At 29.3% G+C, this 57671-nt stretch carries 44 protein-coding genes (2 of these 44 only partly in view); 26 read left to right on the top strand and 18 right to left on the bottom strand.

Features of this window, described 5'->3' with window-relative positions:
- From IPP08_08525 to IPP08_08480, 10 genes are all read right to left on the bottom strand, one after another.
- Window positions 1-123 carry the 5' portion of a tetratricopeptide repeat protein gene (locus IPP08_08525; protein QQS65818.1) on the bottom strand. Its footprint begins 1638 nt before the window's first position, so the window shows 123 of its 1761 coding nt (coding positions 1-123); the start codon lies at window positions 121-123; its stop codon lies beyond the left edge, outside the window.
- A gap of 114 nt (window positions 124-237) precedes the next feature.
- Entirely contained in the window at window positions 238-2376 is a 2139-nt protein-coding gene (locus IPP08_08520) for an adenylate/guanylate cyclase domain-containing protein (GenBank protein ID QQS65817.1), read from the bottom strand.
- Between the two features lie 41 nt (window positions 2377-2417).
- Window positions 2418-3584 carry a DUF2236 domain-containing protein gene (locus tag IPP08_08515; protein ID QQS65816.1) on the bottom strand — a complete coding sequence of 389 codons (1167 nt, stop codon included), beginning with the start codon at window positions 3582-3584 and terminating at the stop codon, window positions 2418-2420.
- Window positions 3585-3745: 161 nt separating this feature from the next.
- Window positions 3746-4288: an ATP-binding protein gene (locus IPP08_08510; GenBank protein ID QQS65815.1), complete on the bottom strand. Its 543-nt coding sequence runs from the start codon at window positions 4286-4288 to the stop codon at window positions 3746-3748.
- 184 nt (window positions 4289-4472) lie between these two features.
- Entirely contained in the window at window positions 4473-6434 is a 1962-nt protein-coding gene (locus IPP08_08505) for a tetratricopeptide repeat protein (GenBank protein ID QQS65814.1), read from the bottom strand.
- On the bottom strand, window positions 6431-8278 hold the full coding sequence (locus IPP08_08500) for a tetratricopeptide repeat protein (GenBank protein QQS65813.1): 1848 nt from the start codon (window positions 8276-8278) through the stop codon (window positions 6431-6433). Before IPP08_08500 ends, IPP08_08505 begins: the two co-directional genes overlap by 4 nt.
- Window positions 8275-10359: a tetratricopeptide repeat protein gene (locus tag IPP08_08495; GenBank protein ID QQS65812.1), complete on the bottom strand. Its 2085-nt coding sequence runs from the start codon at window positions 10357-10359 to the stop codon at window positions 8275-8277. The genes IPP08_08500 and IPP08_08495 overlap by 4 nt, the downstream gene beginning before the upstream one ends.
- A gap of 94 nt (window positions 10360-10453) precedes the next feature.
- On the bottom strand, window positions 10454-13087 hold the full coding sequence (locus IPP08_08490) for a leucine--tRNA ligase (GenBank protein QQS65811.1): 2634 nt from the start codon (window positions 13085-13087) through the stop codon (window positions 10454-10456).
- 85 nt (window positions 13088-13172) lie between these two features.
- The gene (locus tag IPP08_08485) at window positions 13173-13424 is read right to left on the bottom strand and encodes a hypothetical protein (GenBank protein ID QQS65810.1); all 252 of its coding nucleotides are present in this window, start codon (window positions 13422-13424) and stop codon (window positions 13173-13175) included.
- Between the two features lie 184 nt (window positions 13425-13608).
- The gene (locus IPP08_08480; protein QQS65809.1) at window positions 13609-14772 is read right to left on the bottom strand and encodes an acyl-CoA dehydrogenase family protein; all 1164 of its coding nucleotides are present in this window, start codon (window positions 14770-14772) and stop codon (window positions 13609-13611) included.
- Between the two features lie 248 nt (window positions 14773-15020).
- On the opposite strand from IPP08_08480, the gene IPP08_08475 reads away from it, so the two are divergent.
- From IPP08_08475 to IPP08_08435, 9 genes are all read left to right on the top strand, one after another.
- Complete coding sequence (locus tag IPP08_08475; protein QQS65808.1) at window positions 15021-15977, top strand: glycosyltransferase family 2 protein; 957 nt, start codon at window positions 15021-15023, stop codon at window positions 15975-15977.
- 83 nt (window positions 15978-16060) lie between these two features.
- Window positions 16061-16804 (top strand): hypothetical protein, encoded by a 744-nt coding sequence (locus tag IPP08_08470; GenBank protein ID QQS65807.1) that lies wholly within the window; start codon window positions 16061-16063, stop codon window positions 16802-16804.
- Window positions 16805-17041: 237 nt separating this feature from the next.
- On the top strand, window positions 17042-18448 hold the full coding sequence (creD, locus tag IPP08_08465; GenBank protein QQS65806.1) for a cell envelope integrity protein CreD: 1407 nt from the start codon (window positions 17042-17044) through the stop codon (window positions 18446-18448).
- Window positions 18449-18659: 211 nt separating this feature from the next.
- The gene (locus tag IPP08_08460) at window positions 18660-21320 is read left to right on the top strand and encodes a zinc-dependent metalloprotease (GenBank protein ID QQS65805.1); all 2661 of its coding nucleotides are present in this window, start codon (window positions 18660-18662) and stop codon (window positions 21318-21320) included.
- A gap of 110 nt (window positions 21321-21430) precedes the next feature.
- Window positions 21431-22027, top strand: coding sequence for a hypothetical protein (locus IPP08_08455; GenBank protein QQS65804.1), 597 nt, complete (start codon window positions 21431-21433; stop codon window positions 22025-22027).
- Between the two features lie 135 nt (window positions 22028-22162).
- A complete protein-coding gene (gene alaS / locus IPP08_08450) occupies window positions 22163-24748 on the top strand; it encodes an alanine--tRNA ligase (protein ID QQS65803.1) in 2586 nt (861 codons plus the stop codon).
- A 233-nt stretch (window positions 24749-24981) separates the two neighbouring features.
- Window positions 24982-31806, top strand: a complete 6825-nt coding sequence (locus IPP08_08445) for a T9SS type A sorting domain-containing protein (GenBank protein QQS65802.1) — start codon at window positions 24982-24984, stop codon at window positions 31804-31806.
- Window positions 31807-31925: 119 nt separating this feature from the next.
- On the top strand, window positions 31926-32366 hold the full coding sequence (aroQ, locus tag IPP08_08440; GenBank protein ID QQS65801.1) for a type II 3-dehydroquinate dehydratase: 441 nt from the start codon (window positions 31926-31928) through the stop codon (window positions 32364-32366).
- 2 nt (window positions 32367-32368) lie between these two features.
- Window positions 32369-33043 carry a thiamine diphosphokinase gene (locus IPP08_08435; GenBank protein QQS65800.1) on the top strand — a complete coding sequence of 225 codons (675 nt, stop codon included), beginning with the start codon at window positions 32369-32371 and terminating at the stop codon, window positions 33041-33043.
- Between the two features lie 7 nt (window positions 33044-33050).
- Here IPP08_08435 and lptB read toward each other — a convergent pair whose 3' ends face one another.
- Entirely contained in the window at window positions 33051-33788 is a 738-nt protein-coding gene (gene lptB, locus IPP08_08430; protein ID QQS67857.1) for an LPS export ABC transporter ATP-binding protein, read from the bottom strand.
- 43 nt (window positions 33789-33831) lie between these two features.
- Window positions 33832-34317, bottom strand: a complete 486-nt coding sequence (locus IPP08_08425; GenBank protein ID QQS65799.1) for a hypothetical protein — start codon at window positions 34315-34317, stop codon at window positions 33832-33834.
- A gap of 305 nt (window positions 34318-34622) precedes the next feature.
- On the opposite strand from IPP08_08425, the gene aroE reads away from it, so the two are divergent.
- The gene (aroE, locus tag IPP08_08420; GenBank protein QQS65798.1) at window positions 34623-35384 is read left to right on the top strand and encodes a shikimate dehydrogenase; all 762 of its coding nucleotides are present in this window, start codon (window positions 34623-34625) and stop codon (window positions 35382-35384) included.
- Between the two features lie 114 nt (window positions 35385-35498).
- Window positions 35499-36149 (top strand): RecX family transcriptional regulator, encoded by a 651-nt coding sequence (locus IPP08_08415; protein QQS65797.1) that lies wholly within the window; start codon window positions 35499-35501, stop codon window positions 36147-36149.
- A 2-nt stretch (window positions 36150-36151) separates the two neighbouring features.
- On the opposite strand, the gene IPP08_08410 is transcribed toward IPP08_08415, so the two are convergent.
- Entirely contained in the window at window positions 36152-37036 is an 885-nt protein-coding gene (locus IPP08_08410; protein QQS65796.1) for a hypothetical protein, read from the bottom strand.
- A 99-nt stretch (window positions 37037-37135) separates the two neighbouring features.
- Window positions 37136-38041, bottom strand: coding sequence for a tyrosine-type recombinase/integrase (locus tag IPP08_08405; protein QQS65795.1), 906 nt, complete (start codon window positions 38039-38041; stop codon window positions 37136-37138).
- Window positions 38042-38334: 293 nt separating this feature from the next.
- Between IPP08_08405 and IPP08_08400 the strand changes: the two genes are divergently transcribed.
- From IPP08_08400 to tsaD, 15 genes are all read left to right on the top strand, one after another.
- A complete protein-coding gene (locus IPP08_08400) occupies window positions 38335-38799 on the top strand; it encodes an NADH-quinone oxidoreductase subunit A (protein ID QQS65794.1) in 465 nt (154 codons plus the stop codon).
- 104 nt (window positions 38800-38903) lie between these two features.
- Window positions 38904-39422, top strand: coding sequence for an NADH-quinone oxidoreductase subunit NuoB (nuoB, locus tag IPP08_08395; GenBank protein QQS65793.1), 519 nt, complete (start codon window positions 38904-38906; stop codon window positions 39420-39422).
- A 34-nt stretch (window positions 39423-39456) separates the two neighbouring features.
- A complete protein-coding gene (locus IPP08_08390; GenBank protein ID QQS65792.1) occupies window positions 39457-39993 on the top strand; it encodes an NADH-quinone oxidoreductase subunit C in 537 nt (178 codons plus the stop codon).
- A 35-nt stretch (window positions 39994-40028) separates the two neighbouring features.
- The gene (locus IPP08_08385; GenBank protein ID QQS65791.1) at window positions 40029-40259 is read left to right on the top strand and encodes a hypothetical protein; all 231 of its coding nucleotides are present in this window, start codon (window positions 40029-40031) and stop codon (window positions 40257-40259) included.
- Complete coding sequence (locus IPP08_08380; protein ID QQS65790.1) at window positions 40259-40705, top strand: hypothetical protein; 447 nt, start codon at window positions 40259-40261, stop codon at window positions 40703-40705. Before IPP08_08385 ends, IPP08_08380 begins: the two co-directional genes overlap by 1 nt.
- A 92-nt stretch (window positions 40706-40797) precedes the next feature.
- Entirely contained in the window at window positions 40798-42006 is a 1209-nt protein-coding gene (locus IPP08_08375) for an NADH-quinone oxidoreductase subunit D (GenBank protein ID QQS65789.1), read from the top strand.
- A gap of 584 nt (window positions 42007-42590) precedes the next feature.
- Complete coding sequence (locus tag IPP08_08370) at window positions 42591-43772, top strand: NADH-quinone oxidoreductase subunit H (GenBank protein ID QQS65788.1); 1182 nt, start codon at window positions 42591-42593, stop codon at window positions 43770-43772.
- A gap of 80 nt (window positions 43773-43852) precedes the next feature.
- Window positions 43853-44596 (top strand): NADH-quinone oxidoreductase subunit I, encoded by a 744-nt coding sequence (locus IPP08_08365; protein ID QQS65787.1) that lies wholly within the window; start codon window positions 43853-43855, stop codon window positions 44594-44596.
- 110 nt (window positions 44597-44706) lie between these two features.
- Window positions 44707-45210, top strand: coding sequence for an NADH-quinone oxidoreductase subunit J (locus IPP08_08360; GenBank protein ID QQS65786.1), 504 nt, complete (start codon window positions 44707-44709; stop codon window positions 45208-45210).
- 25 nt (window positions 45211-45235) lie between these two features.
- Window positions 45236-45562: an NADH-quinone oxidoreductase subunit NuoK gene (gene nuoK / locus IPP08_08355; GenBank protein ID QQS67856.1), complete on the top strand. Its 327-nt coding sequence runs from the start codon at window positions 45236-45238 to the stop codon at window positions 45560-45562.
- Window positions 45563-45674: 112 nt separating this feature from the next.
- Window positions 45675-48104, top strand: a complete 2430-nt coding sequence (gene nuoL, locus IPP08_08350) for an NADH-quinone oxidoreductase subunit L (protein ID QQS65785.1) — start codon at window positions 45675-45677, stop codon at window positions 48102-48104.
- Between the two features lie 288 nt (window positions 48105-48392).
- Complete coding sequence (locus IPP08_08345) at window positions 48393-50027, top strand: NADH-quinone oxidoreductase subunit M (GenBank protein ID QQS65784.1); 1635 nt, start codon at window positions 48393-48395, stop codon at window positions 50025-50027.
- 170 nt (window positions 50028-50197) lie between these two features.
- Window positions 50198-51763 carry an NADH-quinone oxidoreductase subunit N gene (locus IPP08_08340; GenBank protein QQS65783.1) on the top strand — a complete coding sequence of 522 codons (1566 nt, stop codon included), beginning with the start codon at window positions 50198-50200 and terminating at the stop codon, window positions 51761-51763.
- Window positions 51764-51866: 103 nt separating this feature from the next.
- The gene (gene mpl / locus IPP08_08335; protein ID QQS65782.1) at window positions 51867-53258 is read left to right on the top strand and encodes a UDP-N-acetylmuramate:L-alanyl-gamma-D-glutamyl-meso-diaminopimelate ligase; all 1392 of its coding nucleotides are present in this window, start codon (window positions 51867-51869) and stop codon (window positions 53256-53258) included.
- Between the two features lie 58 nt (window positions 53259-53316).
- A complete protein-coding gene (gene tsaD / locus IPP08_08330; protein QQS65781.1) occupies window positions 53317-54348 on the top strand; it encodes a tRNA (adenosine(37)-N6)-threonylcarbamoyltransferase complex transferase subunit TsaD in 1032 nt (343 codons plus the stop codon).
- 70 nt (window positions 54349-54418) lie between these two features.
- Here the strand turns inward: tsaD and IPP08_08325 are convergent, their stop codons facing one another.
- From IPP08_08325 to IPP08_08310, 4 genes are all read right to left on the bottom strand, one after another.
- Complete coding sequence (locus IPP08_08325; GenBank protein ID QQS65780.1) at window positions 54419-54664, bottom strand: RNA-binding protein; 246 nt, start codon at window positions 54662-54664, stop codon at window positions 54419-54421.
- A 219-nt stretch (window positions 54665-54883) separates the two neighbouring features.
- Window positions 54884-55129: an RNA-binding protein gene (locus tag IPP08_08320; GenBank protein QQS65779.1), complete on the bottom strand. Its 246-nt coding sequence runs from the start codon at window positions 55127-55129 to the stop codon at window positions 54884-54886.
- A gap of 132 nt (window positions 55130-55261) precedes the next feature.
- Window positions 55262-56056, bottom strand: coding sequence for an inositol monophosphatase (locus IPP08_08315; GenBank protein QQS65778.1), 795 nt, complete (start codon window positions 56054-56056; stop codon window positions 55262-55264).
- Between the two features lie 216 nt (window positions 56057-56272).
- Window positions 56273-57671, bottom strand: the 3' portion of a protein-coding gene (locus tag IPP08_08310; protein QQS65777.1) for a BamA/TamA family outer membrane protein. 218 nt of this gene lie beyond the right edge of the window; 1399 of the gene's 1617 nt are visible here — the last part of the coding sequence; its start codon lies off the right edge, out of view — the gene reads right to left on this strand; its stop codon occupies window positions 56273-56275.

The raw sequence follows: 57671 nt of genomic DNA, 5'->3' as shown, positions 1-57671 counted from the left end.
TTTTAATGGAATTTTATTTGATACAATTTTATTGCAAATTAATTTTGCTTCTCTAAATTTTTTAACTTTTATAAAATCAGATACTAATTCTAGTTGAGCATTTATATTCAAAATATTTTTCAATTAAAAAATTTAACATAATTATAATAAACTATAATTTATATAACTAAATCAATAAAATTAAAAATAAATAATTAAATTTAATAAGAAAAAGAATTTGAAAAATCAATTTTTAATTTAAACAATTTTTGATTGTAAAAAGTAAGTTTTCATTAACCCTTTACCTTTAATTTCTAATTCACCTCTGTAAATAAAATTACTTGAGTTAAATTGTCCAGATACAATAAGTTGATTATAATAATCTTCTGAGATATGGATTTTTCCTGGTTCTCCGTTAGATTCCATTCTTGACGCAGTATTCACTGCATCACCCCATAAATCATACGAAAATTTATTTTTTCCTATAATACCAGCAACTACTTCACCTGAATGTATTCCAATTCTCATTTTAAAATTATAACCATTTGATGTTTTAAAAATCTCGATTAAATCGTTCATTTCTAAAGCAAAGTGAGCCATATTAATTGCATAATCATTTGAAACAATAGGCAAACCACAAGCCACCATATAAGAATCACCAATAGTTTTAATTTTTTCTAAATGATATTTGTCAGTTAATGTATCAAACAATGAAAAAATTGAATCGAGTGAATTTACTAATTCTTGAGCAGTAACAGTTGTTGAAAACTCCGTAAAATTTACAATATCAGTAAACAGAATTGCTACATTCTCATATTTATCTGCAATATTTACTTCACCATTTTTTAAACGATTTGCAATTACTTCAGGAAGTATATTCAATAACAATTTTTCACTTCTATTATGCTCATTTTTAATTTCAATATTATTTTCTGCAAGAATATTATTTGCAATTTCTAATTTATTTACTTGACGTTTTTTATCATCCATAACAAGATTTAATGCATCAAAAACTTCTTCGTATGGGTCATTCTCTGGGATAACTATAGCCTCTATAGTGCTTAATTCACTATCCGCAATTTTAGATAACACCTGGTAAATTTGTTTTAATCTTATTGTATTAAAATTATTTATATTTAAAAAATTAGGTTTATCATTGATGTTATGTGATGCATGTATTAATGGTACAAATGTTCTCATAAGAGAAATAAAACATGATTCAACATCAGTAAAAACATTCCATTTATTCATTATTGATGGGTTGATTGGAACAGAAATATCCAATGAAGCTCTTACAAACCTTGAAGAAGTTAAATACATTTCAATTTTAGAAAATATTGGATCACTGAAAAGAACAATTGTTTCTTTTCTAGAATCTAAATCTCCATCATTCATTTTTGAGGAGTCATTAAATAAATAAATTTTTTTGTATTCTAAATCTAATTCCTTTACTATATCTCGAAGAACCTTATTTGTATTATACACGTCATCTCCGTATGCTGAACCAGTTGCAACTTGCCTAATTATATCACCTTCTAATACAGTGTAATTAGAATGGAATTTTCCTGTTTTATTTACAAATGACCAATGTTCAAAGGTTAACTCTCTTAAAGTAATTCCACACATTTTATAATATGATCTTAACTCAGGATATTTCTCCCATAAAATCTCAAAGTTAGGGTTGAGTGTGAACACTGGTTTGCCACCAATGCTTTTTAAGTTTTTAACTGCTGGGTATTTTGATAAAAGAAAAAGGTATGTAACATCTAGAACAACTACTATTCCTGCCATTGATAAGAGCATGTAATTTTTAGAATCAACTAACAAAAAAAATATACTAAAACATAATGTTCCTAAAAATTTCAACCAAGCAGAAATTTTATTGAAAGGAACTTTTGATCTATTTCTTAAAAACAAATAAATATAACTAAATGAAATTACAATATTCAAAACGTAAGCAGATACACCTCCTAATCTAACAGATCCATTACTATGGATTGGAAGATTATCAATTTCAGATATACCGCAAGCCCAAATTAGTATGAAATAAAATATGAATAAAATGGCAAAAAATGATTTGATATTATTTCTAATCAAATCACTATCAAACTGTTTGTAACTATACCTTAGTGCTAAAATTACTATATAAATATCTAAAAAAAACCAAGCTCTATAACCAATTTTTAAAAATAATCCAAGATTAATATATCCATCAAATGCCCAACTATAAATTGCTTCCCATGCAATGTTTCCAGCAATTGCTATTAAAGGCATTTCCATGTATCTGTTTTTATTTGCATCAATGATAATGAAAACATAAACAGCTACCCAAAGAATGCTACCAGTTAAAGTTAAAGTTAACTCTAGTGTAGAATAGTAATCAGTGTTTAGCCACATTCAATTTTTGATTTAAGTAATGATATAATTAATTAGTTCTCTTAACCTACTAAATCTATTGGTGGTCTGAACATAATTTCTTTATTCCCATTTAATTTATTAATTACATACTTAACAACTTTGTTAACTATATACCTTACAAATTTTCCAATAAATGTGTTATTTTCTTCGAGCTTAGCAATAATAATAAAGAATTTTCTAATTAATTTGACTCGAAATTTTACTGTGTTTGAAGTTGGTTCAATTCCAACACAATTACATATTTTATCACCAATAAAATGATGAACTAAGTTTACAACAAAAATATTTGAAACATTACCAGGAAGTATAAATTCAATCAAATTTACAACAGATGTCATTAAGTCGTTTCCTTCTTTAGAATAAGTAGCTTCTCTATCTATTATTCCTGATTGAAAATTAATTCCTTCTTGATAATTCTTAGGAAGTAGCTCCTCTGAAATACCTAAAATATAACCAATCACTCGCCATAAATGCATATAACTTTCCTTCTCTTCATCAGTTAGCTTAATTCCCATAATGCTTAATCCTTGAATCATTCCAACTGAAAATGTTGTTAATGTAAATAATAAATCTTCTTGATTAATTGGAACTCCAAGTTCTTCATTATTCCAATTTGGAATTTTTTCTTTTATAAAGTTTCTGATCGATGAATGCACTAATCTCACCTTTTGAGTTGTCACAATAGCAGATCCAGATTCATTAAAACCATCAAATTGAGCTACATCTTCTACAAATTGTAAACTCATCATAACTCTATGCAAAAATGTTGTTGTGCTATCTTTATTGATGTCAAATGATTCTTTATCTGCTAATAATCTTCCAGTTGTATGTAATACTTTTGCACCTTTAGCCATGCAATAACACATTGGTAATGATTTGAATAACAGAACAAAAGCACCTTCAATATTGTAATTTGTACCTACTCGTTGTGCAATTTTAATCTTATTTATATCCAACCAGATAGGTAAGTTGCTTGTTTCAATTAAAAATTTGTGGATAGGAATTGGGATTGAATTTGAGGCTTTAAAAGAAACCAAATCATTATTCTTCATTAGTTTCCCCATTAAATCTCTGGAATTTAAGTACTCACCACTTGTCATTAGTTCATCAACTAATTCATCAGCTAAAGGATCTGCAATCATCCTTTGTGTTTGCCAAAAAGTGTTATCCATGAAATTATAATTCATGTTAATGATTTGATTTTTAAACTCTAAACTAAATTTAAAATACTATTTTTTTTAATATAAAAGGATTTTTAATAAAAAGTAAATGTTAAAAATTATCTCTTATATATGTTAATCATCAATTGAAAAAATAATATTTTTAGATTATTTTATTAATCATTATATCAAGCATTAGTCTGACGATAACTGTTTCCAGTAACATTTAAAATTTTAAACATACCATTAGTTCTATCATCATATCTAATTCTGTTGGCATTTCCATCACCAACAATCATTTCTTTTAACAACTCATCATAATTCTTTTTGCTTGTTATGAATACTCTACCACCAAGTTCATGAGCGTTTAATACAACTTTTTTAAACAATTGAGAAATTAATCCATACCCATTATTTAAGTCATCAATTACCCAAACTTGTGTAGGTTTTAAATCTAAAATTGTTTGAAAATTAAATCTATCTGCAAATTGAAAAATATGAGTTAATCCTTTTAACATAAATTTTTTAGCTATTCCAACAGCAATATGACTTTTACCAATTCCCGCTTCACCCCATATAAAAAGCCCAGCACCTTTAAAATTATCTTCTAGCAAAATCAATTTGTTTGCATAATTTAACATTACTGCTTGTGAATCATTTTGAGGTTGGTACGTTTCTAAATGCGAACAAAGATTTTCTAATGGTAATATTGGATTCGAATCAAAGAACATTAAATCAACTTTAAACCTATCTATTTGAATTTGTGAACAATTATCAATGTTACAAGTAAGTATGTTATCGGATGAAACAGATAATTCTTGAACAGGATAATTTTTTAAAAAGCAACTAATACTGCTGTTGATATATGAGCTTGGTTTATATTATTCTTAAACATTTATTTTAATTTTAATTTTTTCATGATTTAATTAAGAAATAAGTTTTAAGAACTCCTTTGCCTTTGATTTCCATTTTGCCTCTATCAATAAAATTATCAATTGAGAATAAATTAGTAGAAATAAGCTCGTTGTAAAAATCTTGAGAGATATGTATTTGGTTAGGCTCACCATGGCTTTCCATGCGGCTTGCAGTGTTAACGGCATCACCCCACAAGTCATATGCAAATTTTTGCTCTCCAATAACACCAGCCACTACTTCACCACAATGTAATCCAATTCTAATTTTTACATTATGACCGTTGATATAAACTCCACCAGCAAATAATTTCTGAATACCAAGTGCAAATCTTGCCATCCTAACAGCATGATCACTAACTGATACTGGTACACCACAAACAGCCATATAAGCATCACCAATAGTTTTAATCTTTTCAAGACCATATTCTTTTGCTAGTAAATCAAATTTGATAAATAATGAATTCAAACCTGTTACTAATTCGTTTGCGGTAATAGTTTGAGAAAGTGATGTAAATCCAACAATATCAGAAAAGAAAATAGAAACATTTTCGGCACGATCAGCAATAGGTTGTTCACCCTTTATTAATCGTTCAGTGATTTGTGTAGGAAGAATATTATCAAGTATTTTCTCTCGTTCTTGAAACCGAGCAATTTTTACTTGTCTATCTCGTTCAGATTCTTCAATTTTACGTCTGTAATCCATCAATTCAGCTTGTTTCTTAGCTTCTTCTGAAACAACTTCTTTTTCAATATCATGAAACTGAACAAAATGAACTGCAAAATCTTCCCATCTATTTATAAGTTTATAAAGATCTGAAAGTACTTTATGATTTTCATATAAATTTAGTTTGATGCCAATTTCTTTATTTAAATTAATTGCATTTAGAAGATACTCTTCAGCTTTTAAAACATTGAAACCTTCAAATTCAGGATTGCCAAATATTGACCCAATATTTCCAGTGATCACTGCTTTATTAGCACTTAAACCTAATTCACCACTTAATTCAAATGAACGGTTATAATACTCTAAAGACTTAGAGTAGTCAAATAGGTGATTATAAACATTTCCAATATTTAATGTAATAAATGCTAAATTAATTTTTAATCCTAATTTTTCACTTAATTCAAATGCTAAGTTATAATATTCTAGGGCTTTTGAATAGTTAGTGAGTTTATTGTAAACATTCCCAATATATAATGGTAAACTAGCTTCATCATGTTTTATACCAAGTTGTTTACTTAATTCAAATGACCTATTATAATACTCAATAGCCTTTTTGTAATCGCCTAGATCAAAGCAAACATTACCAATATTACCAGTAACAAATGCTATATTGTTTTTCAAATCAAGCTTTTCGCTTAACTCAAGTGCTAGATTAAAATATTCTAGTGCTTTATGGTTGTCTGATAGTCTGTTGTAAACATGTCCTATTGTTCCATAAATTTTGGGAATATTATCTGTTAAGTCCAATTCTTCGTATATTTCAAGAGCTTGATTAAAGTATTCAAGAGATTTCTGGTAGTTGGAAATGTTTGAAAAAACTATCCCTAAATCACCTGAAACTTTTGCAATATTTTCACTCAAACCAAGTTCTACACTCATTTCCATAGACTGGTTATAATAATCTTGTGCATTCTGATAATCACTTAAGCATGTGTAAACTCTACCGATATTTGCCAAAGATTTAGCTTCAGTTTCTGTTGAAATAACTGATTGTTCTAATTTGGCAATCGCAATTAATTCAAGTGAATTCAATGCTATAGGTAAAGATTCTGTTGGTTTACCTTGTCGCCATAAGGATGCTGAAAGTGCTACTAGTGCTCTTGATTTCAACATTAAGTTAGGGCTCAATTTCATAGTTAACAGTATTGAATGTAAGCTTTTTTCAGCTTCAACAAAGTTGCCTTTATTGTTAAGCTCTTCAGCCTCTTCAATTAGTTTAGTTAGCTCTTCAATGTTCATGATTTAATTAAGAAATAAGTTTTAAGAACTCCTTTGCCTTTTATCTCCATTTTGCCTCTATCAATAAAATTATCTATTGAAAATAAATTAGAAGAAATTAGTTCGTTGTAAAAATCTTGAGAGATATGTATTTGGTTTGGCTCACCATGGCTTTCCATGCGGCTTGCAGTGTTAACGGCATCACCCCACAAGTCATAAGCAAATTTCTTTTTGCCAATGACTCCAGCCACAACTTCACCAGAATGAATGCCAATTCTGATTTGAATAGGTTCACCAGTAGTAATTGAAGTAAATTGTTTCATAGCCTCAATCATATCAATAGCCATGTTCGCCATGGCTTGAGCATGATCATTACGAGGTAGTGGAGCACCAGCCACGACCATATAAGCATCCCCAATAGTTTTTATTTTCTCAAGATTATATTTATCGGCAAGCAAATCAAAAGCAGTGAAAATTCTATCAAGTCCATCCACAAGTTGTTCAGGCGTGATAGATTGAGAGAGCTTAGTGAAGTTGACAATATCAGCAAAGAGAACAGAAACATTGGAGAGTTTTTCAGCAATCAGATTTTCACCATTAATGATTCTATTGGCAATAGAGATAGGTAAAACATTATGAAGTAAAGTCTCGGTAGCCTCATGTTTAGCTCGTTCAATGGCTAATTGTTTGTCAATATCTGCTTGCTTGCGTTGAATATCAAATAGTTCGGCTTTTTTCTTAGTCTCTTCTGATAGAACTTCTTTTTCAAGCTCATGAAATAATTTAAAATATGTTAGAGCTTCATCCCATCTAAAAAGAGTTTCATATAATTGTGAAAGAGATTTATAGTTATTATACAAAGCTTCTTTAATTCCAATTTTAGAATTTAATTTAGCAGCCTTAAGAAGATATTCTTCAGCTTTGTCATAATTTAAACCATCCTCAAATAATGGATCAGAACGAAGAGCTCCGATATAACTAATAACAATAGCTTCGACTTTTATATCACCTATCTCTTCAGATAATGTAAGTGCATGATTAAAATATTCTTGAGCTTTTGTGTAATCTTGTAAATTGTAAAATACATGTCCAATTTCACTATAAACACTTGCCACTCCATTTTTATCACCAATATCCAAATATATTGCAATTGAACGATCGTAAAACTCGATAGCTTTTAAAAAGTTTGACAATTTAAAATACATAAATCCAATGTTTTTAGTAACAGTTGCTACCCCACGTTTATCATCAATCTCTTCGTGCAAAGCAAGAGCAAGATTAAAATATTCGAGTGCTTTTTGGTAGTCAGAAAGTGAACCATAAACACAACCAATATTACCAATGATAAATGCAATACCATTTTTATTAGAAATTTCTTCATACTTTGAAAGTGAACTAAAATAAAATTCTAGTGCTTTTTTGAAATCAGAAAGTGTATGATATACAATACCGATGTAACAATTAGCAAATGCTACCCCACTTTTATCTTTTAACTCTTCAAGTAAATAAAGTGCATTGTTAAGATTGTCGAGTGCATTATGGTAGTCAGATAATGAATTGTATATTACACCAATCAAATTCAAAGCTTTAGCTTCATATTTAGTTGATGTAATTGCATTAGTAGCTTTTGTACTAATAGAACACTCTAATGATTTTTCAGCAATAGGTAATGATTCTGTAAACTTACCTTGTCGCCATAAAGTAGTAGATAATATTAATAGAGCTTTAGATTTTAAAAGTAAATCTTGGTCTAATATTTTTTCAACTAGTAATTTATTAATTAATGATTCAGCTTCAACAAAGTTGCCTTTATTGTTAAGCTCTTCAGCCTCTTCAATTAGTTTAGTTAGCTCTTCAATGTTCATGATTTAATTAAGAAATAAGTTTTAAGAACTCCTTTGCCCTTTATCTCCATTTTGCCTCTGTCTATAAAATTATCTATTGAAAATAAATTAGAAGAAATTAGTTCGTTGTAAAAATCTTGAGAGATATGTATTTGGTTTGGCTCACCATGGCTTTCCATGCGGCTTGCAGTGTTAACGGCATCACCCCACAAGTCATAAGCAAATTTCTTTTTGCCAATGACTCCAGCCACAACTTCACCAGAATGAATGCCAATTCTGATTTGAATAGGTTCACCAGTAGTAATTGAAGTAAATTGTTTCATAGCCTCAATCATATCAATAGCCATGTTCGCCATGGCTTGAGCATGATCATTACGAGGCAAGGGAGCACCAGCCACAACCATATAAGCATCCCCAATAGTTTTAATTTTCTCAAGGTTGTATTTATCGGCAAGCAAATCAAAAGCAGTGAAAATTCTATCAAGTCCATCCACAAGTTGTTCAGGCGAGATAGATTGAGAGAGCTTAGTGAAGTTAACAATATCAGCAAATAGAACAGAAACATTGGAGAGTTTTTCAGCAATTAAATTTTCACCATTAATGATTCTATTGGCAATAGAGATAGGTAAAACATTATGAAGTAAAGTCTCGGTAGCCTCATGTTTAGCTCGTTCAACTGCTAATTGTTTGTCAATGTCAGCTTGTTTGCGTTGAATATCAAATAGTTCGGCTTTTTTCTTAGTCTCTTCTGAAAGAACTTCTTTTTCAAGCTCATGAAATAATTTAAAATAGTTTAGTGCTTCCTCCCATCTAAAAAGAGTTTCATATAATTGTGAAATAGATTTGTAGTTTTTATACAAAGCATCTTTAGTTCCAATTTTAGAATTTAATTTAGCAGCCTTAAGAAGATATTCTTCAGCTTTAACAGGGTTGTAATTTTCAAAAGATTGATTTGTATATAGTTCCCCTATGTAACAAGTGACAACTGCCACAAATTTTTTATCCCCAAATTCTTCATGTAATGCCAGAGCACGTTCATAATACTCAAGAGCTTTTGAGTAGTTTGAAAGATTATAGTAAATATTACCTATATGCCCTATATCAGCTGCAATTAAATTTTTGTTACCAATTTCTTCTTGCATAGAAAGAGCACGAATATAATACTCAAGTGCCTTATGAAAATCAGAAAGTTCCGAATAAATAAACCCAATGTTCATAGTTACTCTTGCTACTCCTGTTACATCTCCAATTTCTTCATGCAAAGAAAGAGCACGATTTTGATATTCAATAGCTTTTGAGTGGTCAGAAAGATCGCCATAAATATTACCAATGCTGCCAATAACATTTGCCAATCCAAATTTATTACCAATTTCTTCTTGTAAATTAAGTGCAAGTCTATAATATTCAAGAGCTTTTGTAAAGTCAGAAAAATTGTAATAAACATTCCCTATAAAACAAGTAACATTTGCTACACCTAATTTATTACCAATTTCTTTGTAAAGAGTAAGAGAACTGTTAAAAAACTCATGAGCCTTTGAAAATTCAGAAAGATTGAAATAAACAATCCCAATACCAGAAGTAGCATCTGCCACACCCAATTTATTACCAATTTCTTCATGTAATGAAAGTGAACGGTTATAATACTCGAGAGCTTTTGGGATTTCAGATAGATTCAGATGAACATTCCCTATATTCATAGCAACTATTGCAATACCACGTTTATCCCGAATATCTTCATACAATAATAGAGCACGGCAATAAAACTCCTGGGCTTTAGGGTAATTTGAGAGAGAATCATATAAAACTCCAATCGTATTCAAAGCTTTAGCTTCTGCTTTATTTGCAAGGATTGAATTATCAGTATTTGAAGTAATAGAGTATTTTAATGACTGCTTAGCAATTGACAATGATTCTTTTACTTTTCCTTGTTGCCATAAAGTATGAGATAATATTAATAGAGCTTTAGATTTTAAAAGTAAATCTTGGTCTAATATTTTTTCATTTAGTAATTTATTAATTAATGATTCAGCTTCAACAGAGTTGCCTTTATTGTTAAGCTCTTCAGCCTCTTCAATTAGTTTAGTTAGCTCTTCAATGTTCATGAAATAATTAAGAAATAAGTTTTAAGAACTCGACAAAAATTTACATATAAAATTTCTAAGAATTTGAAAAAGGTAATATCTTAAATGAGAATTATTAACAAATAATATTTACTATTTTATCTTTTACAGTAATAATTTTTTTAATAGATTTCCCTTCAATATTTTTTTTAAACACTTCATTTTCAAATGCTAACTTCTCTAATTCTTCAATATCTAAACCAGATTGAACTAACATTTTACCTTTAATTTTACTATTTATTTGCAATAATATTTCAACTTCATTTTGAGTAATTTTTGAACTATCAAACTGAGGCCATTCAATAAAAGCTATTGATTTTATTTCTAAGTCAATTGACTTACTTTTAATCGAACAAACTCTTTGGTACATTTCTTCTGAAATATGAGGAGCAAAAGGAGAAAGAAGAATGCAAAATTTTTCCATTGCTTCAAGGGGCTTAATATCTATATTTATAAACTCATTTACATAAATCATTAAAGCAGAGATTGCTGTATTAAATCTCAAATTTTCAATATCGTCAGTAACTTTTGCAATTGTTTTATTTAGTAAAATACTCTCACTATTAGTCAATTCTCTATCTTTTATAATGGAAATAATATTAGAATCTATATCCCCCATTATCATTCTCCAAGATCTTTTTAAAAATCTGCTGACTCCCTCAATTCCTAGTGTTGACCAAGGTTTTGACATCTCAAGTGGACCCAAAAACATTTCATACAATCTTAAAGCATCAGCACCATATTTAGAAATAATATCATCTGGATTCACAACATTACCTCTAGATTTAGACATTTTTTGGGAGTCTTCGCCTAAAATCAAACCTTGATGAATTAACTTTTTAATTGGTTCTGAATTAGAAACAAAACCTAAATCAAAAAGTACATTATGCCAAAATCTTGCATATAGTAAATGCAAAACAGCGTGCTCTCCACCACCTATATACAAATCAATTGGTAACCAATTTTTTTCTAAATCAGAATTGACAAATGTATTTTCATTTTCTGGATCAATGTACCTTAAATAATACCAACAGCTACCAGCCCATTGGGGCATTGTATTCGTTTCTCTTCTTCCAATACCATATTTATCATCTGTTACTTTTAGCCAATCAAATGCTAAAGCTAATGGAGACTCTCCAGTTCCTGATGGCTTAAAATCTTGTATATCAGGTAGTAATAAGGGTAGTTCATTTTCGTTTAAAGACTTCACAATCCCATTTTCAAAATGAACTAAAGGGATAGGTTCTCCCCAATATCTTTGGCGTGAAAACAACCAATCGCGTAATTTATACTGAATAGTTTTTTTACCACTTTCACCAATAGCTTCAATCATTTTTTCTTTAGCAAAACTGCTTTCCAAACCATCAAACTCACTAGAATTAATAATAATTCCAGGACCAGTATAACATTGATTCCCATTAATTATTTCATTATAATTTTCAATATTTGAATCAGGAATTATTACTGGAATAATTGGAAGGTTGAATTTTTTTGCAAAAATAAAATCACGTTCATCATGCGATGGAACGCCCATTACCGCACCAGTTCCGTAATTTCCAATCACATAATCACCAGTCCATATAGGAATCTTTTTTCCTGTTGATGGGTGAATAGCATAGCTTCCAGTAAAAACCCCAGTTTTATCAATACTTGATTGCCTGTCTCTTTCACTTTTAAAGGAAGAAGCCTTAATGTATTCATCGACTTGATTTTTAAATTCGTTAGTTGTAATAGCATTAACAATGCTAAGTTCTGGAGCAACTGTTATAAATGTAACTCCAAATAGTGTATCGGGTCTGGTTGTAAAAACTTTAATTTCAATGCCATTTTCAGTTTTAAAAACAACTTCTGCACCAATAGATTTGCCTATCCAATTAGTTTGCATATCCTTAGTTGAAGAGGGCCAATCTAAACCAACCAAACCAGTTAATAATCTTTCAGAGTATGAAGTTATTCTCATCATCCACTGCCTCATTGGTCTTCTTTCAACTGTAAAGCCTTTTCCAGTCCATTCATCAACTTCTTCATTAGCAAGCACTGTTCCAAGCCCTTCACACCAATTAACGGGAATCATTGCTTCATAAACTAACCTAAAATTTGATAAAACATTTTGTTGATCTAATTCACTAAAGTTCATCCATTGTTCTGCTGTAAAATCCCAATTAGCTTTTGAAAAATTAGCTGGTTTGGAAATAAAGTTAGAACCATTTAATTCAAACTGATCAGTTAAAATTTTAATATCTTTACCCTTGTTTTCGTTTATATCAAACCAACAATTATATAATTTTAAAAATATCCATTGAGTCCATTTATAATATTCAGGAGTAGTTGTATTAATTTCCTTTGACCAATCATAACTAAAACCAATAGATTTAAGTTGGCGTTTGAAATTTTCAGTATTGTTTTTTGTAACAACGCTTGGGTGAATGTTTGTTTTCATAGAATAATTTTCAGTTGGCAAACCAAAAGCATCCCACCCCATAGGATGAAGTACATTGTAACCACAATGTCTTTTGAATCTAGCAACTATATCAGTGGCAGTAAATCCTTCTGGATGACCCACATGAAGACCCTCTCCACTTGGATATGGGAACATATCAAGAACATAATACTTAGGTTTTGAAGTATCAAAAACATCTGTTTTAAAAGTTTCATTTTTTGACCAAAATTCCTGCTGTTTTTTTTCGATTTCTGTAAAATTGTAAGCCATAAAAATTTAGAAATTTATTGTTTTAAAAAATAATATTTGAAATGAATAAGATAAATTTAAATTGAAAAAATATCAATTTAAATTGTTATAAGTTTGTTAAAATGTTCATGATTTCTATCAAAAGAGAATCCATTAATTCTTTATTATCAGCACTATAATATTTAACATTAACAGATTCAATTAAATGATTACAAAGTTCAATTGTATTCATGGAATTTTTTTTAGAATGAAATTCTAAAAAACCAATCACACAGTCATATTTTTGATTGAGCAGACATGATTCTAAAAGACCATCTGCTTTTCTTTTAAGTTGAGATAACTCAAAGTTATTAACCATTATAAATAAATTATAATTGTATTATAATTGAATTGAATTTAGATATTGCTGTAAGAATATTCTTCACTTAATAAAATATAAAATGAAAGAATTTCAAAAGACGGATAATATTAAAACTAAAAGAGGTAACCAATAAAATTGAGCTACCTCTTTAAAAAATAAAATATTAAAAAATATTTATTTATTATTTGAAAGCATCAAGCCCTGTAATATCTTGTCCAATAATTAAAGTATGAATATCGTGAGTCCCTTCGTAAGTTTTAACTGATTCTAAATTATTTGCGTGTCTCATAATAGGGTACTCACTTAAAATACCGTTTGCACCATGAATATCTCTTGCCAGTCGTGCACATTCTAAAGCCATCCAAACATTATTTCTTTTAGCTAACGAGACTTGTTGAGGTCTCCAAGTATTATTATCTTTCATTCTTCCAAGTTGATAAGAAAGCAATTGTGCTTTAGTAATTTCGTTTAACATCCAAACTAATTTATCTTGAATTAATTGAAAACCACCAATAGGTCTGTCAAATTGAATTCTAGTTGTAGCATATTTAACCGAGGACTCAAACACAGCCAAAGCAGCACCAATAGCACCCCAAGATATTCCAAATCTAGCTTGAGATAAACATTGCAACGGACCTTTTAAGCCTTTTATATCTTGGAACATATTTTCTTTAGGAATTTCACAATCTTGGAATATGAGTTCACTAGTTACAGAAGCTCTTAAAGAATGTTTATTTTTCATAATAGGAGCGGTGAATCCAGGAGTACCTTTTTCAACAATGAAGCCTCTAATTTCCCCATTTAGTTTTGCCCAAACAACAGCAACATGAGCTAATGAGCCATTTGTTATCCACATTTTTGCACCATTCAATAAATAACCTTTATCAGTTTCAACAGCATTAGTTAGCATACCATTCGGGTTTGAGCCAAAATCAGGTTCGGTTAATCCAAAGCAACCAACTGCATCACCACTTGCTAAAAGTGGGAGCCATTTGCGTTTTAAGTCTTCAGATCCAAATTTATAAATAGGGAACATAACTAATGAACTTTGCACAGATGCAGTTGAACGAATTGCACTATCTCCACGCTCAAGCTCTTGAGCAATTAATCCATAACAGACTGAATTTAAACCTGCACCCCCATATTCTTCGGGAATAGTAGGACCCAACATTCCCATTTCACCTAATCTTTTAATCATACCCTCAGGAGCTGTTCCTGCTTGATAATGATCTTCAATAATTGGAATTATTTCAGAGTCAACAAACGACCTAACAGTATCTCTAATTAGACGTTCTTCTTCACTCAATAAAGAATCTATATTATAATAATCTGGAATAGTAATCATTAAAAAAAATAAAAAGAAATTCAAAAATTAAACTATATGAATATAAAATACAAATATAAGGTTTACATTTTAAGTAAGTTTTTGAAATCATCTACAATGTAATTAGTTAGATATTGAATGATAAAATGTATATGATAGTAAATTTAACATTATACATTTTAAAAAATGTTTGATACATATAGTAAAAAGTAAAAACTTTTAATAATTATTTTAAATTTTCTAACTTTGCACTTTAATAATTCAGATTTATGAATAACATAATAGATAATAATCAACTTCAAATAAGTGTTGTAATACCGCTGTTCAATGAAGATGGTTCAATTAAGGAATTGTATAATAAGTTAATTACTCAACTAAAGGAAATGGCGGGTGAGAGTTACGAAATTATATTTGTTGATGATGGATCAAATGATGATTCATTTAATATTCTAGAAGAAATCCATTCTAATGATTCTCATGTAAAAGTAATAAGGTTTAGAACTAATTTTGGAAAGTCCGCTGGCTTAGCATTAGGATTTGAAAAGGCAAAAGGTAAGTATGTATTTACTATGGATGCAGATTTGCAAGATGACCCTAATGAGTTACCAGCAATGCTTGAGTTATTAAAGGGAGAATATGATTTGGTTTCTGGATGGAAAAAAACTAGGCATGATCCTTGGCACAAAACACTTCCATCAGCATTGTTTAACAAAGTTGTCCAAAAAGTTACGGGATTAAAAATTCATGATTTCAATTGCGGTTTAAAAGGTTATAGACATGAAGTTTTAGAGCATTTAAATGTTTACGGAGAAATGCACAGATATTTACCAGCTCAAGCTCATTGGAAAGGGTTTAAGGTAACTGAACAAATTGTTATTCATCATGCAAGATTACATGGTGTTTCTAAATTTGGAGCTAGCAGATTTTTTAAAGGGTTCTTAGATTTACTAACATTGGTACTTACTCAAAGGTATATGAGAAGACCTTTACATTTGTTTGGAGCAGTTGGAATAATGTTCATTGCAATTGGATTTGTAATAGATTTATGGTTAAGTATTGAATGGTTCTTGGGTAAAACTTCCTTGACAAATCGTCCTTTACTTTTGGTTGGAGTATTGATGATTATAGTAGGATTTCAATCGATATCATTAGGGCTAATTGGCGAAATGATAACAAAAAATAATTTGGATAATAAAATTTATTCAGTTAAAGAAGTGTTAGATTGATTTGAAATTAAATGCAACTTTCTGTTCTTGAAATGTGTCTTGTTAATTGGTAATTTTTAATTTCATTTAATAATATTATAATTTTGAAAAAAAATATATTAGTACTTATTTTCTCATTCACCACAGTTATAATTGCTTTTAGTCAACCAATAATTCTACCATCCATTGGTTTGCAGACTTTAACATTTGCAGTTGATACAGGTGATGTTTTAGTAAAAAAAATAAATACATTAGGAGGGAATTTATCAGGACCACACAATGCCTTTAGAATTCAAGCTGAGTTATTATTAAGTAAATCTTCAATTTTAAGATTCCCATTTTCAATTGAAGGATTTTTTCTTCACGGAGTTGAAACTATAAGATATCAAGGTACACCTTTGCCACCAGATTCAAAAGGAAGATTTCAGGTAAATCATAATGCAGTTATGTTTGCAGGTAATATGGGAATTGGTATTACTTGGTTGAGATTGAAAAATATTGCTGATTTTTATGCATCAGCTGAAGGTAAAGTTTTCTACATACCACCATCAACTTTATCTGCAAGATTTTATGATGAAACTACAAATACTGATTACAAAACTTCATCTAATGATACACACAAAGATACATGGGTTAGAATTGGTACATATTTTAAAGGAGGGATTCAAGTACCATTTTTTGAGCCTTTAATGATTGATTTTAGTGGAGGTTATGGAATGATAAACTTATTAGGAAAAAATAAAGAAGCTGGTGAGCATACTCTGTTTTCTATAGATAGAGCTGTGCACCAACCTGAACAAACAATACCTTATTGGGGTCTTGGTTTGAGCATAATATATAAGCTATAATTAATTCAACAAATTTCAATTATTAAAAGACAGATAATTAATTGTCTGTTTTTTTTTGTTAAAAAATAAGTTCTAAAATTATTTATTTATTCTTTATAACGTTTTTTAATATAAGAGTGTACTCAATAAATAATTAATTATTTTTAATAAAATAGTTACTTTTTATTTTGGATACAGTCTCGAAATTCAATTCGTAAATAATTTTTCAAATTTTTTAAAACCAAAATTTAATTTCCAATGGAAGTAAACTCAGTAAAGAGTGCACCATCTAAAGCAAGGGGGAGCATTATGTTAAAGTTAATAGTAACTGTAATGTTAGCATTGTTCCTAATGATACCAAGCACTATGATAATGTATGTTGTACAAGAAAGGCAAGATTCAAGAATACAAGCAGAAGCAGAAATAGGTCAAAAATTGGGTCAAGCTCAAACTATTACTGGTCCGATTATTTCTATTAACGATAGTGCAGTAAATAGTTTTACTCATTTTTTACCGAGCAAATTAGAGATCAAATCTGAAATAGAACCTGAGATAAGATATAGAGGATTGTTTAAAATTGCAGTATATAAAACCAAAATTAATTTAAAGGGTAGTTTCGATAAATTAGACTTAAAACAAGTTGATAATATTCAAGATAAAATTAGTTTTGATAAGTCATACTTGCAAATAGGAATTAGTGATATGAGGGGAATAAAGAATGCATTATCAATTAATTTAAATGGTAAATCGTACCCATTAAAACCATCATTAAAAGCTAACAATGTATTTTCAAGTTATTATAATTCAGATCCAAAATATGATAGTAATCCTAGTATGTCAAATAATGATAATGGAGTGCATATACAATTATCAGATTTAAAGTTGGTAAAAAATGATAGTACATCAACTTATAATTTTGATGTAAATCTTGAGTTAAGTGGAAGTAAAGAATTAAAATTTGTACCAATTGGAAAAACCACAACAGTAGAAATGAGTTCAAAATGGGGGAATCCAAGTTTTATAGGAGATTACTTACCAATAGAGAAAAATGTAACTGATAATAATTTTACAGCCAAATGGAATGTTTTAGAATTTAATAGATCTTTTCCACAAATTGTAAGAAACAATAACCATAATATTATGGCAAAAAGTTTTGGTGTAAGTTTGTTAATTCCAATTGATGGTTATGCTCAAACTAATAGGGCAATTAAGTATTCTTATTTATTTGTTGGATTAACTTTCATTGCATTTTTCTTGATTGAAGTTGTAAATAGATTAAGATTACATCCAATTCAATATTTATTAGTAGGTTTTGCATTATCTTTATTTTATTTAATGTTACTATCTATTTCAGAATATTTATCTTTTGGAATGGCTTATTTATCAGCTTTTATAGCTATTGTTGGGTTAATAACATTTTACACTTCATATGCCTTTAAAAACAAAAAAATATCACTTTTATTGTTTTCACTTTTAACATTACAATTTGGTTATTTATATGTATTGTTATCATTAGAAGACTATTCATTATTATTAGGAAGTTTTGGTTTGTTTGTAATAATTGCAACTGTTATGTTAGTAACAAGAAAATTGGATTGGTATTCTTTGGGAAATAGTAGTTTGACAGATGCAGAAATACAAAATTCAACAGATAAATCTCAATAGAATTATAATTTTAAAATTAATAGAAAAAAATTATTTTTCATTTTTTAAAGATTGTCATCTAATAATGACAATCTTTTTTTTATTTTCAAGAATTATATTTTTTATTATTGGTGTCATTTTATTTTTTGCAATTAAAAAATTGCAAAATAAAAGTAATATTGATTTTTAAATAAAGAAATACCACTTCACTTTTTTTCAAACAATTTCCATTATGGATAATAAAATTTACAAAAAGTTTTTAGTTTTTTTTGTTATAGTATTCTCATTTTTTATAAATGGAATAGCCACTTCACAAGTAATTGATGGAATGTTTAAAGTTCTCCAACATTCTCCAGAATCAAATGTTTTGTTGAACAATATGATAACAAATGAGAACTCTGTTTTATCAGAATTAAATGTTTCGCAATTGAACAAAATTTCAACAACAAAATTTCAACTAAAGTCAATTCCTATTTCTGCAAATAAAACTGTAGATATAGATTTTGTGGAATTCAAACCATATAATGATAAATCTGTAATAACTGCAACGGGAATTAATGGAATAATTAAAGTTACTCCAACAATTAAAATATTTAGAGGAAAAATTATTGGTGATATTTACAGCAAAGCTTATTTAGCAGTTAGTGATAAAATTGTTGAAGGAAGTTTTACTTTAAATGGTGAGCAATTTATAATGAAAAATGTTTCAGATTCGAAAGTCCCTTTATCATTCCTAAAAGTTGTTTCATTTCCCTCAAAAGATATGAATCATCAAGAATTTAAATCTGGAGTAGATGATAAGAGTTTGAATTATCTTGCACCAAAGGGATATGTAAATGAATTTGAGAAGTATTGGAGAGATCCTAAAAATGCTTTAACAAAAGATGATGAAAAGCAATACGAAAAGAGGATGCAGGGTAAAAATACAATTTCGGATTATACTTTAGATATGTTGATAGATTGCGATTATGAATATTTTGCAAATTCTTGTAATTCAGATTTACAAATTGCAACAGATCATGCTTTAGCAGTAATGGGATTAGTTAGTGAAGCTTATGAGCGAGATATTAAAGTACAATTAAATGTAAGTAAACTTAATGTTTGGACATCTAATTCAGATCCTTATACTCAATCAGTTGCCTCAGCATACTTAACAGAACTTTCTAATTATTGGGCAGGTCAAAATGATGATAGGGGATTAGTTCATGTTTTTACAGGTAAGAATATGGGCTCTGTTGGTGGTATAGCTTGGGTAAAGACATTGTGCTCAAGAAGTAATGGTGCTGCATTAAGTAAAATTCAAAGATATGATGTTCATGAAGATGCATTTATAGTTGCTCATGAAACTGGACATAATTTTGGTTGTTTGCACACTCACAGTTGCTCATGGAATCCAGAAATTGATAGATGTGCTGCAGCTGAGGAAGGCAATTGTTTCTCTCAGGTAGTACAATCAAGAGGTACTATAATGAGTTATTGTAGTTTAACAGATTTAGTATTTCATCCAAAATGTATTAAATTTTTAGAAGATCAAATTATTAAACCAGGAGTTCCTTGTTTTAGATTGTCGAAAAAATTAAATTCTGGTGACAATATTATTCAAATGGTTTTCCCTAAAGCTGGAGGTGTAAAAACAAAAGATACAACTTTGGTTGGTTATTTCTCAAATGGTGGTAAATTACCTGTAACTGTCACTAAAATGAGATTTATAGGTGATACAACAGGTTGGAAAATTGGAATTAAAATACCATTTACTTTACAAGCAGGAGAAAGTAGAGATTTGGTTATTTCATATACACCTGACTCAATAGAAGTAGTAAAAGCAGAACTTGAATTTGATCATGATGCACTTAATTTATCTCCAGTAAAGGTATTGATTGAAGCATACTTTTATAAAAAATATGATTTTACAATTCAACCAAGGCTTGGATTGGTTGCTGGAAGTAAAAAGGAAATTATATTTAAAAAGTTAAAAATGGGATTTAGTGCTGATACATCAATTCCTAGAATGTATAAGAACTTAGGAACACTTGCATTAATAGTTACTAAAACAGAATTAGTAGGAAGCAATACTAATGAATTTGAGATACTTCAAGGAGAAGCACCATTTGATTTGAAAACACAATCAGATGCAAAAACTTTTGCAATTAGATTTAAGCCAAATAGTCCAGGCTTAAAAACTTGTTGGTTAAAAGTTGAATCAAATTCATCTGCAGGCGTTGATAGTGTCAAAATTTCTGGAGAAGCAATAAAAGGATCAATTTTTCAGTTAAATGTAGATAAATTATCTATTGACTTTGGTAAAAGAAAAAAACAAGTATTATACGATACAAACTTTGTATCATTTATGGTAAATGTTGGAACTGATACTGGATATATTAGTGGAGATTTAGATGGTGTGAACAAAGAAGATTTTTCAACATCAATTGAAGCATTATTATCTTTAGCTCCTGGTAAAACTGAAGGGCTTCAAGTAACATTATTTGCAAAGAAAGATGGTCTTAAAACAGCATTTATTGAGTTATCAATTTATTCAAATCCAGACAGTGGAATTATAGCTAGAAGAGATACAATATTTTTAATAGCAGCAGTTGGAAATGTTGGTGGAGTAAATGATGAAGGGATTGCAACTGGGAAATTAAAAATGTTACCAAATCCAGTTGTAGGTAAATCCACAGTTAATTTCAAAGTACTTGAAAGTGAAATTGGAAAAAACTTTATTGTTATGGTATCAGATGTTAATGGAAAAACTGTTTTCAAGAAGAATGGTGTTTGCAATTCTCTTGACGTTAATGAAGTTATTGATTTTACTGATTTACCTGGTGGAAAATACAATGTAATCGTAAAGGCTACTAAAAGTTTATTTAAAGGAAATTTAATTATAGTAAAATAAATTTATTTTTGATTGAAAAATTGACAATGACCTTGTTTAATCAAACAAGGTCATTCTTATTTTTAAAGTAAATATTGATTCTTTAAATTATAAATAATTACATTTGTAAATTGAATACATTCAAAAAAATATTACCTTTTGGATCAATATTATTATTTATAATATTTAATTATGCATATCCACAATCAAGCATTAATAATTTAAAGTTACTACACAAATTATCATCTGAAATTTCAGATTCATTGATATGCAATATTGGTTGTAAGAATTGTTGCTATCAAATTAATTCAACTGAGAGTAAATGGATTTTAGAGGAAGAGTTTTTGATGAATGCAGAGAAGAAAAATTTAATTTTGAAGAATTGTGATTCATTAAATGAAGGTATTCAAATATTTATTGAAAATGTAAATATCGAATATTCATATATTAATTCTGATTATGTTTTAAGAAAAGGAAATATGAGTGTAAGCTCAATAATAAAAAATTTAGATAAAAATGTATCACGAAGATATGTAGTTGAACTTACTGATACTGTTTTTATTAATTCAATATCAAGTTTAGAAAGTAGTAATTTTAACTTAACAAGAGGAATTCATAAAAATATTTCAACTAATAATAATTTTTTTAATAAAATTCTAGAACCAGCATTAATTTTAATAAGTTCGACCTTAATTATATTCCTATTATTTACTGTAAGGAGTAAGTAATTTTTACTTCAATTTTTTTATTAAATTCTAAATATTATTAATTTATTATGTATCCTTATTTTTGAACATTGTTTCAGATTTAAGGTATTTTTTTTAACTATGATTCTTGTATTTAAATTTTTAAGGTAAACATAATTGACACTATCATCAAAAGAAATTAGAGATTCGTTTATAAATTTTTTCAAATCAAAGGCACATATTGAAGTACCTTCAGCACCAGTAGTTCCACATGGAGATCCTACATTATTATTTACAAATGCTGGAATGAATCAATTCAAAGATGTATTTCTTGGTTTAGGTAAGAGGGATTACACAAGAGCAGTTGATTCACAAAAATGTATTAGAGTTTCAGGGAAGCATAACGATTTGGAAGAAGTTGGAGTGGATACATATCATCATACTTTTTTTGAAATGTTGGGTAATTGGTCATTTGGAGATTATTATAAAAAAGAAGCATTATCTTGGGCTTGGGAGCTGTTAACTGATGTGTGGAAAATTCCAAAAGAAAGATTACATGTAACTGTTTATAAAGCTGATGATAATTCCACACAAGATGATGAGTCTTATGAAATTTGGAAAAGTTTAGGATTAAAAGAAAGCCAAATTCATTGGTTTGGGTCAAAAGATAATTTTTGGGAGATGGGAGATACAGGACCTTGTGGACCTTGCAGTGAAATTCATTATGATAGAACTCCAGATTTGAGTGGTGGCAGTCTTGTAAATGTTGGTGTACCAGAAGTAATTGAAATTTGGAATAATGTTTTTATTCAATTCAATCGTAATATCGACAAAAGTTTGAATGAACTACCATTAAAGCATGTAGATACAGGTATGGGATTTGAAAGGATTTGTGCTGTATTACAAAATAAAATGAGTAACTATGATACAGATATCTTTTTACCATTAATATTAAGTATAAGTTCAATTTCAAAAATAGATTATACCTATAATTTAGAGTGTAAAACAGATATTGCAATGAGAGTAATAGCTGATCATGTTAGAACTCTATCTTTTTCAATTGCTGATGGTGCAACTCCAGGAAATACTGGTAGAGGGTATGTTTTGAGAAGAGTTTTAAGGAGAGCAGTTAAATATGCTTATTTGGATTTAAATATTAAAGAGCCAGTAATTTATAAATTAGTTTCAGTACTTGTTGAAACAATGTCTAGTGCATTCCCAGAGATTAAAGAACAACAATCATATATTGAAAAAATCATAAAATCAGAAGAGTCTAGCTTTTTAACTACATTAGAAAATGGAATAAAAGAATTCAAGAATAGAACTGAGGATAAAATCAAAGTTTCTTCAGAAGATGCTTTCTTTCTATTTGATACTTGTGGTTTTCCATTAGATTTAACTGAACTATTAGCTAGAGAACAAAATTTAACTGTAGATTACCTTGGTTTTAATTTGTTAATGAATGAACAAAAGAACCGTGCTAGATCTGCTAGAAAAACTGTTTCTCAGTTAGCTTCAGATTTAAGTACAGATGAAATAACTGAATTTATAGGTTATGAAAATGATCTATCTGAATCAAAGATAATTTCAATAATTGGTGAAAGTATAATTTTAGACCAAACTCCATTTTATGCTGAGATGGGAGGACAAGAGTCTGATATTGGTAAAATTGTTATAGCTGGTGAAACTTACAAAATAAATAAAGTTGAAAAACTCGGAGACGCATTTTTACATTTTATTGATGAAGATATAAATGAAATTAATATAGGAGAATCTGTTGTATGTTCAATTGATACAAGTAGAAGAAGGTCAATTGAAAAAAATCATTCAGCAACACATCTAATTCATGAAGCTTTGAGAAGAGTACTTGGAAGCCATGTTCAACAAGCAGGATCTTTTGTATCTGAAAGATATCTTAGATTTGATTTTAATCATTTCAATAAATTAGATGAAATACAATTGAAAGATATTGAATCAATGGTTAATGGAAAAATTAGAGAAGGACATGATGTATTAACTGAAGAGTTAAAAATAGAACAAGCTCGAAAAATTCCAAATGTAAAAATGTTTTTCGGGGATAAATATGGTTCTAAAGTTAGAGTTGTTACTATTGATCCAAATTATTCAGTAGAATTTTGTGGTGGTACTCATGTAAAGAGATCATCCGAAATAGGATTCGTTAAAATAATATTAGAGACAAGTGTTCAATCTGGTGTTAGAAGATTAGAAGCAATAACTGGAGAATACTCAGATCAATTATTATTAGATAGATTTAAATTAATTGATACATTAAATAAAAAATTTCATTCTCATGATAATGAACTTTTAAATAAGATTGAGAATCTTTCATTAGAAGTTAAAAAATTGTTCAGAGAGAATACTGAACTTAAAAACAATTTTGCAAGTAATGATTTAACTGATATTATTAATAATGGAAGTTTAAGAAGTGGAATAAAATTAGTATCAGGCAAAATAAAAGTTGATGATATGGAATCTTTAAAAGATTTAGGTTCACAATTAAGAGATAGACTTTTAAAGAATAGTATAGGATTATTGGGTTGTATAATTGATAACAAATCAGTATTAGTTTGTGTGGTTACTGATGATTTATTAGATAGATTTTCAGCTGGAAAAATAGTAGGTGAAATAGCTAAAAAATTAGATGGAGGTGGAGGTGGTAAACCTCATTTGGCATCTGCTGGAGGTAAAGACATTATTAATTTAGAGAAAGTTTTGATTGATTTTAAAGAAAATTATTTTTAGTAAATGATTAAAAAAAATTGGTAACATAATTAGATATTATGTGTTTAATCAGTTACAAATCGATAAATATGTATAACAATCTGAAATTAAAGTGTAAAGTTTTGTTACATTTTTTCTCATCATTAAAAAAAAAATAGTTATATTGCTTTGTAAACTGCATAGTATTTTCTTAAAATAATAACTAAAACAATAATAATACAATTACTAATCACAAAACTTTGGGAGAATTCACAATGAATTTGCGAAGACTTCTCGCGATGCTCGCGCTTTCTGTCGCGACTTTAATCTCAGCTTCAGCACAAGCTGTAGTACAAATGAATGGAGATGGTAGTGTTGGTTCTTCAACACCTGCATACTCTGGATTATGGAACTCTTACGAGGCAACTCGATTGTTCTGTGGAAACGATTATGCTAGCGGACCTAAGTTCCAGAGCATAGTTGGTGCTGCTAATTCAACTTTCCTTACTTTTAGTTTAGGAAATTCAGCAGCTTTACCGGCAGTAGCTCCGGCAATGTCATTTTTCTATTTACCAGCTTCTGGCTTAGGTGCTGCTTCAACAGCAGCATTACAAGCCTACCCAAGCAATCAAATTTGGGTTCATGGTACTGGAGCAATTGCATTTGGTGCTGCAGCCCCACCACTAATTCTTGACCTTGTTAAAGGAACAGGAACTGGTTCACAAATAATAATGCCTTTCATGGGTAATATTGTTCCTGCTGGTGCTAACGGTGCTTGGGTGCAATATACGGGTTCATTCCCAAACCGAAGAATCATTATTGAATGGGTTTCACAAGGTGGTCCTGTTACAAGTGGAACTCCAGGTGGTGTAGGGAATTTTCAAGCAGTTTTGTTTGAATCAGGTAACCCAACAGTAACAGAACCACAAGGTCCAACTTGTGGAAAGATTTTATTCCATTATGGTCCTAATTCTATTAATATGCCAGTTCCAACTGGTAACCAACCAGATAGAACAGGAGCTAGTATTGGATTAAAAAACCAAGGTCAGATTTTACAAAATCCTCCTGGTCGTTCAGGAGCTAATTTATTTGAAAGATTCTGTTTAATGACAGAACCTTCAAGATACCAAACTTCATCAAACGTAATTGCAAATGTAACATCAATTAATTCTGCAGTAGGTGTTGACTCAATATCTATAACAGGTATGCCAGTAAGATCTATTACTGGTTCAACTTTTGTTTCTGAATTATTTGCATATTATCCACTTGCAATTAATTTAGTTACAGGTCATATTACTTCATATGGAAATGAAGCTTCTAGATATTTCCATTATGGATACCCTGCAATTTCATGTAAGACTTTGTCTTATAGATTTATGCCAACAGTTAATGATATAGCTTGTGTAACTGATACTACTACGTTGCCTCCTGCTATACCAGCTCCAACAACTTTAATTCCATCTCCTGTTCCTGCTAACTTACCGTTACCTGCAATTCAAAATGGAGTTTTAGCTTATTCTTATCCATTGAACACTAGTTTAACTGTTCAACAAAGATTTAAGAATATTGGACTAAATCCGGTTACATCAACTTTTAGAGTAGATGTTTATCGTCATGGTGTTTCATTACCAATAACATCAGTATCATCAGTTCCAACATTAGTTAATCCAAATACAATTTCTACAATTGCATTTCCTCAAATTACTGGATTGACTTGGTTTAATCAACCTGGAACTTATACTTTTAAAATATATAATATATCAGGAGGTGTAAATTATGCTGATCAAAACGTAGAGAATGATACTTGTGAAATTAGAGTATACATACGTTTTCCAGATGATGTAATGGCACATTCAGTTCTTCAACCAAATCAAAATACTCCACCATATTATACACGTTATAATGTTGGTGTTGATATTCCAATAGAGTTTAGATATGCTAATATTGGTAATAATACTGAGGTAAATGTTCCAGTTCGTTGTATTGTTTACAAAGCAAGCAGTGGTTGTTCTGGAACTGAAGTTTGGAGAAAAGATTCAGTTATAGCTTTAACTGGTACATATCCATGGGGACCACAGCAATACAGAGATGTTACTTTTTCAGCTCCTTCAGTAAATACTCCTCCAGGACAACCTTTAATTGGATTCCGTCCAAGTTCACCTGGTAAGTATTATGTAAAATCATTCGTAATGATGAACGGAGACCAAAATAGAAGTAATGATACCGTACCATTATTCTACAGAAGTTATCCATATAATAATGAGTATTGTCTAAAAAATCCAGCACCAATTGTAAATGATATTGGTTATGAATTTGAAGTATTCTTAGACAAATCTGTATCATTAAATCCTGGAACACCTTATGGTCCACAATTTAATGCTTGTGTTGGTAGAGTAGAAGATTTATATGCAACAATGTTGAATTTTGGTTCAAACGATGCTATTAATGTGTCTTCAACTGCTGTAATCACACAAGGATCTCCTACAGGTACTCAAGTATATTCTTCAACAAAAGTTACAACTGTAGTTCCTAAAGTATCTCCAACAGGAGCTCCTGGTTCTAAAACTCAGTTTTATGACAAATGGGTTCCAAATGCTCCTGGGATATATTATATAACTGTAACAGCACCTCAAGCACCTACAGGGCAAAATGTACTTCAATGGGTTGTTTTAGTTGGAAATCCTTTAGCAGGAAGTTACAGAATTGGTCAAGGAGAAAGATTTAGAAGTATTCAAGATGCCCGTGACGAATTATTCCGTTGTGGAGTTAATGCACCTGTTGTATTTGATCTTATTGAAGATTATTACTTAGTTAGTCCTGGTAATCAAAATGCTGGGGTTAGTTCAACATTAGATATGCCACCATATGCTCCTTTCCTAGGAGCAACTAATACTTACAAACAAACATTTATTGATCCAGCATGGGTTGGGCGTCCAGATAGTATTGTTCGTATTACTGCAACTGCACCTGCATTAGATTTTAGAGGTACTATTTCTGGTGCTTCAGCAGTAAATACAATTACTTTCAGACCAGCAGTTGGAAAAGTAAATGTTCATGTTAGATTAGCTTCATTCTCTGGAATTGGTATTTGGTACGGTCAAGATATTCAAAGAACATACGTACCTTTAGCACAACCAAACAGATTTGTTAATCCAACTGGTTATATAATATGGGATGGAGGTGCTGATAAACGATTAGAGTTTACCTATGAGAATTTAACAAGTGCAGCTGGATCTATGTCTCCTGGGGGTGATAACAGATATTATTCTAGTATCCCATTTTATATGGGAACCGGTGCATCTAATTATACTGTTAAGAATTGTAAAATACATCCATTATATGTTGCTAGAACAGGCCATAATGAACCTGCTGTAGTTGTTCCTAATTTACCTTCTGGGTTTTCTTATAATGTGTTACCGGGAACTTGTGGTGGTAACCCAAATGTAAACTTACCTAATACATCAGGTGTTCCATATTTTGGTAATTCCTTGAAAATAGTAAGTCAATGCGGACCAATAGATTTAATTAATGGTAAATTGGGAACACAAACGATTCATACTCCTCAATATAATCAAGGATCTAATTTATTTACATTTGAACCTGATGTATTTATTACAAATCCACCTAAACCTGGTATGACATTGTCAGCAGGTGTTTATATGAGAAGTATTTTACCTACTACTGGTGCTGGAAATAATCCATTAAGATGGGATACATTACAAAATAATAGTAACGTAATAGATAATAATGAAATAGAGAATTTTGCTTATGGTGTTGTTTCAACAGGTATTGGTGCCATTTATAACGTTAGTTTTAACAGTTATTTGGAGTATCCTAACGTTGGAAATACTATCACTAACAACTTTATACATGATGTTTCAAGAGCAGGTGTAGCAGTTGAATATGATAGAAAAACAAAAATTGAAAGGAACACTATTGTTAGAGTAGTAAATCCTTCACCGAATTTGAATCCAGTTATGCCAAGATTGCCAAATATTAATTTCTATAATCAAGAAAGTGCAGCTGGAGTTTTAATCTCAAGTGGAGATGCAATTGGTGGAGCTCCTTCTATCCAAAAAAGAGGTTATAGTACCGAGTTGAGTATTAATGCAAATACTATTAGATCAATAGATGCAACTTCAGGTAATGGTGCCGGTATTTGGTCTGAAACTGCAGAAAATGTGTATATTGCTCCAGGTGGTATTGTATATAGATTCCCTGTAAGAGGTGAAACTAGAGATACAATCACAAATAATTTTATTTGGGATTATTTAGGTCAAAATTCTCAAACTTTAGGAAGAACTTTTGGAATTGGATTCTCGTTAGAATCAACATCAGAAGCTGCTAATCCAAAATTTATTACTTCGTTAAATAGAATTGAAAATAATACTATTTATAATAATAACGGAGGAGCTGATAAAATAGTAACATATAATTCTCCAACAGCTAGATTAACTCGTGAATATGGTATTGGATTATGGAAGGCTTCAGGATGGGTAAGAAACAATATCGTTGCTATTACTGGTCCTTCTGATGCACTTACATTATCAATGGTACCAAAACAAGTAGGTCTATCATTTATGACTACAACAGACAAACCAATTATTTCTGATTATAACTTGATTTACATGTGGCATGGTAAATGCATAGGAAATACACTTCAAGGCTATATGAATGGATTTACAGGTGAATACAAATGGTTAGATGCAGCTACTGGATTTAACATACCAACCCCTGGAACTCAAGGTGCAAATGTATTATTACCTTCAAAATCTAGAATGTTGAGTGAATGGAAATTTAATACAAACTTAGACTCTAATTCAGTTTGGGGAGTTTCTGGAGTTCAATTGTTAGCTACAGTCGTAAACTCACCTCTTCAAAATCCTGATGGAATTCCAAACAACATCCCTTCAGGTGGATTGTGTAGATCTATTGTAGATGGATTCTATAATGGGACTGTTAACTATCCAGATAGTGTAGACTTACATATGAATGAAGAAATTATTGGTGGATTAACTAATAATAGAGGAGTTGTAATTCCATATATAAAGAAAGATAGGGATTTAGATCCACGCTTATCATTAACATCAACTTATTATGATATTGGTGCTGATGAATATGTAGGTCAATTGTATAACTATGATTTAATGGCTGAAGATATTTTAAATCCTCAAGGATTTTTTGAACCAAACTTTGGTGGATCTAACTTACCTGCTGAATATGTAATGTCTGATACATCTATCAATATCAAAGGAAGATTCCGTAATATCGGTGGTCAACCTATTATTGGAGATTGGGATTCTGTTAAGTTAAGAATTGAGGCTTTAAATCCAGTACCAAGAGTAGGATTTACAGAATATACAGATATTCCATTAAGAGTAGATTCATTTACAGTTTCAGGAAGACCATTTGATGCTGCTTCAGTTATTAAAGAAGTTACGTTCCCAGCATTTAAACCAAGAACTATAGCTGAGTTTGGACTTGGATTATTAGCTCCTCTTCCTTGGAGAAATAGTCCTAATGTATCTCCTCTTTATAGAATTACTATTGAAGGAATTTGGAGTTTAGATCAAAATCTACCAAACAATAAATTTACTAAATTTGTTAGATTCTATGTTCCAAGATCTACACGTAGTACAATGGTTGGTGTAAAAAACTTCTATAACATTCCTGTTCCAACACCTACTCCAACAGGTACTATTACAGATTCAATTGCAAATAAATTGAATACTGATACTTTGTATGCTGCATTAACAGCTATCAATTGGCAAAGAGTAGATAATATTGGATTAGAAGATTACGATGTGTTTGAAAGAGATAAATGGCCAGAAAATGCTTTAAACTTCAAAATGTGGAGAAATATTATTTGGGCTCAGGGTGAAAATTATCCAATGGGTATTGATTGGCGTGAAAGAAAAGCAATTAAAGAATGTTTGAATTTAGGTTCTACATTTGCTAAAAAAACTTTAGTAATTGCTGGACAAGAGATTGCTAGAACTCATGATGTAGCACTAAATGCAACTAATGGTTTGCAATCTGATACTGATTTCGTAAGAAATTATTTACGCGCAAGATATATCAGTAAAACTACACCTGGAGTTTATTCTGGTTTAAATCTTATTGGTAAACAAGTTACACCTGGTTTCTTTGAATTAATTAATGAAGCAGGACAACCAATAGTATTAATACCTGGATCTAATCCACCGCAGTTTGCTGCTAATCCTTTAATAACTACTAGTATGTTTGGAGCTCTTGGAGATCCAAATCCAACTCCAGATATTGTAAGACCTATATTAGGTCCTGGAGCTGCTAGATCAACTCATAACTATTTCAATTTAACTAGTCTTCCTGGAGATTCTGCTTCAGGTGTTGCATCTAACAATCCTAAGTGGGTTACTATATTCTATGCTATTGATTGGAGACACTTTGCTCGTTATGCTCCACAAGCGTTGTATTCTGGTGCTCCTAGAGTGTTGTTATCTTCAATTGACTTTGCTGGCTCAGAAGGAGTTCTACCAATTAAAATTACTAGCTTTGATGCTTTCCAATCAGGAAGTCAGGCAGTATCCGTTACTTGGTCAACTTTATCTGAAGTTAATGTAGCTGGAATGGAAATTCAAAGAGCTATTGTAGATAAATCTGTAACCGGAGAAAAAATTGGTACTTATTCTACAATCGAAAGAGTTTCTTCAAAAGGAAATGCTACAACAGGTGCGGCATATAAAATTGTTGATAATAATGTAAAATCAGGAGTAGAGTATTCATATAGATTAGTAACTAGTGATCTTGATGGTACTCGTCATAATGATGGTGAAAAACATGTTCTTATTTCAAATGCTTCTACAAAAGGATTTAGTTTAACTTGTTCTCCAAATCCTGTATTTTCAAATGGTAAGTTAACAATAAAAGCACCAGCAGGAGAGAAGTTGAAAGTTGTTATATATAACGAACTTGGTAAACAAGTAGTTATTGCTTTTGAGGGAGTTGTAAATACTACTGAAGAAGTTTCTATTAACGATTTGAAATCAGGTTCATATACTGCTAGAATGGAAAACACTAAAGGTGTTATTACTGAAGAAAAAATTATCGTTTCTAAATAATTTAGAACTTTAAATTTTATAATTAACGGATTTGCTAGTATAGCAAATCCGTTTTTTATTTTAAATATATTTATTACTTTAAATTCAATTCTTAAGTTTGTTTAAAAAATATTTATTTTATGAAAATTGAAATTATTAACGGACCTAATTTAAATTTATTAGGTGTTAGAGAACCTGAGATATATGGAAAAAGTACGTTAAAAGAAATTGAACGAAAAGTTGTTGAAGCATTATCAGATATTGAAGTTGAATTGCAATTTTGGCAAACAAATTCAGAAGGAGAAATTATAAATTTATTACACTCAGCCAAATTCGAAAGGGAAGCTACTGGAATAATATTAAATGCAGGAGCATATTCTCATTATTCTATAGCAATTGCTGATGCTATTTCTTCGATTAATATTCCTGTAATTGAAATTCATTTAACAAATACTTTATCAAGAGAGATATTTAGACATTCTTCTGTTATAGGAAAGGTATGTAAAGGTCGTATAGAAGGGTTTGGTTGGTTTGGATATGTTTTAGCAGCTCTTTGTTTAACAAGAAATGAAAATGATTAGAAATGACAAGTGTTAGTTTTGATTCAAGTATTAATAATATTTACAATAATTCAGCTGTTTTAGTTTTAGGGGGCAATTTGCCAAGTAAGAAATGTATAGAGATTCATATTAATCTATCTCATGAGTTTGTTGCTGCTGACTCAGGAATTATAAAATTGTTGAAAAAAAATTTAATTCCAAAATATGTAATTGGTGATTTAGATTCTATTGTTGGAAATGAAAGTAAGTTAATTGAAAAGAAAATTATTCTTGTAAAATTTAAATCTAATTTTACCAATGATTTTGAAAAGACATTAAATTGGCTGAAAAAAAGAAATTATAAAATGATTACTTTGTTTGGAGTGAGTGGTGGTGATTCAGACCATACATTAAATAATTTTTCAATTATTTCAAAGTATTCAAGCTCTTTAAAATTTGAAATAATAGAAAACAATTATGATGTAGTTATATTAAATTCAAAAAATCAAAATGTATTAGTTAGAGAAATGATAGTAGGAAAAAGAATTTCACTTATACCACTTTCAAAGGCAAAAGTTACTACAAAGGGATTGAGATGGAATTTAAAGAATGAACTATTAGAAATTGGTAAAAGAGAAGGTGCATCTAATTATAATCTAAATAAAAGAATTCAAATAGATGTTAGTTATGGTTGTTTAGCAGTTTATATTTTCAAATAAAAAATTGTTAATCTTTTATATACCTTTCTAGAGTAAAATTCTCACCTAAATATCTTTTTCTAACCCCTTCATTCTCAGATATTTCCTGTGCAGTTCCACCTAAAAATATCGAACCTTCAATTAGTATATACGATCTATCTGTTATAGTTAAAGTTTCGTGAACATTATGATCTGTTATTAAAATTCCAATTCCTTGATTTTTTAATCTGATTATAACATTCATAATTTCTTCAACTGCAAGTGGGTCAATACCAGCAAATGGCTCATCCAAAAGAATAAATTTTGGGTTTGTTGCTAATGTTCTAGCAATTTCAGTTCTTCTCCTTTCACCCCCAGATAACATATAACCTAATTGTTTTCTTATGTGAGTTATTGAAAATTCTTCTAGTAATTGCTCTATTCTTTCTTTTCGCTTATTTCTAGGGTAACCACAAATTTCTAAGGCAGCGAGGATGTTATCTTCAACTGTAAGTTTCCTAAACACAGATGGCTCCTGTGGTAAATATCCAATACCTCTTCTGGCTCTTCTATACATGGCTATATTATCAATCCTTTCTTCACCTAAATAAACCTCTCCTTTGCTAGGCCTTATTATTCCAACTATCATATAGAAGGTTGTAGTTTTACCAGCTCCATTAGGACCCAACAAACCTACAACTTCTCCTTGTTCAATTTTAATTGATACATCTTTTACAACATCTCTTTTTTTATATGATTTGTACAAATTATCAGCTCGTAACTCAATTTTCATATCATTCATTAATGCTTTTATTTAGTAAATATATTAATCAACCTTTTACAATAAATTTTATATATTTTTTTAACTTATCTGAAAATGTACTTTTTTTAAAATAAGTTTTATTAGATTTATACCTAATTATTTTTCCATCAAGAATTTTTGATACTTTATCGAAATATTCAGAACTTCCAAATTTAATTTGAAATGCTTCATATCCATTAGAATTTAACTCAATAAACATCCCTGCTGATGCAACTGGATTATATGAATGCACTATAATTAATCCTTGATTTGTTTTATTTGAATTTAAAAACCTAACAACTTCCATTCCTGTATCTTTTCTGCTAGAATCAACAAAAATTTCACCACCCAAATCATGATCTAAACTTATAAAATCAAATTTAAAATCCTTTAATTTATTAATACATTCTTCTGCATTTTCAACAGTAGTTATAACATTATTTGAATTTGAAAAGTTATTCAAAAACTCTTCAGTTCTTTTTAAATCATCATCTAAAAACAAAATATTTTTCATTGTTCTCTAAAATAAATCAACCTATTAAATAAATTTAAAATAAAAATAAATATTAGAAAACTCAATCTGAATAACATAATAATTTTAAATTCAAATAAAGTTAAGACTAAAATTATCTTTATCAAATTAAATTAAATAAATTTATTTCAACTAATTTCAATACGATATAAATTTTATTAATTTAAAAATTGTTTTATCAAATTAATAACTTCTTTATTAAATTTTCAATTTATGATAATGAATTTATTTAGAAATTAGATTGATTCAGAATTGTATTTTTAAAGAATAATTAATGTAGATTGAATATGCAAACAATAGTTTTAATAGGAGAAAATATACAACATTCGTTATCACCACTTATTCAAAATAAACTTATTAATGAACATAAGTTAGATTATGTTTATAAACTATTTGAAGTTAATGTTAATCAGTTGAAAGAAGTTACTGATCAACTAAGAAGTAAGGAGTTTATTGGTGCAAATGTTACTTCTCCTTATAAAATTGAAATAATTAAATATCTCGATTCTATTAATATTGAAGCTGAAAGTGTTGGGAGTGTAAATACAATTGTAAAAGAAAATGGGAGATTAATTGGATACAATACTGATGTTTATGGTTTCCATAAATCAATAGATGAAAATGAATACAAAAATTATGATTCTGTTGGAATTATTGGTTCAGGTGGAGCTGCAAGAGCAGTTCTCAAGGCACTTTCAAAATATAATTGCAAAAAAAATATTTATGTTTTTTCAAGTGATATTGTAAAAGCAAAAAAACTAAAGTTAATTTTTAAAGAATTTGATTTTAAAATTGTTTCATTTGATAATCATTTTGCAACTGATTTGTTAATAAATGCTACTCCTTTAGGAAAATACAATTTTAAAGAATTAAATATTACTGATACAGAATTGATTAAAGTAAAATTTTTATATGATTTAAATTATTTTCCAGATCAAACTGATATTTTAATTCATGCAAGTAAATTAGGTTGTAAAATTAAAAATGGATTAGATATGCTATACTTTCAAGCATATAAATCATTTCAATTATGGACAGAAGTAGTTTAAATTCCTATTTTTTATAAGAAATTTTTTATTCAAGTTATGAGCATAATTATTGAAAAATTCATAAACAATATTGAACAAGATTGGCAAATTCAATTTAAATGAAATCTCTAAAATATGGATATTAATAAAAGTAAAAATGAAAGCAAGTTAATTAGTAATGTTTTAAAAACTAAAAAGAATAACAGATGGTCTGTTTTTTGTGATAATGAATTCTTGTTTGCAGTATCTGATGAAGTAAGGCAAAAATATCAATTATATAAGAATGAAAAACTTGATGATAAATTAATTTCAGATGTATTAAGAGCAGATGAACTTCATAGAGCAAAAACGGTAAGCTTAAGATATATACAAACAAGATTAAGGTCACAATTAGAAATGAAACAAAAACTAATTCAAAATGATTTTTCAGAAACTGCTATCAATGATGTAACTAAATTTTTAATTGAATATAAATTTATAGATGATGAAATTTTTACTAAAGCATTTATAAATAGTAAAATGAATATTAGAAAAATTGGGAAAAATAAATTATTATTTGAATTATATAAAAAAGGAATTGATAAAGATGTTTCAAAAAAAATCTTAGATGAATTAGACTTAGATACTGAAATTTCAATTGCATTTGAAATTGCTGAAAGAAAAATAAAATACATTAGACATAAAGAACCCTACAAAATAAAAAACTCTTTATCAAATTTTCTATTAAGTAGGGGATTTTCTTGGGATATAATTAAAAAGGTAATCGAAAAATTAGTTATAAATTAAAATTATTTCCAATCTGTTCTTTGAGATATTTCATCCATAATTTTATGTAAAGCAATTAAGCCATAAGTACCTTGAAGAGCATAATCGTTTATAATTTTAACTTTATTATCACCATAATAAACTTCTAATATCCCACTTTCCATATCTGTTACATTTACAAAATAATTCTCCTTAAGTTTTGTAAAATCAATTTCGTTTAAAATCCCTGTTAAATTATCAAAAGTACTATCAGTAACTGTTGTTAAATACTTCCCATCTTTTTTATTAAATCTAATTCCATTATAATTTAATTTTAAATCATCATTAAATTCTAATTCATAAATTGGGCAAGCACCAAAACAACCAGTTCTTTTATAAATAATTTTTTTTATTGAATAATTGATTGCTGTCAATTTTCTTTCAATAAAAAATTTGTGAGAGTAAACTAAAGTGTCTTGAATCCAAAATATATTGGAATCATTTTTAGTCTTTTCTTGATCTAGTGTATTAAAGATAATGCCCATTCTATCTGAAATGTGTCTTAATAGAAAGCATGGAGAATCTACTCTAAAAGATCTTCTAAGATTTACATATTCAAATTTTTTGTTTGAAGGTTGCATAATTACTATCTTATATGAAGATAAACCATCATTAACTCTACAGATAAAATCACAATATCTATTTCCATCGAAATCTAATTTTATCCAAGTAGGTAAAACTATATCTTTACATACATTTTTAACTTCATTACTAACGGTTTTTGAAAAGTACAAATTTTTAAAATCTGGATTTAATGAGTGTAGAATATTTAAAACTTGATCATCAGTTTCTATATCATCACTACACAAAACCTCAACATAGGGTTCATTAGGTTGAACAGTTGGTTTGCAAGAAAAGTTGAGTATCAAAATGAAAATTAATATGAAAAGATTAGGCTTTTTCATGTAGGTTGTAGGATTTAAATGTTTAAAAAATGTTTGTAAATATTAGAATACCAATATTAATTATCAGTCACTTCTTGGATGAGCTTGATTATATGATTCTTTTAATTTTTCAATTGTTAAATGAGTATATATTTGAGTTGTAGATAATTTACTATGACCAAGCAATTCCCCAATCTCAGCAATACCAGCACCTGAATCTAATAAATGAGTTGCAAAAGAATGTCTTAAAACATGAGGGCTTTTCTTTTTATCTTCACTAGTACCAGTTATATACTTTTTTACAATATCATAAACTAATTTTCCATTAACAGGATTTCCTTTATTATTAAGAAAAAGAAATTTAGTATTTGTTGGATAATTATCATTTCTGAACTCAATATATTTAATTAACTTATCTTTAGCATAACTACCAAATACAACAATCCTTTCTTTATTACCTTTTCCTAAAACTTTTATAGTATTTTCTTTTAAATTGATATTGTTTAATTTTATTCCACATAATTCACCTCTTCGAATTCCTGTTGAATATAGTAGTTCTATAATTGTTGTGTCTCTTAGTCCGTTCTTTGAATATAAATTTGGTTTGTTTACAATTTCTAATATTTGTTCTTTAGTTAAAAAAGTTGGAAGTTTTTTTGCTTGTTTGGGTGATTTTATAAGTTTTGCTGGATTATTTAAAATAAGTCCTTGGGACTGAACATATTTAAAGAATGACTTAACTGCAGATAAATGCTGCATTATAGTAGCACGAGCTAATCCTGACTTATGCATTCCTATAACAAAACTTCTAACTTCCTGAAATGTAATATCAGTATATTGAAAATCATCTGAATTTAAAACTATTTGTAAATGTAAATAGAACCTATTTAGAGAATCAGAATAAATCTCTCCTGTTCTTTTAGAGTATAATCTTTGATTAAGTAAATGTTTTATAAAATTTTCTTTAATATCAATCATTGAATTATTCATATTGTAAAGTAGTAAACAATTTTATAAAATGGTTCTTAGATTTAATTAATTAAAAAATTTAATTTTAGTGATCAAACAAACTTGTTAAATTTATATAAAACTAAGCAATTTTCTTTGATAGGTTTTGATAATTTTTAATTCAAAATTTAAATATTATTGGTATAACTTATAAATAAGGTTTTAGAATAAATTAAAGTTTTTCTAAAATGAAAATTTTACGCATATTTGTAGGTGTTATTTCTCATAATATCTCTCTTTAAAATCATTAGTTACTTAAATCTTTATTATAAAACATGCTAACCGAATTTGGGAAAATTTTTGTATTTTTTATTTTAGGTGCTATATTTGTTGCTGGTGGTCTCATCGCAAATTTCTTTATTCGACCAAAAAGACCAACGCGTGAAAAGATGATGATTTATGAATGTGGTGAAGATGCTGAAGGACCATCACATATAAAATTCAATTTGCGATTCTACGTAATTGCTCTTGCATTCCTACTATTCGATCTTGAATTTGTTCTACTTTTTCCTTGGGCAACAGTTTTCCGTGAGTTAGGTCCTACTGCACTATGGTTAGATATGGGATTTATATTTATCTTGCTTGTTGGTTACATTTATTTGTGGAAAAAGGGAGATTTGGATTGGATAGTTCCAAAACCACCTGCACCAGATTTAGATTCATTATTAATAAAAGATAAACCTCGATTTAGACCTTCAACTACTACATCAATTCCAGTTACTGAAAAGGTTGAGGCTTAGTGAATTAATGTACAAAGTTTAATTTAAGATTCTCTCTTAAAATGTACTTTCTTATAATAAAGAAGGTAAATCATAATAACTCCTAAATTTATAATTTTCTTAATATGGGTTTATTAAATAAATTAGATAGTGTTGAGTCCTTCGATCAAGGAAATATTGTTCTTACATCTGTTGAAACATTGCTAAATTGGGGTAGACTTAATTCAATTTGGCAGATGGGTTTTGGATTGGCTTGTTGTGCAATAGAATTTATGGCTGCAAATGCTTCAGACTTCGATATGATGCGCTTTGGAGTAATCCCAAGACCAAGCCCAAGGCATAGTGATGTTATAATAATTTCTGGAACTGTTACTCTTAAAATGGCTACTAGAGTCAAGCGATTGTATGAACAAATGCCTGAGCCAAGATACGTAATTTCAATGGGGAGTTGTTCAAATTGTGGTGGTCCTTATTGGGAACATGGATATCATGTTCTAAAAGGTGTTGATAGAATTATTCCAGTTGATGTTTATGTTCCAGGTTGTCCACCAAGACCTGAAGCATTGCTTGAAGGTCTTCTAAGGCTAAGAGATAAAGTTCGAAATCAAAGTTTATCTGTAAAACAAAAAGAATTTATTTCATAATTCAAATTTTAATTTTTCTTTTCAATTACAAGAAATGAATCCATATTCCATTGAACAAATATATTCTGATTTACAATCAAAATTCTCTGATATGATTGGTGAAATTAGAATTGAACCCCCAACTACAGGAACCCCATTTATTATTGTTAATAGGGAATGGATTAGAGATGTCTGTTTATATTTAAGAGATGATGAAAAATATAAAATGAATACTTGTAATTTACTTTCATGTGTTGATTTTAGAAAAATGAAAAGTCAGGAATATAATAATCAACTTGGTGTTGTTTATCATTTATCTTCTTTACAAGAAACTAAAAATGGATGGGAAACAATCCATAAATGTGCATTAAGAGTTTACATTCCAATAGATGATCCAAAAATTGCTTCAGTTTCTAGAATATGGAGATCAACAGATTGGCATGAAAGAGAAGGATATGATATGTATGGAATTATATTTGAAGAGCACCCAGATTTAAGAAGGATTTTATTACCAGATGATTGGGTTGGTTTTCCTCTAAGAAAAGACTATGAAACTCCAGAGTATTATAATGGCATGAAAATACCTTATTAGGTTTGTTTGTATAAAATAATTTAAATAATATTAATTTGTTCTCAAGTAATAAAAATAAATCTGCTGTATCTGGATTTTTAGTAATAGCTGGATTTAATGCTTTAGCAGGATCTGCATTTTTAGGATTCTATTTTTTAATGATCAATAATGATAAAGATGGTACTTCAACTTATTTGTTGGTAGCTTCTATTGTTGCTTTTTTTGCAAGCATAGCATCAATTGGGGCTTATAGGTATTTTGTAAAAAAAATATCTATTAAAAATTAATGACTTCCTTAATTGATATTGTTTCATATTTACCGAAAGTAAATGAAGTAATGTTGTTAAAGAATGTTGATGGGATAATTCATGAAGAATCTATAATTGAAATTCAATATATTAGTACAGTTAACTGGATTCTAGGTCATATTGTTCTCACTAGATTTCAATTATTAAACAATAATTTAGGGAATAGTAATTTTGATATTAGTAGTTTACAAGATGTTTACGATAGAGGTACTTTTTTTAATTTAAACAGTAATTTTTTAAGATTTGAAGAATTATTAGATTTGTTTAAATCAACTCATGAGGCTATAACAACTGGTTTGAAAAATAGTGAACTTGATGAAAAGCAATTAAAAACTGTAATTTTTCTTTTTCAACATGAATCATATCATATAGGTCAAATTGGATTATTAAGAAAATTATTGGGTAAAGAATCTAGTTTTAAATAAGCAAATCTATTTGCAAAAAAAAAATTAAAATTTGTAAGTGGTATATTTTGGATTTATTTAATTAAATATAAATTGAGAATTATAAAAATTTTATGCCTGAGATAACAGACAACTTATTAGTTACTGGAGTTGACCATCAGATTAAAGAACTTAGAGGCGAAAGAACCTTACGCACTGAGGAGATGGTTGTTAATATGGGTCCTCAGCACCCATCTACACATGGAGTATTTAGAGTTGAGATGGTTATTGATGGTGAATTGGTTGTAGATGTTATTCCCTATTTAGGTTATTTACATCGCTGTTTTGAAAAACATTGTGAATCAATGACCTACCCACAAGTTATACCATATTGTGACAGAATGGATTACTTAGGAGCTATGAATAATGATTGGGGATATTCATTAGCATTAGAACAAATGCTTGATATAAAGGTTAGTGAAAAAGTAGAATATATTCGTGTAATCGTTTGTGAGTTAAATAGAATAGCTGCACATTTAGTTGGAGGAATTGGTACTTATGGTTTAGATGTTGGAGCATTTACACCTTTCCTTTATTGCTTCCGAGATCGAGAAATTATACTTAATATCTTCGAGAAGTTATGTGGAGCTAGGTTACTTTATAATTATATCTGGATTGGTGGCTTAAGTTATGATGTTTATCCAACTTTTCTAGAAGATATAGATTCTTTTCTTATACAATTGAAAAGAACTTTATATGAAGTTAGTGAACTCCTTACAGGTAATAAAATTTTTCATACAAGAACTAAAGGAATTGGAGTTATGCCTTTAGATGTTGCTATTAACTATGGAATAACAGGACCAATGCTTAGGGCTTCTGGAATGAAATGGGATATAAGAAGAGATGATAAATATTCAATTTATGATAGATTCGATTTTGAAATTCCAATTGGGAATAATAATGATGGATCTAAAGTTGGGGATTGTTTTAACAGATATTGGGTTAGAGTAAGGGAAATTGAAGAATCAATAAAAATTGTTGAACAAGCAGTTAGAGATTGTAGAAAAACACCTTCTATACTACATGGAGATGTTCAAAAAGATGTTCCAAAGCGAATAAAACCACCTGTTGGAGAGATATATTCAAGAACAGAAACTTCAAAAGGAGAGTTAGGTTATTATATTATTTCTGATGGAAATATAAATCCCTATAGAGTTAAAGTTCGTCCACCTTGCTTTGTAAACTTAAGTATATTAGCTGATGTTACACGAGGTCATTATATAGCAGATTTAATTGCAATTATGGGTTCTTTTGATTTTGTAATGGGTGAGGTTGATAGATAATTACAGTTAGCAGTTAATTATTAATTTATAAATTGAGCTAGATTCTTGTTTAAAAAATAGCATAAATTATTAAGAACAGAGGGTAGATGAACTAAAGAAACATATTTAATTTTTTAGAAAATATGAAATCCATTAATTATTGTAGGAAGCAGTTTCAGGTTAATTCTAATGTTTTTATCATAAAATTAGTTGTAGTTTTATTTGTATTGATAAATGTGGTTTTTAACCAAGATAGGATTATAACACCAATTATAAAACAAGTTTTTCTTCACTAATTTTGATAAAGGAGACTATTACATATTATTAGAAAATGATAATGGTTATTCAAAAGGTGTGTTAACTAAGCCATTGCAATTATGGTATCTTGTAAATAGATAAAAGCTAACAAACAAATTCTGATGATGAAATTGTGAAATTATTTATATGCTGAATATGGTGCTGTGATAATAATGTTTAATTTAGATGATAAGAAAAACTGACAAACAAGTACAAACAAATACAGTAATTTTCGAAAAACTGATAACTGTATAAAACTGATAACTGGTAACTGTAAAAAAACTGAAAACTGATAACTATAAAAAACTGTGCAAGATTTTTTAGTAAATATACTTGGTAAAAGTGCAATACCTTATATTGTTGTTGCTTCTCTCCCATTAGTTTTTATTCTTCTTTTTGCTGTATTTGCAATTATTGCTGAAATGAAAGTTTCAGCATGGATGCAGCATAGAGTAGGACCAATGGAAGTGGGTTTAAAAGGTTTGCTTCAGCCGTTAGCTGATATTATTAAGCTCATTCAAAAAGAATCAATAAGACCATTAAAAGCTGATAAATGGCTTTTTCAAATTAGCCCATTTTTAGTTTTTATGGGTTCGTTCGCTTCTTTTGCCGTTGTTCCTTTTAGTCCGTTTTATATTGGTGCAGATTTAAATGTTGGTATTTATTATTTGATAGCAGTATCTTCAATTGTAGTTATTGGAATTTTCATGGCAGGATGGGCTTCTAACAATAAATATACAATGATTGGTGGTGTTAGATCTGTGGCTCAAATTATTAGTTATGAAATTCCTGGTGGATTTGTAATTTTAGCCTTGGTTATGTTCGCCGGAACTTTGTCAATGCAAGATATTATAGTTCAACAAACTGGTGGATTTTGGAATTGGTATTTATTTGGAGGTCCAAAGGCAATAAGTATTATTTCCCCAATAACTGGAATGGTGGTTTCTACTCCAGGAACTTGGTGGAGTGTTATTTTAATCCCAATGTTTTTTTTGGCTGCAATTATTGTTTATATCTGTGGTTTAGCAGAAACAAATCGAGTTCCTTTTGATTTACCAGAAGCTGAATCTGAGCTTGTTGCAGGATACAATACTGAATATACAGCAATGAAATATGCAATATTTTATTTAGCTGAATATGCAAATATGTTTGTTGTTTGTGCTGTTTCTGTTACCTTGTTTTTAGGTGGATGGCTTTCACCATTTCCTAAATTTATTGTTCAATATATGGGAATGAATAATAATGTTGCAATAGGTGTTGAAGGTTTGTTTTGGTTTGTTTCCAAAGGAATAGCTTTAGTTATGCTGCAAATTCTTTTGAGATGGACTCTACCAAGGTTAAGAGTAGATCAATTAATGCATTTATGTTGGAAAATGTTTTTACCTATTGGATTTGTAATGGTTGTAATAGTAGGAATTTGGATTACATATGTTGCTCCTAATCCAAAATTATTACCTAAAATTTCTTCTGTTGAAAGTTTAGTTAAATAGTTATGTCGATTTTTTTTAAATCGAAATAGTAAATAAATAAATAAATTAATTAAGATTTTTAAACATAAATTTATAGATAGATGAGTATACTTTCAGATATATGGCAGGGTGTAAAAACTACCTTAATTGGTATGAAAATAACCATTCCCTACATTTGGAAAAAACCTATAACTGTTCAGTACCCACATGCAAGAATAGAACTACCTCAACATTCTCGTAATAGATTGTATGTAAATATGGATGATTGTATCGGTTGTGACCAATGTTCTAGAGCATGCCCAGTAAATTGTATTACAATTGAAACTGCAAAATCTACATCTGGTGATAACCCTGGAACAACTTCAAATGGTAAGAAAAAATCATTGTGGGTAACAAAATTTGATATTGATATAGCTAAATGTTGTTATTGTGGTTTATGTACATTTCCATGCCCTACAGAATGTATAGTTATGACTAATGTTTATGAATTTGCTGAAGAAGAAAGGAATAATTTAATCTATAATTATATTACTTTAACTCCAGAGGAAGTACAAAAGAAAATTGCTTTATCGAACAATGCTGATGCACTTGTTGCAGCTGCAAAATCTGGAGTAAAGCCAGCTGAGTCAGCAATATCAACAGTTCCAACAGCTCCAGTTTCAACAGGTGATTCTGAAAAAGATAAAAAGATTGCTGAAATGCAAGCTAAAATAGCTGCAGCTAAAGCTAAAACTGGTATAGTAGATCAAGCTCCAAGTGTCAATAATTTAGAAGATGAAAAAGCAAGAAAAATTGCTGAAATGAAAGCTAAAATTGAAGCTCTTAAAAAAGCCAAAGGGGTTTAAATCCCAAAATTTTACTTTGATTTTTATTATTTTAAAAACTAATTTATTTTAAAGGTAAGGAATTTCGTTTTGTTTTTCTCTAATTGAAAATTGAACCATATTTAAGAATTATGTACGATTTTATATTCATAGTATTTGCTATTATTACTGTTGGGAGTAGCTTATTTGTTGCCTTTGCTAAAAGCATAGCACATGCTGCTTTTGCACTTGTTGCAACTCTTTTTGGAGTTGCTGGGTTATTTGTTATGCTAGGGGCAGATTTTGTTGGTGTTTCACAGCTTTTGGTTTATGTAGGTGGAATACTTATTCTTTTTCTATTTGGAATGATGTTAACTTCTAATATAGATAAACTTGGAGAAGATAAACCTTCAACAGGTAAGCTATTGCCAGGGAGCATTGCCTCAAGCGCTATTGGAGGTATGTTGTTAGCAATTATTTGGTCAAATCCTGTTTGGACTAAAGCTACTGTTAAACAAATTCCAGCAGGTATGAACACTACAAGTATTTTAGGTGCAATGTATCTTAAAGATTTTTTACCAATTTTCTTAGGTGTTTCTATTGCTATGCTAATTGCATTAGTTGGTGCTGCTATGATTGCTAGAAGTGACAAGTAAATTTTAATACTCAAAACTTTTTCAAATTACTAATATTTTGGGACTACCACATTTTCTTTCTATTGGAGCTATTCTATTTTCTGTTGGTATATTTTGTGTAACCACACGTAAAAATGCAGTTATGTTACTTATGGGTATTGAACTTATTTTAAATTCTGCAAATATTAATTTTGTTGCTTTTTCAAGATTTAGTCCAGTTGATTCACCAATTATGATGACCGGTCAAGTTGCAACAGTTTTTGTAATGGTTTTAGCTGCTTGTGAAGCAGCAATAGCTTTAGCAATAGTTTTGAATATTTACAAACAATTTTCAAATATTAATGTTGAAGATATTGATATGTTACGAGATTAAACTTATAATAATCAACATTTAGCTCTTTTTAATTCTCAATTTATTGCTTATCAGTTAGTAAAAATTTCATCATTATTTTGTTGGTTTTTATATCAACATAATTAAATAAATTATGAATTCTGTTTTAAATATCTCTCTTATAATTCTTATTCTTCCTTTTGTGGGTTTTATTTTACAACTCATTTTAGGTAAAATGAAGAAACCTTCAGATTATATTATTGACCCTCACGATACGCATCATGCTGGACATAATGAAGGTGAGCATCATGCTCATTCTGAACATTCAACTGATGAACATCATGGTGAATTACGTTTAACTGTACCTGAAATTCGTGGACCTTGGACTCAATCAGATCAAACAAGAGCCTATAAGTTAACTTGGATATCTACAGGTATAATGGGTATTTGTTTAGCTTTGTCTTTGTATGTGGCATACTTGACATTATCAACACCATTACCTGAAGGAAAACCAAATTATTATCCAAAAGCTCAAGTTACTTGGAATTGGTTAAATTTTAATGATGGTGCGAATAATGGTTTATCTGAAAAAATTAAAAATTCTACACCAGTTTCATATAAAGTTGATTTAGGAATTTTAGCTGATAATCTTGCAGCAATTATGCTAGTTGTTGTAACTCTTATATCATTCTTAGTCCATTTATTCTCAAGTGAATATATGAGAGAACCTGGTATGCATGCTGGTAGATTCAATAGGTTTTATGCTTATTTAGGTATTTTTACTTTTTCTATGTTAGGTATAGTACTAGCCAATAACATATTGATGATTTATATCTTTTGGGAGTTAGTAGGTGTTAGTTCTTATCTTTTGATTGGCTTTTGGTATGAAAGATCCGGTCCTCAATATGCTAACAAAAAAGCGTTTATCACTAATAGAGTTGGAGATATTGGAATGTTTGCTGGTATAATGATTCTTTACACTCAGTTAGGTACTTTACAGATGACCGAGGTATTTGATATGATTGCAAAGGGAATGATACCTTACGGATCTGAAGCATGGTTAACTGCTGCTGGAATATTGTTGTTTTGTGGGGCTATTGGTAAATCAGCTCAATTTCCTTTAAACATTTGGTTACCAGATGCAATGGAAGGACCAACTCCTGTATCTGCCTTAATTCATGCAGCTACTATGGTTGCAGCTGGAGTTTACTTAACTGCAAGAATATTTCCACTATTAACTGGCGATGCAATGTTGTTTGTAGCTTTTATTGGAGCTACAACCGCTTTCATTGCTGCAACTATTGCTCTTACGCAATGGGATATGAAAAAAGTATTAGCTTTTTCAACAGTATCCCAATTAGGTTATATGGTTATGGCTCTTGGAGTTGGTGCATATCAAGCTGCCATATTTCATCTTGTAACTCATGCAATGTTTAAAGCTTGTATGTTTTTATGTTCAGGTTCCGTTATTCATGCAATGCATCACTCTCTTCATCATCTCCATGACCATTCTCGCGATCCACAAGACATGAGAAATATGGGTGGTTTGAAAGGTAAAATGAGAATAACTTTTATTGCATGTGTTTTAGCAACTTGTGCAATTTCAGGTCTTCCTTTGTTTAGTGGTTATATGTCAAAAGATGAGATATTAGCTGGAGCTTGGGCATTTGGCTCGTTATCTTCAAGTGCTGTTGCTAAATATGTTGTTATTATAGGTTATGGAGTTGCTGGACTTACTGCTTTTTATATGTGGAGAATGATATTTTTAACATTTTTTGGTAAACCAAAAGCTCAAGATATTTATGACCATATTAAAGAAAATCCAAAGGTAATGACAACCCCTTTAATTATTTTAGCTTCATTATCATTATGGGTGTTTTATGGTGCAAATCCACTAAATCCTGGAGATGGTTGGTTTATGAAAAATTGGGTTCAAACTCCTACAAACGTTACACCATCTTCTAGTGCTCCACATTTTATCTCACAAGATTTAGAGTCAAAAAGTACCGAAAATAATACCATTGAAACACATAATAAAGAAGGCGAAAATGAATCTGGTAAGTTAGCAGTTTTTCAAGAGGCTATTGAACATAAATTACATGAACTTCATTCAACTGGTATTCCTCACGTTGCAAGTATTCCTGCTTTGTTATCTCTGTTAGTTGCGGGTTGTGGCATTGCATTTGCATTCTTTAAATATGGTAAAAAAGATGCAACTGGTCAGCAAGTAAGTTGGGATGCTCCTAAAGGGTTGCAAGCGTTCTCTTATAATAGGTGGTATCAAGATAATTTTTATGAGAAGATATTTCCTGTTGGATTTTCTTTATTGTTAATGAAAGCTTTTGCTTGGTTTGATACAAATGTTGTTGATGGAATTGTTAATGGTGTTGCAACTGTAACCCGTGGAGTTGGAGTTGCTATTGGTGGGTTTGATAAGTATGTTATAGATGGATTGGTTAATTTTATTGGCGGATTAACTCAATTCTTAGGTTTGATTATGCGCCAATTTCAAACTGGAAGAATCCAAACATATTTGGTTTATATTTTGCTGGGAGTAATTTTATTATTCTTTTTGTTTAGGTAATTTGAAATTTTAAACTTAGAATTCGATTAATTAGATATAGCTCATAATTTTTTAGAAGAAAATGATAATGAAACACGCGAATTGATCTCTAAGCTATTTAACACTGAAGATGATTTAATGGAAGAAGGTTTTATAAAAAGTGATTTTATGTTTTTTGTAAATACGAAAAAGTGAAAAATAAGATAAATTATTAGTGAAAAGTTTTTGAAGTTGATTAGAAAATTTGTTAATAAGAATAGTTTTTAAGATTAAAAAAATAGTTTAATTTATATATCGATAATTAAGTAAATGGACAACAGTACAATTTTATTATTAACTGCTCTATTGCCCTTATTAGGCATGGTGGTTGTTCTTGCACTTCCTAAAAATTCAACATCTGCAATTCGTTATACATCATTAGGTATTACTGTTTTGCAATTGGTTCTTTCGTTAGTTCTTTGGAAAGCATTCGATAATTCTTTAGGTGGAATTAATGATCCAAAAAGTATGCAATTCGTTACTAAAATTCCATGGTTAGATTTAAACACTGGTGTTTTAGGTAAACTTCATATTGATTTTTTCTTTGGGGTAGATGGTTTATCAATGCCAATGATTTTACTAACATCAATTGTATTTTGTGTTGCAACTTTAAGTTCATTTACAATTGGTAAAAACCAAAAGGGATATTTTGCATTGTTGCTTCTATTAAATACTGGAGTTATGGGAACTTTCTGTTCACTTGACTTCTTTTTGTTTTATGTATTTTGGGAACTTATGTTATTACCAATGTATTTTCTTATTGGAGTTTGGGGTGGACCTAGAAGGGAATATGCTGCTATAAAATTCTTTTTATATACATTGGCTGGTTCTGTATTCATGCTTTTAGCAATCATTGGATTATATTACTCATCAAATGTTGGGACTGGTAAAGAAATAGTACATACATTCGATATGTTAGCAATGATGAATCCTGCAAATTATATACCTGGTAGTATCCTTGCCCCTGCTGTTGCTGGAAAATTTGCTTTAACGGATATGCGGCTTTGGGCTTTTATCGCATTATTTGTTGGGTTCGCAATTAAAGTACCTATGTTCCCATTCCATACTTGGTTGCCTGACGCTCATGTTGAAGCACCAACCCCAATTTCAGTTATCCTTGCAGGTGTTCTTTTAAAATTAGGTACTTATGGAATGCTTAGAATTTGTTTTTCAATAATTCCTGATGCGGCTTCTGACCCAAGAGTTATGCAGTCAATAGCGATATTTGGTTTTGTTGGTATTGTATATGGAGCATTTTGTGCTATGGCTCAAAAAGATATGAAAAAGCTAATTGCTTATTCTTCAGTATCACATATGGGTTATGTTCTATTAGGTTTAGCATCTATGAATACAATAGGGTTTAGTGGTGCTGTATTTCAGATGTTTAACCATGGAACTATTACTTCAATGCTATTCTTGTTAGTTGGTGTTGTTTATGACCGTGTTCATGATAGAACTATAGATAAATTTGGTGGATTAGCGAACATAATGCCTGGATATTTTTTCATTGTTGCAATAGCTTTTTTTGCAGCGTTAGGTCTGCCAGGTTTGTCTGGTTGGTGGAGTGAATCATTTGTATTCATAGGCGCTTGGAAAAATGAATATACACGAATCTGGACAATATTTTCATTACTAGGTGTTGTTTTAGGTGCAGCTTATATGCTTTGGTTATTACAAAGGGTATTTTTGGGAACTTTAAAAACAAAAGAATGGGAAAAACTATTACCTGATATGGATAAACGAGAATGGTTAATGTTGATTCCACTTACTTTGATAACTGTTGCATTAGGAATTTGGCCTTCACCAATTTTAAATATGATGAATTCAAGTTGTAATGCTTTAGTAACTTTTGTTCAACAAAGTGCACCACAAGTAACTCAAACAGCTGTTAATTTAATTAAGTAAATTATTACAATATCGTATAATGAATTATTTATGTTGTAATTTATAATATGATGTTTTATTTCAGACTTCTTTTTTAAAGTAAATTTTTAAGATAATTTTTTGATTTCATTCTTTGTTGATTTTTGCTAGGTTCTAAATTTGATTCTTTTTAATAAATATTATAGTTCATAATGAACATAGATTTTACTTCTATAATTACAACTTTATTCAACTTTAAGCCAGAACTTTTGTTAGCTTGTGGTTGTTTATTAGCAGTATTAGCAGATTCTTTTTTATCAAACAAAAAAATTGTAGGAGTAATTGCATTAATTACTTTTATTCTAACTGCCTATTTTGTTTTTGATCAAAAATCTCTTACCAATAATTCTTTTTTAGGTGAATGGCTATTTAAACAAACTTGGCAGAAAGATGGAGCTGGAATTATTGTAGTCGATAATTTTACAATATATTTTAAAGTTCTTATTTCTATATGTGCTGCCATTGTTACATTATTTTCATTTTTATCTAAAGAATTAGATCAAGATGGAGCACCTAGGTTAGGAGAATATTATACTTTATTAATTAGCATGACTTTTGGTATGTTCTTATTAGTTGGTGCAAATGATTTATTATTGATGTATGTTGCAATTGAAGTTCTATCTTTGAGTTCATATGCAATAGTTGGGTTTACAAAGAAAGTACCAAGATCAACAGAAGCAGCCATGAAGTATGTTATTTATGGAGGTGTTGCATCTGGTGTTATGTTGTTTGGAATATCTTTGATTTATGGAATGGTAGGTTCACTTAACTATTCAGAAATAAATATGATGTTAAGTACTGTTAAAGGTGGTGCAATGATAAGCACATTAGGACTTTCAAGTATTATGATTTTAACTGGTTTAGGTTACAAAATTTCAGCTGCTCCTTTTCATGCTTGGACTCCAGATGTTTATGAAGGTTCTCCAATAACTGTAACTGCGTTCCTATCTGTTGCATCTAAAGCTGCTGGGTTTGCTGCATTAATAAGATTTATAGTTACTGCTTACCCAACTGCTATAGAGGTTTTTAACTGGAAACCAATAATAGCTGGAATTGCTGTTTTAACAATGACCTTGGGTAATTTAGCAGCTCTTCAACAATCTAATTTAAAAAGATTATTAGCATATTCATCAATTGCTCATGCAGGGTATATGTTAATGGGATTGGCTATTGGTACACCTGCTGGAATTTCTGCAATTATGTTTTACTTGGCTATTTATTTAGTAATGAATTTAGGTGCATTTTTCGGGATTCAGAAAATTGCGGAACAAATAGGTTCTGAGGAAATTGAAGATTTTAAAGGTTTAGGACCCAAGGTACCAATTATTGGTGGTTTTATTGTTGCACTTATGATATCATTAGTTGGTTTACCCCCAACATCTGGTTTTGTAGCTAAATTCTTTTTGTTCAGTTCTGTAATACAAGCTGGAAGCAGTTGGCTTTGGTTAGCTGTTGTTGGTGTAATTAATTCTGTAATTTCTTTATACTATTATGTAAGAGTTATAAAAGTTATGTATCTAGAAAAAAATGAAGATACAACTCCAATTTCCTTCAATAATTCAACTTTAGGTGTTTTAGGAGTTTTTGCAGTTGCATCTGTTTTGCTAGGTTTACCAAACTTTTTTGGTCCTTTGGTTGGTACAGCTGGAAATTCATTAGGTATGTTAACAAGGTTATTACAAGAAGTTTCTATATCGATTGGTGGTGTGATTAAATAAATTTTTGTTTCAGAATAATATAAACCGCAATGTATTTTTTTTTTACATTGCGGTATTTTTTTAATGGATTATGATAGATTCAAAACTTAAATAAAATAATAATTTGAAAATCCATTTTATAGGAATCTGTGGTTCAGCAATGGGGAATGTTGCACTTATGATGAGGTCAAAAGGACATATTGTAACTGGTAGCGATCAAAATATGTATCCACCTATGAGTGAAATATTAATTAATGAAGGAGTTACTTTATTTGAAGGATTCTCAGAGAAAAATATAGTTAACCCAGATTTAATAGTCATTGGAAATAAATTATCACGCGGCAATTGTGAAGTTGAATTTGTTTTGAATAATAAATTGTGCTACACTTCAATGAGTGAGCTATTAAAACATGAAATTATACAAGGATTAAACTCTATAGTAGTAACAGGAACTCATGGAAAAACAACAACTTCCTCACTATTAGCTTGGGTATTCGATAATTCAAATTTTATACCAAATTTTATTATCGGTGGTGCTCTTGGTAATTATGGAGTTGGATGGCAATACAATAAATTAAGTGAATATTTAATAATTGAAGGTGATGAATACGATACTTCATTTTTTGATAAAAGATCAAAGTTTATTCATTATTTGCCTAGTGATTTAATAATTAATAATGTTGAATTTGATCATGCTGATATTTTTAGTTCTTTAGATGAAATAAAATTATCTTTTAAAAGACTAGTTAATATTGTACCTTCTAATGGTTTGATAGTTTGTAATGGAGAAGATTTGAATGCTCTTGAAGTTATTGAAAATTCATATACAGAAATTCAAACATTTGGTTTATCAGCTAATTGTAATTGGAGAGCTGAAAATATAGTTTATTCAGATAAAGATTCTACTTATAATTTGTATTTCAATGATATTTTTCAATTTGAAATTAAATTGAATTTGTTAGGTGAATTTAATGTCAAAAATTCTCTTGCTGTTATTGCAATTTCAAGGAAACATGGAATAGATTATAACACTATTAATAAAGCTTTTGCTTCATTTGTTAATACTAAACGCAGATTAGAACTTAAAGGTATTTATAGTGGTATAAATTTTTATGATGATTTTGCACATCATCCAACAGCAATAAAAGCAACATTAAAGGCATTAAGAGTTAAACATCCTAATCAAAAAATTATTGCAGTATTTGAGCCAAGATCAAATACAACACGCAGGAATATATTTCAAAAGGAATTAGTTGATTGTTTTGATGATTCGAATTTAATAATTCTTTCAGAAATAGATAGATTAGATGAATTAAGTGAAGATAAAAGATTAAATCCCAAAAAAATAATAGATGATTTGAATTCAAAAGGTAAAGAAGCATTTTACCTTAAAAATTCAGAAAGTATTGTTGATTATTTAAAAGAAACTTTAAAAATAAATGACGTAGTTGTTGTTATGAGTAATGGTGGTTTTGATAATATTCATAATAAGATTAAAAATATTTTTGATGTTTAATCATAAATAATTTAAAAATGAAAACCAATAATTTTAATTTATAATTTAGTATAATCAATTGGTTAATATCCTTGCTATTGAAACTTCTTGTGATGATACATCAACCTCAGTAGTTGTTGATGGTAAGGTTGTTTCTTTATTTATTTCTTCCCAAAAAGAGCATAATGAATGGGGTGGTGTAGTTCCAGAATTGGCATCAAGAACCCATTTGAAAGTTATTGGATTTGCATTGAAAAAGGTTCTTCAAGATTCATCAATTAAATTATCAGATTTAAATGCTATTGCAGTTACTACAGAACCAGGTTTAGTTGGATCTCTTTTAGTTGGAGTTAACTCTGCAAAAGGGTTATCAGTTGCTTTAAACATTCCTCTTATTTCAGTAAATCATATTGAAGCCCATTTACTTTCTGTATTAATAGATAACAAAGTTGAATTTCCTTTTGTTGGATTAGTTGCTTCAGGTGGGCATACATTGTTATATGATGTTAAAGGAATTGGTGAGTATGTATTATTAGGTGCTACCAGAGATGATGCTGCTGGAGAAGCTTTTGATAAAGGAGCAAAGATGTTGGGATTAGGATATCCAGGTGGACCCATGATTGATGAACTGTCTAAAAAGGGAGATCCATTAAAATACAATTTTCCAAGACCTTTAACAAACAAACCAGGATTAGATTTTAGTTTTAGTGGAATTAAAACTGCTCTTAGATATTTTTTAAGGGATAATTTTGATAATCAACTCTTAACAGATCAGAATTTGTATGATGTTTGTGCAAGTTATCAAGAAGCAATTGTAGAAACTCTAATAAAGAAAACATTAAAGTCATGTAAAATTTTAGGAAATAAAAGAATTGTTGTTGTTGGCGGTTGTTCTGCAAACTCAAGATTAAAGAATTTAATGAGTATAAATTGTAAAAAAAAGAACATTGAATTTTTTACTACAAAACCAATTTATAGTACTGATAATGCAGCTATGATAGGTATTGTTGCTTATGAAAAATATAAATCTAAAGTATTTTCTGATTTAACAATTACTGCTAAGTCTAATATGATTAGAGCTAAAATAATTAGTAATAAAAAAGCCACTTAAAATTAATCAAGTGGCATAAAAATAATACAAGAAATTTATATTCAAAAATAAAATAGAATTTCTATGTAACTTAGTTTCTTGGTCTTGCCTCATTAACGGTAATCTCACGACCACGTATATCTTGTCCGTTCATGCCTTCAATTGCTGCCTTACCTTCATTGTCGTTAGCCATTTCAATAAAGCCAAAGCCACGACTACGACCTGTAATTTTGTCTGTAACAATTTTAGCTGATACCACTTCCCCAAAAGCTGAAAAAGCTTGAAAAAGATCTTGTTCTGATGCACCCCAACTGAGGTTTCCTACGTAAATATTCATGATAAATTAATTAAATTTTGTATAATAAACAGTATAATTTACTACACTTCTAATGATAGATAATTGATTAACAAATATAAGAATTAATTGATATCTCAAAATAAAAAATATTTATTACAAATAGTAAATAGATAAAAAAACGCTCTTCAAATAATTGAAGAGCGTTTAAAGTAACTAAAGAAATTTATTTTCAATAAAGAACTTGAATTTCAATGTAACTTAGTTTCTTGGTCTAGCTTCGTTTACACTAATTGAACGACCTTGAATGTCTTGACCATTCATTCCTTCGATTGCTGCTGGACCGTCTTCATTGTTAGCCATTTCAACAAAACCAAAACCGCGACTACGACCTGTAATTTTGTCTGTAACAATTTTAGCTGATACTACTTCTCCATAAGCTGAAAATGCTTGGAAAAGATCTTGTTCTGATGCACCCCAACTGAGGTTTCCTACGTAAATGTTCATGATAAAAAATAATTTGGCATTTATTGGATAATTACCCAAAAATACCGCTAATGAAAAAAATGTTATTTGAGTAGCAAAACTAAGAATAATATTTTAAATAAAAAAATAATTATTTTTTTTAAGTGGTGAAGGCTAATACAATCTTAAAATTTCTTTCATTTGATTATTAACTTTACCATTTGATGCTAACAATTTATCAGTTATTATAAAGTTATCATTTGATTCATTAGAATATGATTCAACAACACCACCTGCTTCAATAACTAACAGTATTCCAGCAGCCACATCCCATTCATTTAAAGTAACTTCCCAATAAGCCTCAAATCTTCCTGCAGCTGTATAAGCTAAATCTAATGCTGCTGAACCTAATCTTCTAATAGGAACTCCTAATTTTAACATATGGTTTAAAGCACCTATACAATTATATGGATTATCTGAGATATTATATGGAAACCCTGTAACTAATACCGAATTATTGATATTATCAGAATTACTAACACTTAATCTATTTCCATTTAAATATGCACCTTCTCCTTGAATAGCTGTAAACATCTCATTTGTTTCTGGATTATATACAACACCAACAATTGATTTATTATCATTAACTGCTGCAATAGAAATCGAGTAAATTGGAATTCCATGGGCATAATTTACAGTACCATCTATAGGATCAATAACCCAAGTTAAATCTTTTAGATCCGAAACACCACCAGATTCTTCAGCCAAGAATTTTGAGTTAGGGTATTTTGTATTAATAATTTCTTTAATTAAATTTTCACTTACAATATCCATTTCAGTTACTAAATTATAAACACCTTCTTTAAATTTAATATCCATTTCACCTCCAAATCTAGATTTTATCAATACTCCAGCTTTATTTGCTGCATTAATTGCTACTTCTAACAATTCTTTTTTATTAAAATTCATTTTTTAAAATTTATTGTGAAACAAAATAACCAAAATGGTATCATATATTTACAAAATATTAATGATTGAATGATTAGTAATTGTACTTGATTTCGTATTTTGTATTAGTTTTATTCGGGTTGGAGTTCCGTTTAAAAATGCTGTGGGAGCAGGTGGCAGCAATATATAAATTTGCTGCCACTTTTTTTATTACTAGTTACTTTAAATTTCTACAATTTAATTCACTAAAAAAGGAGCAGGGGGTTGAAAATCTAATTTCCCAAATAGATCAAATGGCTGTTCAGTTGATATTATTAATTGACCTAATTTATCTTTATCAAAATTGAAAGGTATTTCTAACCTGATAACACCTAAACCAACAGGACTAGATAAGTTTGTGAATCTTAAACCCAAACCAGCACTTGAATGCCATTTAGTATTTATTATTTTTGTACCCTGAGTCCATACTGAACCAATATCATAAAATGCTACTGTACCAAATGTAAAGAATAAGAATTTTATATCTGGGAAAAATCTATATTCAAAACTTGCATTTATTTTATTATCCCCAACTAAAGAATATAATTCATAACCTCTTAATCCTTTACCGTTATCTAATCTTTGAACTAAGTATTTATCCCAATTCCATACGTTTGATGTATTAAAATTTAAAACTACTGAATTATAATTATTAAAAGAATATATTGTTTTTAAAGAAGTTCTTGCAATTGTCATATTAGATTTTTTCCCAGATAAAGAAGTTCCAGATTCAATTCCAATAAAAGTATAAAAATTGTTTTTATAAAAAGACTGAGATACTCCAGCACCAATATACAAGCCATTATCTAACCCATTATTAATTGGAATAATTTTTCCCAAAGTAACTTGACCAAATCCACCTATTTGAACAAGTGATAATCCAAAACTTTCAACATTTGGAATGCGAATAAACTTTCTTCTAGTTGATGAAATGCCACCAAATAATTGAATAGAATTTTCAAATGGATACCATGGAGACCAGCTACTGTCTCTAGAAGAGCCTCTAAAAGATAAAGAACCAGCGGTTCTAAACAAATCATTTTCACCACTAGAAATTGCATACCAACCAGAAAGCCCAGAAAATGTTGCTGGTATGGATAGTCTTTTAGTTTTTATTGGATCAGGAGTATAGAAAAAGTTATTTCCTTTAAAGTAACTAGTTGAAATTTTATAAGATTCTGTTGCTTTATCTGAATAAAATGGTTTTAAAAAGTTTAGATTAATTGTATTCTCAAATTGATTTGTATAAAATAAACCGTCTAATGAGTTCCTAGAACCAAATAGATTAGGATCTTTAAATGATATTCCATATCCCATTCCTTTAGAGTTTACAGTGGTATAATCATTATTTAAACTTAACTCGGTTCCTAAACCTAATAAATTAATTTCTCTCAAAGAAAATTTATAAGTTTCATTATCACCTCCAACATCAAAACTAAAAGCTAATTGAGTTGACCATCCATCACGAGTTTTAACTTCAACTACACTATGAGTAATATCATTATCAGATTTTTCAGATTTTTTTAAAATTGGTGTAATTTTAATTTCAGAAAAAATTCCTACTCCTCTTAAAGCACTTTCAGTTTCATCTATAATA

Source organism: Chlorobiota bacterium, from assembly GCA_016700335.1.
Lineage (GTDB): Bacteria > Bacteroidota > Ignavibacteria > OLB7 > OLB7.
This window is presented reverse-complemented; position numbering and strand designations above follow the sequence as displayed.

Coding starts and splice junctions, on each gene's coding strand:
- IPP08_08505 (QQS65814.1), bottom strand. CDS start 6,434: ATGAACATTGAAGAGCTAACTAAACTAATTGAAGAGGCTGAAGAGCTT.
- IPP08_08380 (QQS65790.1), top strand. CDS start 40,259: ATGACTTCCTTAATTGATATTGTTTCATATTTACCGAAAGTAAATGAA.
- IPP08_08500 (QQS65813.1), bottom strand. CDS start 8,278: ATGAACATTGAAGAGCTAACTAAACTAATTGAAGAGGCTGAAGAGCTT.
- IPP08_08360 (QQS65786.1), top strand. CDS start 44,707: ATGTACGATTTTATATTCATAGTATTTGCTATTATTACTGTTGGGAGT.
- nuoL (QQS65785.1), top strand. CDS start 45,675: ATGAATTCTGTTTTAAATATCTCTCTTATAATTCTTATTCTTCCTTTT.
- IPP08_08405 (QQS65795.1), bottom strand. CDS start 38,041: ATGAATAATTCAATGATTGATATTAAAGAAAATTTTATAAAACATTTA.
- creD (QQS65806.1), top strand. CDS start 17,042: ATGGAAGTAAACTCAGTAAAGAGTGCACCATCTAAAGCAAGGGGGAGC.
- IPP08_08325 (QQS65780.1), bottom strand. CDS start 54,664: ATGAATATTTACGTAGGAAACCTCAGTTGGGGTGCATCAGAACAAGAT.
- IPP08_08510 (QQS65815.1), bottom strand. CDS start 4,288: ATGTTCTTTGATTCGAATCCAATATTACCATTAGAAAATCTTTGTTCG.
- IPP08_08520 (QQS65817.1), bottom strand. CDS start 2,376: ATGTGGCTAAACACTGATTACTATTCTACACTAGAGTTAACTTTAACT.
- IPP08_08515 (QQS65816.1), bottom strand. CDS start 3,584: ATGAATTATAATTTCATGGATAACACTTTTTGGCAAACACAAAGGATG.
- IPP08_08490 (QQS65811.1), bottom strand. CDS start 13,087: ATGGCTTACAATTTTACAGAAATCGAAAAAAAACAGCAGGAATTTTGG.
- IPP08_08320 (QQS65779.1), bottom strand. CDS start 55,129: ATGAACATTTACGTAGGAAACCTCAGTTGGGGTGCATCAGAACAAGAT.
- IPP08_08480 (QQS65809.1), bottom strand. CDS start 14,772: ATGATTACTATTCCAGATTATTATAATATAGATTCTTTATTGAGTGAA.
- IPP08_08415 (QQS65797.1), top strand. CDS start 35,499: ATGGATATTAATAAAAGTAAAAATGAAAGCAAGTTAATTAGTAATGTT.
- IPP08_08495 (QQS65812.1), bottom strand. CDS start 10,359: ATGAACATTGAAGAGCTAACTAAACTAATTGAAGAGGCTGAAGAGCTT.
- IPP08_08425 (QQS65799.1), bottom strand. CDS start 34,317: ATGAAAAATATTTTGTTTTTAGATGATGATTTAAAAAGAACTGAAGAG.
- IPP08_08400 (QQS65794.1), top strand. CDS start 38,335: ATGCTAACCGAATTTGGGAAAATTTTTGTATTTTTTATTTTAGGTGCT.
- IPP08_08445 (QQS65802.1), top strand. CDS start 24,982: ATGAATTTGCGAAGACTTCTCGCGATGCTCGCGCTTTCTGTCGCGACT.
- IPP08_08340 (QQS65783.1), top strand. CDS start 50,198: ATGAACATAGATTTTACTTCTATAATTACAACTTTATTCAACTTTAAG.
- IPP08_08345 (QQS65784.1), top strand. CDS start 48,393: ATGGACAACAGTACAATTTTATTATTAACTGCTCTATTGCCCTTATTA.
- IPP08_08485 (QQS65810.1), bottom strand. CDS start 13,424: ATGGTTAATAACTTTGAGTTATCTCAACTTAAAAGAAAAGCAGATGGT.
- IPP08_08365 (QQS65787.1), top strand. CDS start 43,853: ATGAGTATACTTTCAGATATATGGCAGGGTGTAAAAACTACCTTAATT.
- IPP08_08315 (QQS65778.1), bottom strand. CDS start 56,056: ATGAATTTTAATAAAAAAGAATTGTTAGAAGTAGCAATTAATGCAGCA.
- nuoB (QQS65793.1), top strand. CDS start 38,904: ATGGGTTTATTAAATAAATTAGATAGTGTTGAGTCCTTCGATCAAGGA.
- IPP08_08435 (QQS65800.1), top strand. CDS start 32,369: ATGACAAGTGTTAGTTTTGATTCAAGTATTAATAATATTTACAATAAT.
- IPP08_08475 (QQS65808.1), top strand. CDS start 15,021: ATGAATAACATAATAGATAATAATCAACTTCAAATAAGTGTTGTAATA.
- IPP08_08375 (QQS65789.1), top strand. CDS start 40,798: ATGCCTGAGATAACAGACAACTTATTAGTTACTGGAGTTGACCATCAG.
- IPP08_08390 (QQS65792.1), top strand. CDS start 39,457: ATGAATCCATATTCCATTGAACAAATATATTCTGATTTACAATCAAAA.
- IPP08_08460 (QQS65805.1), top strand. CDS start 18,660: ATGGATAATAAAATTTACAAAAAGTTTTTAGTTTTTTTTGTTATAGTA.
- aroE (QQS65798.1), top strand. CDS start 34,623: ATGCAAACAATAGTTTTAATAGGAGAAAATATACAACATTCGTTATCA.
- aroQ (QQS65801.1), top strand. CDS start 31,926: ATGAAAATTGAAATTATTAACGGACCTAATTTAAATTTATTAGGTGTT.